This window comes from Mycobacterium conspicuum (assembly GCF_010730195.1).
Lineage (GTDB): Bacteria > Actinomycetota > Actinomycetes > Mycobacteriales > Mycobacteriaceae > Mycobacterium > Mycobacterium conspicuum.
This window is the reverse complement of record NZ_AP022613.1, coordinates 4054312-4111129: the sequence shown is the minus strand read 5'-3', so window position 1 is coordinate 4111129 and position 56818 is coordinate 4054312. Positions and strand designations below refer to the sequence as shown.

The window sequence follows — 56818 nt, the reverse complement described above, 5'->3', positions numbered from 1 at the left end:
CCAGCGATGTGGCGGTGGACACCTCGGGCGACGTCTATGTGAGCGTCGGCAAAAGCTGTGGCAGGCGGACCTGTAGCTACCTGATGCGGCTGGCGCCCGGGTCGAACTCGTGGACGCAATTGGAGTCGGCGGGCGTCGAGCAATACGTGGCGGTGGACACCGCCGGTGCCGTGTACGTCATAACGTCGGGCGACACCGGACGAGTAATGAGACGGGCACCCGGATCGAGCGACTGGACCGAACTCCCGGGGGCGCCTGCCTTGAACGACCCACAAGGACTGGCCGTGGATACCCACGGAGACGTATACGTCACCGATCACACCGGATACCGTTCGCCGGCAAAGCTATTCGGCAAATGGGCGATAACGGACGACGACAGCGACGGTCTGGTGATCAAGCTGCATAGCTGAATTGAGGGGCGTCATGGCTTCCGTCAAAGGCCTAACTCTGGAGTTTTCGGATAACCGCACGGTGCCGGACACGCTGGCGGCCATCAATGCCGAATTGCGGACGATCGGAGCCGGGGTGTGGCCGCTGGATCTGCGCGACAGCCCGCCCGACGTCCGTGCCCTGCTGGACAAACCGGTTCTCGACGCGACCGAAGCCGAACGCGTCAGGACGCACTTCCTGTTGTCCAGGGAACGATTGCTGCAGGTCGTGGCCCAGGCGGGCCGCATGCCGGCCGTCGTCGGCGGGGGCGCCCTCGCCACGTTCGTCGCCAATCTGGGCCACCACTACCCCCAGTTGCATCAGGTCCTACCAGGGGTCGACTACACCAGGTTTGACCGGTTTCACGTGAATAGTGGGGTGGACGGCACGGGCATCGACGAAGTCTTCCAAATGCTCTCGGGCGCCGGACTTGTCATCCATCAGCGACTCGACGACGGCAGCACGTTAAGCCTGAGTTTGGACTGTCCCGGGGCGGGGTGCGGCTGGCTGGGAACTTACAGCGGAGCCCGACCGCATATCGGCAGCCTCAGTTCGGCCACGCTGGGTTGCAAGCTCTTGGTCCAGGCCTTTGGTGCCCCCGAGTGGACCCTGACCTACACCGAGGACCAATGAACGTTCACGCAATGGCGCCCGCTTCTTTGAGCGCTTCGATGCGATCCCAGTCCATGCCGATCTCCATCAGGACGAGCTCGGTGTGCTCCGACGCCTGGGGCGCACGGGTGGTCTCCAGCGGCTCGTGGTTGAACTGAACCGGCCCGCGCACGACCTTGAACGGTGCTCCGCCGCTGGCGAGTTCGACCTCGGCGATCATGTCGTTGGCGATGGCCTGCTCGTCGTTGGCCAGGTCGAGGAAACTCTGGAACGGCGCCCATTGACCCTTCATCGTTTTCAGGTGCTGGCGCCAATAGTCAAAGGGCTTGGTGGCGAACGCCTTTGCGATCAGATCGGCGGCCTCGGCGGCGTTCTGTATCAGCGGAAGCACGTCGGAGAAGCGCGGGTCGTCGGCGGCCTCGGGAATACCCAGGTGCTCGAAGGTGTCGCGGATCAAGCCGGTCGGGCTGATGATGCACAGGTTGATGGTGCCGCCGTCGGACGTCAGGTAGTTGCCCATGAAGGGGTTCACCGACATCGCGGCGGCGGAGCCCGGCATGAACGTGCGCATCACCTCGCCGGTCTCCATGCCTTGCGTCATGCTTGCCCCCGCCGCCCACCACGCGGTGCTCAGCAGCGACACGTCAAGTTCAACCGCTTCGCCGGTGCGCTCGCGATGGAGCAGTGCGGCCGAGATCCCGCCGGCGATGAACATGCCGCCGATGGAGTCGCCAAAAGCCGGAATGCCTTGTCCCAGTGCACCTCCCAGCTCTTCCGGGGTCAGGGCGTATCCCACCCCGCTACGCGTCCAGAACGCCGTGCCGTCATAGCCGCCGATGTCGCGCTCGGCGCCCTTGTCGCCGTAGGCCGATCCGCGGGCGTAGATGATGTTCGGGTTCACCGCACGAATGTGCTCGACGTCGAACTTGTGCTTCTTTCGCTGCGCGGGCATGTAGTTGGTCAGGAACACATCGGAAGTCTTCGCCAGTTCGTAGATCACTTCCTGGCCACCCGGGGTCGAAACGTCGACCCCGACGCTGCGCTTGCCCCGGTTCGGGTGCTCCATCAGCGGATGCCTGTCCGGGTTGACCTGGATGCCACCCATGTTCAGGAAGCCGCGCTGGGTGTCACCGCGCACCGGATGCTCGATCTTGAGCACATCGGCGCCCCAGTCGGCGAGGATGGCACCCGCGGCCGGGACGAACGTGAACTGTGCGAGCTCCAGGACCCGAAAGCCCTCCATTACCTTGACCATTTCCGGCACCCTACTTGGCCGCGATCGTCACCGGAAGCGCAACCCGTGAGGCTGGTGTTCAGCGCGGGCGTGGTCCGGTCGGAAACCGCCCGACGTCAGCGGTTTTGATCAGGCATTAAGCCGAAAGGCGGAGGTCCGGCAGACTTTGCAGAAAGCTGTACCGATAGGTATACAGTATCTACTACGCGGCCATGTTTCTGGTGGCCGTTACGTCGACGGAGGGACGGGTTGAATGAGCGACGGCAGCGCGGTCGCCGAGCGGCCGATCGCGTCGAGCGAGCCGGTGCTCTACGAGGTGCGCGACTCCGGCGTTGCGGTGATCACCCTCAACCAGCCGGCGCGGCTGAACGCGTGGGGCGGGCCGATGACGTCGGCGTTCTTCCGCCTCGTCGACGCCGCGGAGGCGGACAGCAACGTCCGCGTCATCGTGATGACGGGCACCGGCCGCGCGTTCTGCGCGGGTGCGTACATGGGCGACCTGGACTCGATCTCGTCGACGACGGTCGAGTCGGCGAGCAAGACCGACGTCAGCGCCCTCGTCGCGGAGAAGCACCCCTACTTTCTGACCCAGTTGAGCAAGCCGGTGATCGCCGCGATCAACGGCTCGGTCGCCGGGATCGGACTGTCGGTGGCGCTGATGGCCGACATCCGCTTCGCCGCGGCCGGCGCGAAGTTCAGCACGTCGTTCGCGCGGCGCGGGCTGGTCGCGGAATACGGCATCTCCTGGATCCTGCCCCGGCTGGTCGGCTGGGGCGCCGCGGTCGACCTGCTGCTCTCCGGCCGCACGTTCCTCGCCGAGGAGGCCGCCGAACTGGGCCTGGTCAAAGAGGTGGTGCCCGGCGAGGAGCTGATGGACCGGGCGCTGGCCTACGCCGAGGACATGGCCGCAAACTGTGCGCCGAGCTCGTTGGCCGTGATGAAGCGGCAGCTTTACGCCGACGCCGGATTGCCGATCGTCGAGACCAGCGATCGGGCCGAGCAGCTGATGCACGAATCCATGACGCGTCCCGATTTCATCGAGGGCATTACGGCGTTCTTCGAGAAACGCCCGCCCAAGTTCCCGCCTCTAACGGTTCCGTCGGTTCCGTCGGTTCGCGGCGGCCACAGCTCACCAGTCGAGAAGGATGGAGAGGAAGTCCGATGACGACGCTGGACTATCAGGCGATTGACGTCGACAACCACTACTACGAACCGCTGGATTCGTTCACTCGTTACCTGCCGAAGGAGTTCAAGCGACGCGGGGTGCAAATGGTCCGGGACGGCAAACGCACCTGGGCGGTGATGGGGGAGCGGATCAACCACTTCATCCCGAACCCGACGTTCGATCCGATCATCGAGCCGGGCTGCCTGGACCTGTTGTTCCGCGGGGAGATTCCCGAGGGCGTCGACCCCGCGTCGTTGATGAAGGTCGATCGGCTGGAGAACCATCCCGAATACCAAAACCGCGAGGCGCGGTTGAAGATCATGGACGGCCAAAACCTCGAGACGGTGTTCATGTTGCCGACGTTCGCGTGCGGGGTCGAGGAGGCGCTCAAGGAGGACATCGAGGCCACCATGGCTTCGGTGCACGCGTTCAACTTGTGGCTGGATGAGGACTGGGGTTTCAACCGCCCGGACGGCCGAATGATCTCGGCGCCGATCATCTCGCTGGCCGACCCGGACCGGGCGGTCGAGGAAGTCGAGTTCGTGCTGGGCAAGGGCGCGCGGCTGGTGCTGGTGCGGCCCGCCCCGGTGCCCGGGCGGGTCAAGCCACGTTCGCTGGGTGATCCGCTGCACGATCCGGTTTGGGCGCGGCTCGCCGAAGCCGGTGTCCCGGTGGGCTTTCACCTGAGCGATAGCGGCTATAACGCGATCAACGCATTGTGGGGCGGCAAGGCCACCTTCGAGGGTTTCGGCGCGAAGGACCCGCTGGATCAGGTGCTGGTGGACGATCGGGCGATCCACGACACGATGGCATCGATGATCGTGCACCAGGTGTTCAGCCGCCATCCGAAGTTGAAGGCCGTCAGCATCGAGAACGGCTCGTACTTCGTGTACCGGTTGATCAAACGGCTGAAGAAGGCCGCCAACACCGCGCCGTCGCACTTCAAAGAGGACCCCGTCGAGCAGCTGAAAAACAACGTCTGGATCGCGCCGTACTACGAGGACGACGTGAAGCTGCTCGCCGACACCATCGGTGTGGACAAGATCCTGTTCGGCTCGGACTGGCCCCACGGTGAAGGGCTCGCCGACCCGATGACCTTCACCGCGGACATTCCCCAGTTCCCGGAATTCAGTGCCGAAGACACCCGTAAAGTCATGCGCGACAACGCGCTTGAGCTGCTGGGTGCCAACGTGCCCGCGTCGGCGTAGCCGATGAGCGAATGGCCGATCGGCGCTGTCCTGGACGCGATCGCTGACGCAGTGCCCGACCGCGTGATGACGGTGTGCGGGGATCGGCGCAGCACCTTCGCCGAAGCCGCCGAGCGGACGCGTCGGCTGGCCAACTATCTGGCGCACAAGGGCTTTGGCGCACATGTCGAGCGCGACGCGCTCGCCAATTGGGAGTGCGGGCAGGACCGCATGGCCCTCATCATGCACAACGACCTGTATCCCGACATGGTCATTGCGTGCCTGAAGGCCCGCGTGGTGCCGGTCAATGTCAACCACTACTACACCCCGCGCGAAGTGGCCGACCTGCTGGCTTACGTCAAGCCGCGCGGTGTGATCTACCACCGCTCCCTGGGCGCGAAGTTCGCCGACGTGCTGCCGTGTCCGGGCGCCGAGTTGCTGATCTCGATAGACGACGGCAGCGAATACCCCGAACTCGCAGGCGCGGTCTCCTTCGAAGACGCGTTGGCGCAAGGCGATTCCGATCACACCAACACCCCGTCGCCTGATGACGCGCTGATGATCTGTACGGGGGGAACCACCGGTCGTCCCAAGGGTGTGCTGTGGCGGCAGGGCGACATGTACGTCGTGTCGATGAACGGTGCGGATCACGCCACCGTCGAGGAGATTCATCAAAAGGTGCAGAACGGTGGCGCGCCCTGGTTTGCCGTGTCCCCGCTGATGCACGCGGCTGGCATGTGGACGGCGTTCGCGGCGATTCTGTCCGGGCTGACCGTCGTCCTCTACGACACCAGGCACAAGTTCGACCCGACCACGGTCCTCGAAATCGCCGAACGCGAGAAGGTCGGGATGATGACCATGGTGGGTGACGCCTATGCGGCGCCACTGGTCGAGGAACTCGGCCGTCGAAGCTACGACCTGTCGGCGTTGTTCGCGATCGGCACCGGGGGCGCCGCCACCAACGTCAAATACCAAAACGCACTGCTCGAGCACTTGCCGCAGATCACCTTGATCAACGGGTACGGCTCCTCGGAGACAGGGAACATGGGGTTCGGGCACAGCCGGCATGGCAGCCGCACCGACACATTCACCTTCCGCAGCGGCGGGCTGGTGGTGTCGGAGGACTACAGCCGCTTCCTCGATCCGGGCGACGCCGAGGTCGGCTGGGTGGCCCGGGTCGGCCGTATCCCATTGGGCTACTTCGATGATCAGGCGGCGACCGCCAAGACGTTCCCGGTGGTGCAAGGCCAGCGGGTGGTCATCTCCGGCGACCGCGCCTCGGTGGATGCCGATGGCACGCTGCGGCTGTTCGGCCGGGATTCGTTGGTGATCAACACCGGTGGCGAGAAGGTGTTCGTGGAGGAAGTCGAAGAGGTGCTGCGTGCGCACCCCGCCGTTGCGGACGTGTTGGTCGTCGGCCGTGACAGCGAGCGCTGGGGGCAGGAAGTCGCAGCGCTGATCCAGCTGCGCCCCGGCTTCGCCCTGGACGACGAGGTGTTGTCCGCGCATTGCAGCGCCGAGTTGGCCCGGTTCAAGGTGCCCAAGGCGTTCATCGTGGTGGATCGGGTGCGCCGCCTCGGAAACGGCAAGGCCGATTACCGATGGGCCAAACAGCAAGCCACACAGCATGTTTCGACTACTGCGAGGACGGGCGGGCCGTGACACAGGATACAGCGACACGGGACGCGGCTCGGCCGGCGATCGACTGCCTGGTCAACGTGCACTTCGGGGAGACGCAGGTCCAGCCCGAATTCATGACCAGGGTCCGCGAGGATTATTTCAAGGGACCCAAGTCGATGTTCGATCCGGTCGACCTCTCGGAATTGCTCGACGAGATGGACGAGCACGGCGTGCAAAAGGCAATCCTGATGGACAACCTCGTCAAGCCATCGGTGACGGCGCGCAAATTCGTCGAGGCGCGCCCGGATCGATTCGCCCTGGCCATGGGTGGGGTCAACCTGCTGCGCCCGGTGGCGTCCCTGCGGGAGCTGACGTCCACCGTGGCGGACCTCCCGGTGGCCTACGCCGCGGTGGGTCCCAGCTTCTGGGCCGATGGCATGTACCCGCCCAGCGACGCCGTGTACTACCCGCTGTACGCCAAATGCGCCGAGATTGAATTGCCGCTGTGCGTCAACACCGGCATCCCGGGCCCGCCGATCCCGGGCGAGGTGCAAAACCCGATCCATCTGGATCGGGTGTGCGTGCGCTTCCCCGAATTGAAGCTATGCATGATCCACGGCGCGGATCCCTGGTGGGACATCGCGATCCGGATGCTGATCAAGTACCGCAACCTCCGGTTGATGACGTCGGCATGGTCGCCAAAACGGTTGCCGGAGAGCCTGATCCACTACATGCGTACGCGGGGCCCCGACAAGGTCATCTTCGCTTCCGACTGGCCCGTGCTGCGCCAGCATCGCGTGATACCCGAGGCAAATGCCCTCGACCTGCCACCCGAAGTCCTCGACAAGTACCTTTACCACAATGCCGACGAGTTCTTTTTCGGCGGCGGGCCAGACCAGAATCAGGAGCGTTGAGCCGATGGATCGCTACGAGCTGCGCAGGCAGGATTACAGCCTGACCGACGACCACAAGGCGCTGCAGGACGCCTACCGGCAGCTGCTGGAAACCCACTGCCCGATCGAGACGGTATGGGCCGCACAGGAAACCGGGTTCGACAAGAGCCTGTGGGAGCGGTTGTGCGCAACCGGCGCATCGTCGATGGCGCTGGGTGAGGACATCGGCGGTGACGGCGCGACCCTGGTGGATCTGGCGCTGGTCGCCGAGGAACTCGGTCGGGTGCTGGCCCCGGTGCCGTGGATCGACCACGTCTGCGCTGCTCGGCTGGCCGCACGGCTGGGGGCGGTCGAGGCCGAGGTCGTCGAGGGCAGCCGGATCCTGGGGCTCGACGTCGCGCCGGAACCGCGCACGGGCGCGCGCCTCGTTCCCGCCGGGGCGATCGCCGACGGCTTGATCGTCCGCGACGGAAAGGATTTCAACGACGTGACCCTGCTGACGTTCGCCACCCGGCCCGCACGGGTGCCCAATCTCGGGCAGCTGCCGATGGCCTGGGTCGACCCGGCCGCGGCCGACACCCGAACCGTGCTGGGTTCGGGGCCCGAGGCGATCGCGGCCTATGCGCGCGCGCTCGACGAGTGGCGGGTACTGACCGCCGCCGCGTTGACCGGCCTGGTTGAGCAGACGATGACGATCGCGGCCGAGTTCGCCAAGTCGCGCTACACGCTGGGCGTGCCGATCTCGACGTTGCAGGCGATTTCACACCCGTTGGCCAACATGGCAATCGTTGTCCAGGGCGGCCGCAACCTTGCCCGCCGCGCCGCGTGGTTCCTCGACAACGAGCCCGACGAGCGACCGGACCTGCCGGGGTGTGCGTTCGTGTTCATGGCCGAGGAGGCCGCCAAGGCGGCGACGATGGCCGTGCACATCCAGGGTGGTCTCGGGGTGTCGGTCGAAGCCGCCGCGACGGCGTATCTGGTGCGCGCTCGTGGCTGGGCGCTGGCCGGCGGCGATCCCGGGTTGACGGCCAAACACGTCGGACGCCTTGTCGCCGAGCGCGAGAAGGCCGCGGCGACCGCACACCAATCCGCCTAAAGGGGTACCGGACAATGGATTTCAGCCACGTAGCCCTCGACGACGAGGACACGGCCTTTCTTGCTCACGTTCGCGCGTTTCTCACCGAGCACGTCACCGACGATGTTCGCCGGCGGGACCGCGAGACCGGCGACAACTTCGACGAAGGCGTCCACCTGGCGATCGGCGCGGCCGGGTACCTGCAGAAGGAGTGGACGCCCGGGTCCGAGGGCGGCTTCACCCGGGTCCGCCGCCGCATCTGGGAGCTGGAGAAGCGCCGTGTGCACACGCCCTGGGTGACGTGGGGAACGACGGCGATGGTGGCGCGGGCCGTGGCAGCGTTCGGCAAGCCGGAACTGGTCGAGGAGGTGATGCCGAAGGTCTTCAGCGGCGAGGTCCGGATGTGCCTGGGCTACACCGAGCCCGAGGGCGGATCCGACGTCGCGACGTGCAAGACCCGCGCGGTGCGGGACGGCGATCAGTGGGTCATCAACGGCTCCAAGATGTTCACCACCGGTGCGCACAACTGCCAGTACGTTTTTCTCATCACCAACACCGATCCGGACGCGCCGAAACACAAGAGCCTGACCATGTTCCTGGTGCCCCTTGACCTGCCGGGCATCGAGATCCAAGGCATCCGCACCGTCGACGGCGACCGAACCAACATCGTGTACTACACCGACGTCCGGGTCGACGAGAAATACCTACTGGGTGAGGTCAACGGTGGCTGGACCGTCCTGCGCGGGCCACTGGATGCCGAGCACGGCGCCGTCGCCGCGGCCCCGGACGGTTTGCAGGACGTTGCGATCATGGCGCATCAGGCCGGGTTCATGTCCGCGGCGGTGGACGCGGTGGCCGCCAGCGTCACCCGACCCGATCCGAGCGGGGCGCGGCTGATCGACGACGGGTCCGTGGCATATCGATTGGGCCGCAGCGCCGCTCGCCTCGAGGCGGCGTTGTCCACGCCCGGCATTTTCGGCCGGGTCGCCCAGGCGCAAACCATGCGCGACATCGCGCCCGAGCTGATGGACATCGCCGGGGCGGCTTCGGTGCTGCCCATCGACACCGACGGCGCCGCCGACGGCGGGGCCTCGGAATACATCTACCGGTTCGCTCCGCTGGCCGGGATCTACGGCGGCACCCTCGAGGTGTTCCGCAACATGATCGCCCAGCACGTGCTGGGACTCGGCAAGCCTAGCTACGCGCCGCCGGTTACCAAAGTTTCCTGAATCAGGTTCCCGGGGCGACCAATTGGGGCGGGTTGACCGCGTCGGGGTCGGGGTTGGCGATCGGCAGACCCATGAACCTGCGGGCGTTGTCGCCCATGAAGTCGTAGGTTCGGCGAATGTCCATCCCTTCGGCGTACTTCCAGAATTTCCTGGGTTCGGCCAAGCCCTCGGGATGCGGATAGTCCGAGCCGAACATCACCTTGTCCCAACCGACGGTGTCGACGACGTCGGCCACGCAGCCCTCCCAGAACGGGCTGACCCAAATGTTGCGACGGAACACGTCGTGGGGGTGCTCGGGAAAGTTCTGCGGCATTTTCTTCTGCAGTTCCTCGAAGTCGTTGAACAGCGGGAAGATCCAGCCACTGCCGTTCTCGACGCTGGCGATACGCAGCTTGGGGAATCGGGTGAGTGTGCCGTGACAGATCAGGCTGGTGATCATGTCTGCGATCTCCCGATGACCCAACGTCATCCATCGAAAAGCGCTTTGCGCCATGAAGTTCTGCGTGTGTGGCGGCTCCCACTTGGCGATGTAGTCGTCCAGCGGCGGGTAGCTGGCGTGCAGCACGATCGGCAACCCCGCTGCCTCGACGTCGCGCCAGAACGGGTCGAACTCCGGCAGGGCCGGAGATCGCCAGCCGTGCAAGCCATTCACGGGTCCGGGCTTGATCAACGCGACTTTGGCGCCGTTGTCCAGGATGTACGCGAGTTCGCGCTGAGCCGCGTCCACCTCGGACAGGTTGATGATCGGCGTCGAGAAGATCCGGTTGTGGTAGTTGAACGTCCAGTGCTCGGCCATCCACTCATTGAGGGCGTGGATGATCGCCAGCGTGAGCTGGGGGTCCTCGGCGCTGGAGTGTTCGACCAGGCTTGCCAGCGTCGGGTAGTTGAGCACTTCTACCACGCCCTGGCGGTCGAGTTCCTTGACCCGGTCGTCGGGGTTGCGGGCCGCGGCCGGAGCTTCGATCGGCGGACCCTGCATTTCGCGCAGGGTCAGGCCTTCGGTGTTCTCTCCGGCGAAGAACCGCTCATGGGCGCCGGGTGCGGCGACCCGTTCGAAGGTCGGGTTCGGGATGAAGTCGGTGACCCTGTTGTTGATCACGATCCGGGTCTGTCGGCCGAACTGCGCGTATTGGACCGAGTAGCGATAGCGCTCCGGCAAGTACTTCGTGAGCGCGTCGGCGGTCTCGTACATGTGCTGGTCGGCGTCAAAGATCGGCGCGTCCCGAAACGAGGGCATACCGTTCATGCTGCAGTCTCAGGTGGTCAGGACGGCCGCCGCGGCGGTGCCGGGCGCGCCATACAGCTGGGTGAAGCCGACCTTGGGTTCGCCCGGAACCTGACGGTCACCGGCCTGACCGCGCAACTGTCGGACGATCTCGTGGATCTGGCGTAGGCCCGAGGCGCCGATCGGCTCGCCGTTGGCGATCAGTCCGCCGTCGGTGTTGATTGGCATCGCACCGTTGATCTCCGTGGCGCCGTCGGACAGCAGCTTCTCCTGCTCCCCGTCGGCGCAGAAGCCGCACTCCGCCATATGGATGATCTCGGCGCCGGCATCGGTGTCCTGCAGCTGTATCACGTCGACGTCATCCGGGCCGACACCGGCCTTTTCGAAGGCGGCTTGCGCGGCATAGACGGTGGGCGCGACATCCTCCTCGACCGGGGCGAAGGTGGTGTTCACCTCGTATGCTCCGTATTTGCGGGTGCGCACCTCCACCGCCTTGAGGTAGACCGGTTTGTCGGTGTAGCGGGCGGCGAGGTCGGCTCGGCACATCACCACCGCGGCCGCGCCTTCGTCCGGAGCGCAGAACATGTATTGGGTGAGCGGATAGTTGAGCATTGCCGAGTTGAGGATGTCGTCCTCGGGAATCGCCTTGCGCCGAAACGCATTCGGGTTCAATGCACCATTGCGGAAATTCTTGGCGGCCACCTTGGCCAGGGTCCGCTGGGAAATGCCGTGGTTGTGCAGGTAGCGGTTGGCCTTCATGCCGAAGAATTGTGTGGTCAGATACTGGCCGTTTTCGGCGTACCAGCGCGGCATGCCGACCAACGCCGGATCCTCGGTGAACGCGCCCCTGGGGTGCTTGTCCAAGCCGACCGCGATGCCGATGTCGTAGTCGCCCAATCGGATTCCGTCGGCGCAGGCCTTGGCTGCGCTGGCCGCCGTGGCGCAGGCGTTGAAGATGTTGGTGAATGGGATCCCGGACAGCCCGACCATCCCCACGATCGCATCGGGATTGGCCACCGTCCAACTGCCGCCGGTCGCCGCCTGGATGTCACCCCACTGCACACCGGCATCGGCCACCGCGGCGAAGATGGCGTCAACGCCCATCTCCATCGCGGACTTTCCCTCGAATCGCCCGAAGGGATGCAGGCCCACACCGATGATCGCCACATCGTTCCCAGTCATACCCTGTGATTTCCCGTCGTCGCCGCGCTGCTGTTCAGGATCGCTTGTCTATACTACTGTAACCATTACCGTTGATCGTGCCGGATGGGTGTTTGTCGGCGCAAACCCTTGACGCTGAGAGAGGGCAGGGATGACGAGAGCCCGTCGTGCGCGCGGATTGGAGGCCAGGCCATGACCGCTGCCACGGTGGTCTTCGACCCGTTCTCCGAGGAATTCTTCAACGACCCCTATCCGACCTACCGCCGCATGCGGGAGGAAGCCCCCGTCTATTACAGCGAGCAACACGATTTCTACGCCCTGACCCGTCACGAGGACGTGGCGGCGGCCTTCAAGGACTACGAGACCTACTCCTCGGCGTACGGGGTGGACCTCGCCCAGGTGCGCAAGGGTGAGGTCACCGAGCATGGATCAATCATCGCCATGGACCCGCCGGCGCACCGCCGCATGCGGGGACTGCTCAACAAGGTGTTCACTCCACGTGCGATCCAAGGGCTGCGGCCGCTGGTCACGCAGGTGGTCGACAAGCACCTGTCCGCCGTCGATCCGGACGGATTCGACTTTGTTCAGGACTTCTCGGCGCTGTTCCCGGTCGATCTGATGGCGGCCCTGCAGGGGGTGCCGGAGCCGGACCGCCAACAGATCCGGCTCTGGATCGACGACCTGCTACACCGCGCCCCCGGCGAGGTCGAGATGGGCGAGGCCGGGGTGAAGTCCGCGGTCGACATGGCGATCTACTACTACCGGCTGACAAAGCAGCGCCGCGAGAAGTTGGGTGACGACCTGCTGAGCAGGCTGATCGAATCCGAGATCGAGCGCGACGACGGCCAGATGACACCGCTGAGCAACATCGAAATCACGGAATTCGCAACGCTATTGGGCGGTGCCGGCGCCGAGACCGTGACCAAGCTATTGGGCAATGCCGCGGTGGTGCTGGCCAAAAACCCCGAGCAGTGGGCCAAGCTGCTCGAAGACCGCGGCAAGATTCCGTTGGCCGTCGAGGAGCTGCTGCGCTACGAGGCGCCCGCGCAGTACAACGTGCGGCGCTCGATGCGTGAGATCACGCTGCACGGCGTGACGATCCCGGCGGGCAAGCCGGTGTTCCTGGTAGGCGGATCCGCCAATCGGGATCCGTTGGCGTGGACCGATCCCGACACCTTCGACATCGATCGCGACCGCACGCAGTCCCAGAATCTCGGCCTCGGCTACGGCATCCACAGCTGCCTGGGTGCGGCTCTGGCGCGGCTGGAGAGTGCGATCGCGCTGGACCGGATGCTGGACTTCATGCCGCGTTATGAAGTCGATTGGGCCGGCTGCAAACGGGTCAACATGCAGAACGTCGCGGGCTGGAGCAACGTCCCGGTCCGGGTGTTGCGCTAGCTCACGGGATTTCGGTGCCACACCAGCGTGCTGTGTGTGGTCACTCCGTCCGCCGAGGTCTGGCTCGCCGACAGCGTCAACCGGTCGCCTTCGACGTGGGCGTGACGAAACTGCGCCTGCGTCAACAACTCCGGCAGGTTCGAAACCGCGACGTCGTGCCGCACGGTCGCGGATTGTTCGTCGACGTGAAACCGGCCCCCGTAGGCGATGTATTCGCCGCCCCGGCCGGGCGTCAACTGAGCCGACATGTAACCGTCGGCGGTGTAGAGGATGAGACCGGCGGGGTCCTCACCGAACGGATACCGCTGAGCGCCGGTGTCGGCATCGCGGGAAACGAAAGACTGCAGCAGCCAGCCGCCCAGCAGTGCTTGACGCAGTTCGGTCATCACCCAGATCCTCCCGCCCGCTTGCGGTTCGAATGTCTCGCTACTGTAGCGTCCACGTTCGTGTCTAGTGGCTGCGACGGTGGAATCAAGATCGACGGTGGCATCCCCATGGAGCTGGCGCGCGTGCCCGCGGCGGCCGCCGAGCTCGAATCGCGTGGGTACGACGGGGGCTGGACGGGGGAGATCAGCCACGATCCCTTTCTGCCCATGTTGCTCGCGGCCGAACACACCTCGACGATCGAGCTGGGCACCAGCATCGCGGTGGCCTTCGCGCGCACTCCAATGAACGTCGCCAACGTCGCGTGGGATTTGCAGTCATATTCGGGAGGCCGGTTCATCCTCGGCCTGGGCACCCAGGTCCAGGCCCACATCGAGAAGCGCTTCAGCATGCCCTGGAGTCGGCCGGTCTCGCGGATGCGCGAGTTCATCCTGGCCCTGCGAGCAATCTGGGACTGCTGGCAGACCGGGTCGAAGCTGGACTTCGAAGGCGACTTCTACACGCACAAATTGATGACTCCGATGTTCACGCCCGAGCCGCTATCATGCCCGGCGCCAAGGGTATTCGTGGCCGCTGTCGGCGAAGCGATGACGCAGATGTGTGGTGAGGTCGCCGATGGGGTGATCGCGCACGCGTTCACCACCCGGCGATATATGGAAGAGGTCACCGTCCCGGCGCTGCAGCGCGGGATGCAGCGGTCGGGCCGCGGGCGCGGTGACGTCGCGGTGTCGTGTCCGGTCTTCGTGGTAACGGGGCGAACGGAAGCCGAGTTGAGCGCCGCGGCGGCCGCCACGAAAAAGCAGATCGCGTTCTACGGGTCGACGCCCGCCTATCGCAGAGTGCTCGAGCTGCATGGTTGGGGCGACCTACACACCGAGTTGCACCGGCTGTCGAGGCAAGGTGACTGGGAAGCCATGGGCGCGTTGATCGATGAGGATGTGCTCGCGGCTTTCGCCGTGGTCGCGTCCGTCGATGAGGTCGCCGCGGCGGTACGAATGCGCTGCCATGGCGTGGTGGACCGGGTGTTGCCGGCTTTTCCGCCGGGGCTCCCCGGCGAGGTGGTCGTGCAGGTGCTCGACAGGCTGCGCCACGCCTAGCGCTGGTGTCAGGGCTGGTGGGGCAGCAGGCGCACCATGAGGCCGGTGGCTTCGCTGAGCAGCTTGCCGTCGGCATCGGTCATGGTCGCGGCGATGAAGACCTTGCGGCCGTCGATTTCGGTGATGCGGCCGTGGGCGGTCAGCGGTTCGTCGATCGGGGTGATGCTGCGGTAGTCGACATGAAGGTAGGCGGTGCGGGTGGGCCGAATCTCGGCGCTGGTGACCACCATCCCGAACAGCCAGTCGTACAGCAGCGGGATCATGCCGCCGTGCACCGCGCGGTTTCCGCCCACGTGAGATTGAGTGAAGCGTCCGGCCATGGTGACACCGTCCGGCCCAAACTCGGTCAGGGTCCACGGCGGCAGCAGGGGATGGCCTAGGCCGGGCAGACTCAGCACCCGGCCCGCGACCACGTCGGTCTCGGCAACCTGGTGGCCGTCCAGCAGCGCGCACGCGTCGAGGATGTGCTCGGTTGCGGCGGCCCACGCCGCACTGTCCGGCCGGGTGGAAACGGTCAGATCTTGTAGCCGACGCATCGCGGCCGCAAATTGCGCGAGCTCCGGCGGCGCGTCTTCGACGGGCCTGACTTCCGGGAATCCGCCGCGGGTTTCGGCGGTGTCCGTCACTTGCTCCCCCAGGCGTGCAGCAGTTCGTCGGTGGTCGTGATGGTCGCCAGCAGCGACAGCGTGTTGGCGATGATGGCCTCTCCGTACTCGGTGGGGATGCCAGCCACAGCGTCCCTCGGAACGACGACGCGATAGGCGGCGTTGACCGCGTCCATCACGAGATTGGGAATCGCGATGTTCAGCGAAACACCCACCACGACGATGGTGGACACGCCGAGGTTGCGCAGGACCGCGTCCAGGTCGGTGCCGCCCATCGGTCCGACGCCGTGCCACCTGCGCAGTATCAGATCGCTTGGCTCGGGCCCCAATTCGGGAAGCACTTCCGCGCCGGGCGTACCCGGGGTGATGTCAACCGCCCCGCGACTCATGTTGAAGATCTTGGCGTTGCGGTTGGATCCGAGCCCGTCGGGACGCCGCTGCACCAGGCAGTGCACGATGTGGACGCCGGCGGCCCGCGCCACCGGCAAGAGCCGCACGATGTTGGGCAGCGCGACGCGGCGGGCTTCCTCGGCGAGCATGGCCAGCCCCGCATCGGGACCGATGACCGCGCCCTGACACTCTTGCGCGACGATCGCGGTGTGGCCGGGATCAACGAGGTCGGCGAGTTGTGGCTTCATGCCGGCACGTCATAGAACTGAGTGGCCCATTTCCGCAGCGCCATATAGCCTTTCGCGTCGACCTTGGACAGTGGGGGGTGTTCGACGTAATTCTGGTATCGCCAGATCTGCAGATCGTCGAAAACGGTGGACAGGAACTGCTTTTCGATGAGGTCGCGCAGTTTGCCCTCAGGAACCGGGGAGTCGTCGCCGGCAACGCGTGGCCACCAGATCGAATAGAACAGGTCCGAACATTCGTCGTCGACGGGTGTGCAGGTGAAGATCAGCCGGTGATTCTGCGCGCCCTCGAAGACGCTGATCGCGCCGCCCAGGCCGAACAGATGGCTGTGGAACACCAGCGCCATATCGTCGGGGTTGTTGCTGGCCGCGTCCGGCCAGCCCGCGGTGAACTGCCATTCCTGGCCGACGATCTTCCAGTCCAGCACCCTCGGGGTGACCGTGGCGTGGTGCACGTACTCGAAATGAGCGCTGTCCGGGGCGTTCTCCTGGACGATCTGGGGGTGCACGGGTTCGCACTCCGCGCGGCGGGAGAACTCCGGGTACGCGCGGTAGTAGGCCGCCGGGTCCGTCTCGAACTGGGGGAACTTGTGGAAGATGTCGGGCATCTCCCACTGCGGCTCCTTGCCGTGCGGGTGATGCCAGATGAACACGCAGTCGTACTGCTCCCGCACCGGGAACACCCGGAGCCGCAGCGCGCGGTTGGGCCGATCCGGCTGATAGGGGATGTATCGGTTGGTGCCGTCCGGGCCCCAGCGCCAGCCGTGAAAGGGGCATTGCACGCAGTCGCCGACCACCTTGCCGCCGTGGCCGATGTGGGCGCCGAGGTGTTTGCAGTGTGCTTCCAAAACATGCAGGTCACCGGACTCGTCGCGGTAGGCGACCAGGTCCTCACCGAAGTAGCGCAGCGGCCGCACCTCACCGACCGGAAACTCCGGCGACCATCCGACCATGAACCAGCCGGTGACCTTCCAGGTGAATGGAACCTTCACGTGGGCGCCTCCACTAGTTTCGGTAGTTCCGCTGATACTTAATTCGTTACAGTATAGATTTCAGCAGGTCGAGGGAAGTTCGTCCAGGGTGCGACAAGGAGCTGCTTGATGGGTGCGCAGGAAGACTCTGGTGTGCGCTTCGATGTGTTGGTGATCGGCGCCGGGTTTTCCGGCCTGTACATGCTGCATCGGCTGCGCCAGCTCGGGTTGCGGGCCCGGGTGCTGGAGCAGGCCGAAAACGTCGGCGGCACCTGGCTGTTCAACCGATACCCGGGCGCGCGTTGCGACATCGAGAGCATCGAATACTCCTACAGCTTCTCCGAAGAGATTCAGCAGGAATGGGTTTGGACGGAATCGATGCCGGCCCAATCCGAGATCGAGGCTTACCTGAACTTCGTCGCCGACCGACTGGATCTGCGCCGCGACATCCAGTTCGACACCAGGGTCGTCGCGATGGCTTTCGACGAGGAAGCCGCGCAGTGGGTGCTGCACACCGAGGCGGGCGGATCCTTCGTCGCACCGTTCGTCGTCGCCGCGTCGGGCATCCTGTCGGTGCCGCTGGAACCCGACATTCCGGGGATGGCATCCTTCGCCGGAACTTCCTTGTACACCAGCCGCTGGCCGCGCGACGACGTCGATTTGGCCGGCAAGCGCGTCGGGGTCATCGGCACCGGCTCGACCGGCATCCAGCTGATCCCCGTCGTGGCCCGGGAAGCGCTGCGGCTGAACGTGTTCCAGCGTTCCGCCGCGTACACCTTGCCCTGGCAGGTGCGTCGATTCGAACCCGGCGAGCTGGACGAAATGAAGGCCAACTACGCCGAAATCCGAGCCGCGCAACGCGCACACCCCGTCGGGGCGGCGCGGCTGAGCGCGTTTTCGGTGCTGCTCGGCATGCTCGGCAAGCCGCCGCTGAAAACGGCGTCGCGCGAGGAGCAGCTGCGCGCCATCGAGGAGAACGGCATTTTGGGCGCGCTGAACTGGGGCGATGTCTTCTTCGACATCGAAGCCAATCGGATGGCCACCAAGCTGTATGGCGAGGCGGTCGCCCGGATCGTCAAGGATCCGCAGACGGCGGCGGCCTTGGTGCCCGACTATCCCTTCGCGTGCAAGCGACCCATCATCGATCAGGGCTATTACGAGACGTTCAACCGCGACAATGTCACCCTCGTCGACCTGCGCAAGGGACCCATCCGGGAAGTGACGCCGACGGGGATCAGCACCGAACAGGGCCACTACGAGCTCGACGTGATCATCTATGCCACCGGGTTCGACGCCATGACCGGCGCGCTGAGCCGCATCGATGTCCGTGGTCGCGACGGGGTGTCGCTCGGCGACTTCTGGTCCGGCCAAGGCGCGCTGTCCTACCTCGGGCTGGCGGTCGCGGGCTTCCCGAACCTGTTCACCATCCAGGGGCCGGGCAGCCCGAGCGCGGCGACCAATTTCGTCGCCGCCATGGAGCAGCATGTGGAGTGGATCGGCGACTGCATCGCCCACCTGCGCGCCAACGGGATTCGCACCATAGAGGCGCTGGAGACCGCGCAGCGGGAATGGATCGATCACACCACCGAACTGGTGGCGCCGACCGTGCTCGTCCACCCGACTTGCAACTCCTGGTACAACGGCGGCAATGTTCCCGGCAAGAAGCGGATGTACCTGGGCTATGTCGGCGGGATTCCCGAATATCGACGTCGCTGCGATGAGATCGCGGCCGGCGGCTACACCGGTTTCAAGCTGGATTAGTTGCGTCAACGGAGGGTGAGGGCATGTCGTTGGTGACACGGACGACGGAGGTCGGGCGTGAGTTCGCAATGGTGCTGCCGCGGACCGTGTCCGGTCTCCGGGAATCCACCGGCTGGAAACCGGCGTCGCCGCGCGGGGTGCGTCAGTTCGGCGAGGTGATGCTGGACGAGCTTGTGCTGTGCGGCTTTTCGCTGCTGGGCGGCAACCTGACCGAACGGGTGCGACCCCTGACGGAGTGTGAACCGGCCGCCGAAGAGCTGTCGGCGCTGGGCATCGACGGTGCGCACGCCGAACCGAAACCGTTGCGTACCACGTCGGTGCAACAACGCCGGATCGCCGGGTTGGCCTTCGAGCGAGTGACATTCGAGCACGATCCCGCGCTACCGAAGACGCTGGCGGCCGAAGGCCTGGGTGGCCCGGCGCGGGCGGTGGTGCACGTGTGCCGGCACACCGACGGCCCGCGGCCGTGGCTGGTCTGGGTGCACGGCGCCGGCCAGGGCGGCACCGAGGATCTCGTGCTGTCCCGGATCGGCCGGATACACCACAAGCTGGGCTTCAACGTCGCGATGCCGGTGCAGCCCGGCCATGGGTGCCGGCGGCGGCAATGGCCGGCGTACCCGGACATGGATCCGCTGGGCAACGTCGCGGGCATGATGCGCTCGGTGTCCGAGGTGCGCGCCGTGGTGCGTTGGGTGCAGCCGCAGGCCAGTGCCGTTGTGGTATCCGGGATTTCGATGGGGACCCCGGTGGCCGCGTTGGTTTCGCATCTGGAACGGGACATCGACGCGGTGGGGCTTTACACGCCGATCCTGGGGCTCAACGGGATGATCGCGCGGCACCTCGATCGCTTTGGCCGGGGCAGAAGCGGGCTCCCGGAGTTGCTGACGTCGCCGGTGGTTTCACAACTGACTTCGGTGATCGACCCGCTGGCGGTCGACCCGGCGCCGCCACCGCAGCGCCGGCTGATCGTCGGGGCATGGCACGACCGAATGGCGATGCGCGAGCCCACGAACGCGCTCCAGGAGCGTTGGGGCGGACAACTTTACTGGTACGACGGCAGCCACGTCGGCCACATCTTCTCCCGGCGCGTGCAGCAGGTGTCGGAGCGATTCCTGCGCGCGGTGGTCGCATGACTTCGACTCGGACGGCCCGCGAGGTCGTCGAGTTGTACAACCTGGTGGTGTGGAACCAGCGGGACTTCGCGCTGGCCGAGGAGTTGATCGGCGACACGGTCACCCGGCACGAGGTGGGCAAGGCGACGGTGCTCACGCACGAGCAGGCCGTTCGGCGCATCATCGATCACTGGGCCATGTTCGAGGCCATCCGCTTCGACCTGAACCTGGTGGTTGCCGGTGACGACGGCGAACACGTCGCGATCGTCTACCAGTCCCCCATGACGCTCAAGGACGGCAGCCACGTCGAGGTGGGCAGCATGGAGATCTTGCGCGTCGTCGACGGCAAGATCACCGAGGTCTGGAATTGCGGCTACCAGCAAGGAGTTTGGAATTGAGTGATCGCGCGCTTGACGAGCTGGGGTACTACCTGCTGGCGGGGGCCGGCGGTGAAGGGCCGGCAACTTTGATGGACGAGGCTCGCCGCGGCGAGGAGTTGGGATTCGGCACGGCGTTCATCTCCGAGCGCTGGAACGTTAAGGAGGCGTCGTCACTGGTCGGTGCCGCGTGTGCGGTGACCAGCCGGATGCAGATCGCCACCGCCGCAACCAATCACAACACCCGCCACCCGTTGATCACCGGGTCGTGGGCCACCACCATGCACCGGCTCTCGGGCGGCCGGTTCACGCTGGGCATCGGCCGCGGCATCGCCGCGATCTACGGGGCGTTCGGGATACCGGCGGTCACGACCGCGCAGATGGAGGACTGGGCTCAGGTGATGCGCCGCCTGTGGCACGGCGAGGTGATCTTCAACCACGACGGCCCGATGGGCAAGTATCCCATTCTGTTTCTGGATCCGGACTTCAACGAAGACATCCGGTTGGCGCTGGTGGCCTTCGGCCCGAACACGTTGGCGCTCGGTGGCCGTGCGTTCGACGACGTGATACTGCACACCTATTTCACCCCGGAAACGTTGCGGCGCTGCGTCAAAACGGTCAAATCCGCCGCGGAAAAGGCGGGCCGCGATCCGGAGAGCGTGCGGGTGTGGTCGTGCTTCGCCACGGTCGGCGACCACCTTCCGGAACAGTTGCGGCTGAAGAAGACCGTGGCGCGGCTGGCCACCTATCTGCAGGGATACGGTGATCTGTTGGTCAGCACCAACGGCTGGGATCCCGCTGTGCTGCAACGGTTCCGGGAAGATTCGGTGGTGACGTCCATCGCCGGCGGGATCGACCACAAGGCCACCCCCGAACAGATCGAGCACATCGCGACGCTGATACCCGACGAGTGGCTGGAGCCCTCGGCCACCGGATCGGCCCAGCAGTGCGTCGAGCGCATCCGCGCCGAATTCGACTACGGGGCCGACGCGGTGATCATGCACGGCGCGACTCCCGACGAGCTGGAGCCGATCGTCACGGCCTATCGCGCCGCGACCTAACCGCGAGCGTGCGCAGTTGTACGCCGGTTACGGCGTGTCGTTGTGCAGGCGCGCACGCTCGCGGTTCGTTTTGAGGTAGGCGGAGCTGCGGACCACAAACCACGTCGCCAGCGGGCGAACGAATCGGACGATGTGCCTTTTGGCGCCGAAGTCTCTTCTCATATCGTCCAGCTGCGCATCAAGCCCTCGCTGCTGGTACCGCAGCAGCTGCTGGCTTTCCGCCGTGTCGGCCCAGTCGCCAAAGTAGCGCGGCGGCCGCTGTCGCACGAATGCATCGATCGGCAGCGGGCCGATCCCCATCGCACCCATCAGGGCGTTGACAAAGTCGTAGTAGGTCATGCGGCAGTTTTCGCCGCCCGCGATGTTCAATACCTTTCCGATCGACGCCTCGCACGCCACGGCGCGGGCGAAAGCGGTTCCGGCGTCGGCGGGATGGAGGAACTCAAATCGCGCGTCGGGGCTGATCTCGAACATGATGCTCGGGTCCTGTGCCTGCAGGTGCAGGGGCGTGACCGCCGAGAGCCGCAGAATGCTCCACCGCAATCCAGACTGGCGGATCGCCTGCTCGCACGCGACCTTCTGGCGCCCGTACGCGTCGGTGGGGCAGACCGGCGTGTCCGCCCGCAGCGGCGGTTCGCGATCCTGGAGGTCGCCGAAGATCCCTTGCGACGATGCGAACACCAGCCGCTTGGCCGTGGGTGAGGCCTCCATCTGCGCAATCAAATCCAATGTGGCATCGAGGTTTACCCTGCGAGCCAACTCGGGCGCCTTGTCCGAGTAGGGCGGAATGATGGCCGCCAGGTGGACGACCGCGTCCACGCCGGCCAGCGCATGTCGCAGCGATTCCGGATCGGTGATGTCGCCCCAGACGAACCGGGCCCGGCCCCCAAAACCCGAGAAGCCGGAGGCGAGGTCGCGTGCCCTGCGAGATTCGAGGTCGAAGCCGACGACGTCGTGGCCCTCGTCAAGCAACGCCGCCAGACTGGCCGCGCCGATACTGCCCAGCGCACCCGTCAACAACACTTTCATGTGTCTCATCCTCTCCGAGGCACCGGTGCACTGAGTTCCCGCAGGGCAGACAGGAACAGTTCATCCATCTGCGGGCTGAGGTCGGCCAGGGTCGCCGCACTGGCATAGCTGGCCGAGCCGAAGACCCGCTCGAGCGTATCGGCGGACCCGATGATCCCCGTGCCGACGGAAAGACACAGGCAGGCAACACCTTCCATACGGAGCTCGTCAAGGGCTTTCGCGGCGTCGGCTTCGGCGTAGCGGCCTTCGTAGCCGTCGTCATAGGGAAAACCATCGGAGAGGACGAGCAGCAACCGGTTTGGTGTGCCGGCACCCGCTTTGAGGATTGCACCGGCGCCGCGGATGCCGGCACCGAGGCGCGTGTAGCCGGAGGGCTGCAGTTGGTTGAGGCGAGCGCGTTCCATGGCGCCGAACCGATTGCTGAATGCTTTGATCGACGGCAGATGCACGGCGTGCCGGCCTTGTGATCGGAACGCGTAGACGGCGACGCGGTCGCCGAGCTCTTCGAGGGTGACCGCCAGCGTGGCGGCCGCGAGTCGTTGGTGATCGTGGACGGCCAGGCCGTCCGGATCCGTCTCGGTGGCCGACCCCGAGGCGTCCAGCAAGATGAGCACGCCGAGGTTGCGGGCAAGCTTGCGGCGTTCCAGGTAGACATGTTCGGGTGGCGAGTAGCCGGACCGCAGGTCGACGAAAAGGTTGATCAGCGCCTCGATGTCCAGCTCGTCGCCGTCGGGGCGGCCGCGCAGCACCTTGGGGCCGAGGCCGACGCGGGACAACCGACGGCGCAGCACTTCGTCGTGCGGTACACCGGCGTGGCTGACATCGGCGGGGACCGTCAGCGGGAAGTCGATCACCCGGCACCACTCCGGCCGATAGCGCGTGTTGTATTCGTCCCACTCCGGGTACAGCGCACCGCCGACGCCCGCCGCGGCAGCAGAATTGCGGTCATCGGTGAAGCGGATCTTGGTTGGCACCGGCCTGGAATGTGCTCCCGGGGCGTGCGCACGCCGAACTGCGCGAACCTGCATCTCCGCACCGGCGGCGCTGTCACCGGGGGAGCGCGAGCTACCCAGTACTGTGCGGAAAAAGTTCGACACAGTGCGCGAGTTAAACAATGGGCTCTCAAACAGTTTGAGGATCTTGCTCTCCCGCTCAGGCTCCCCGTCGGCGTCAGTCTCGGGCCGGTCGACGGTATCGAATTGCAGGCGCAGCTCCTTGTCGGTGGCTCGCGAGCCGTCCGACGACGCCAGTAGCCGGGACGGTCGGATTACCCCGAACCAATCCGGCGGATCGGCGATTTCCGCTGGCCCCCTGGCCATCTCGAGTGATTCATCGGCACTTGCGGTACGCGGTGGGCCATCAGGGCACAGCGCGACGGCGAGTGGGACCCGCCGGGTGAGTTCGGCAAGCGCACGGTGACCTTCGAGCGTGAGGTAGCGGCGTGCGAGCGCGGGGCGGGCTCGTAGCGCCTTGACCAGTCGTCGATCGAGACTGCCCGCGCCCAGCAGAGCGCTCTGAATTAGCATCTCGCGGCGCTGCTCGGCCCGGGGACGGCGAACCGAGACGAAGACGACCTTGCCGTCGGTATACGCCCGTTCGCCCGCCGAGGTCTCGGCGACGTCGACCGCCCTGCCGGCAATGTAGGTTGCGAGCAGTCGAAACCGGTTGGGGTCGTTCGGGTTTGCGGCGGTCACGTCCGGGGCAGCACGGCGTCGGCGAGTTCGCCGAGGGCGCGAACCACGTCCGGATCGTCGGTGAGCGCCTCGACGACGGCCGACTGGACCGCGCTGCGCAGGCTCAGGCCTTCGGCGACCAGGCCACCGGCCAGGATCAGCATGCGCGTCGACGATACTTCGCGAAGCGGAGAACCCGACAGGTGCCGTATCGCGTCACCGAGTGTGACCAGAGCGCGGGCGGTCGCAAGGTCGATGCCGGCTTCGTAGGCAACCACTTCCGTCTCGATCTCGACGGGCGGGAACCCGAGCGTGATGGCGACGAAGCGTTGACGGGTCGACTCTTTGATGTTCTTCAGGACGCTTTGGTAGCCGGGGTTGTAGGAGATGACCAGCTGAAATCCCGGAGCCGCCGGCAATGTAGTGGCGAGCCGATCGACCGGAAGCTCACGACGGTGATCGGCGAGCGGATGGATGACCACGGTGGTGTCCTGGCGGGCCTCCACCACTTCGTCCAGATAACAGATGGCGCCGTCGCGCACGGCGCGGGTCAGCGGCCCGTCCACCCAGACCGTCTCTCCGCCCTTGAGCAGAAACCGGCCCACCAGATCCGCCGACGTCATATCCTCATGGCCCGCAACGGTTATCAGCTCGCGACCTAGCTCGTGGGCCATCGCCTCCACGAAGCGGGTCTTCCCACATCCCGTGGGTCCCTTCAGCAGCACCGGCAGGCCGCGGCGAGCGGCGGCGCGAAAGATGGCCACCTCGTCGCCGACCGCTTTGTAGAACGGCGCCTGCGCGCGAATCGTGGTGGGCTGGCTGGTCAATACCTCACTTCCCCCTGTCGAAGGGAACGATCGTCGGGAGCTTGACGCCGTCCGGAAGCACAAGCTTGCCATCGGGATTGATGTAGCCGGAGTTTTTCTGCGGCACCGGAAGCGACGGATCGGGGCAGAGTCGGTCGGTCTTGTCGCCGCAGATTCCCATCAGGAAGTAGGAGCGCTTCGTGATGTCAGCGGGCCAGGGATCCTGATGCATGGCGAACCACTGCGCCGGAATGTTGTAGAACACAAAGAAGAACATGCTGCACGCGGCGAAGATCGCCAGGAAGCGGGTGAGTTGCTGTTTGGCGAACCCGCCCTGGATTTGCTCCAGCCCCCGTTCGACGAATGTCCGGCCGCGGTCGTCGGTGAAGAAGCGCAAAGCGCACAGCCCCGCCTGTACGCCGCCCCACATCAGCCCTTCGTACACCGGCCATTGGTAGTAGGTGCCGGCATTGATGGACAAGGACTTGATTGCGCCGGGGTAGATGTAGAGCCCCATCGGCATCAGGAACAAGCCCTCCATGACCATGTCGAAGAAGAAGGTCCAGACAATCAGGACGCCGATCAGGCCGGCGTTGCTGATATTGGGCCAGCGGGATTTCGCTTTGCGCATGACCCAGCAGCCGAGGATCGTGCACAGCAGGACCCCGTACGAGTAACCCGGCGCATTCATCAGCAGGGGTTCGGCCATCATGCGGCCCGGTTCCCCGTATGACATCCAGCCGGGGATGTCCTTCACCCACGAGCCCCGATTGAACATCCAGCTGTTGTAGGTGCTCCAGGTGCTGAAGTAGTTCAGCAGCGGATCCTGAAAAAACAACAAGCCGCACGCCAGCAACAGCATGCCGTCCAGCGTGATTCGCCGTTCTCGCCGCCATGGCCGCACGATGAAGTAGTAGATGCCGACTGGCAGGCCGAGCACGATGACGGCCGTCCAGGTGAGCAGGACCACCTTCATCAGCGTCGGCGGATCGCTTGGCCCTGCGGGCACGCGCTTGAAATAGGGGCCGGTCATCCAGCTGATCCAGACGTACAGCTGAAAAGCCAGGATGGCCCCGCCGGCGATGGCCCAGGCCCGTACCGGCTTCGGCGTCGAAGCGGGCTGGTTACCGAGTGCGGCCACCCTGCTCAGCGATTCGGTCATGGCTCCGTCTCCTTCCGGCATGCGTGAATATACCAACTAGTATCTGAATAACAAGAGCGTTTCTGAGATCCGTGGCAGAATCGCTCGCATGGCTGAACGTTGGACGCGGGAGCGACGGGTCGAACACACGCGCTCGCTGCTGCTGGATGCGGCGGAGGTGGTGTTCGCCGAAAAGGGTTTCACGCCAGCAACTGTCGACGACATTGCAGACGCGGCGGGCTACACCAAAGGCGCGGTCTACAAGCACTTCGCCACGAAGGAAGACCTGTTCCTGGCGGTCAGCGACCGGTACTGGCGTCGCTACTTCGACAATTTCGCCGAGGTGCTGTCCGGTGCCAGCGAGCTGGGAGCGCGCGAGCTCGACGACATTGCCCAGCGGTGGCGCCAACTCAGTTCGGATCGCGGCGCCGCGCACGCCGCGTTGGGACTCGAGTTCACCCTGTATCTGCGCCGCAATCCCGAGGCGCGAGAACGCGTGGCGGCCAAACGATTAGAGGTCGTCGAGACTCTCGGGAAGTTCATCGCGGAGGGAGTCGACCGACTCGGCGGAACGCTGCTGGTTCCGCCGTTGACCTTTGCGCACATCCTCATCGCCACCAGCGATTCCGTCATGCTGGACAGCCAACTCGACGACATCGACCTTTATCGGCCGATCCTCGACATGTACGTATCGGTGATCAAACTGCCTTGACCCCGGTTCGCCGAGTCCGCGGTCGCTTGGCCGGAGCAGTCTGCGAGGCAGGCTTGGGCGCCACGTTGGACATCACCATTTGCAAGAACGGCTCGTAGAGATCGTTGCCATCGAGATGCGCGCTGATGGTGACGCCTTCGTGGCTGGCAATCAACACCCGCGCCAAAGCATCGGCCGGGATCGTGAGCGTGCCGCCGAGGCGCGCGATGTTTGTGGTGATGTAGTTCGCCAGCGACCGGATCGTCTCTTCGCGCTTGGCCGCCAATCGTTCTCGCGCGCCGGGGTTGCGTAGCAAAAATAGCGAGAACTCGTAACCCAGCGCCGCGCTGTCCGGCCCGGCGATGTTCAGTGCACGCCACCGTTCGGCGAATTGGGCGACGTTGAGATCAGCGAGGCTTTCGAAGCCGCCGATGATGTCTTCGAAACCGTTGAGAAACCGGAGCAAGTGACGCTCGAAGGCGGCCAGAAATAGTTCTTCTTTGGTTCCGAAATGCGAGTGGATCGCCCCGCGGGTATATCCGGCTGTCTCAGCGATGTCTTCCAGCGCTGCGCCGCCGAACCCGCGCTTGGCAAACACTTCCTCGGCGGCGTCCAACAACACCTCGCGCGTGTGTTCCAGGCGCCTCTGCCGTGTCCATCGTTCCGCCACGGATTACATCTTCGCAGTTACGGCAAGATGACCGTGCGGCTCACCGGTTCGGCGGCGGCCTGCCGGCTTTGCACAGCGCGTTGCAAAGAGGCCAGTAGCGCGTCACGCGTCTCGCGGGGATCGATGAGTTCGTCGAATCCCATCCCTTCGGCCGACCGGAAGGAGGCCTGCAACTCGGCGTCGCGCAGTTTGGCCGACAGGTCCTCACCGGCGTGCGACGCGCGACTGAGCGCGGCGGCGCTCATGGCTCCCATCGTGGCGCCGGGGTAGGCGAAGGTGCCGCTCTGGTGGTCGAAGCCGAGGAGCGACATCACCATCGAACCGAACCCGTAGGCCTTGCGCAGCGTGACGTGCAGCTTGATCGTCGTGGCCGCCGTCTGGGCCGCGAACATCCGTGCACCGGCGCGCAGCACGCCCTCGCGCTCGGAGCGGCTGCCCGGCAGCATTCCGGGGTTGTCGGCGAGGAAGACGATCGGCAGGTGGAAGGAATCGGCCACCAAGATGAAGTGCGCCGCCTTGTCCGCGGCCGCCGCGTCGATGGACCCGGCCAGCACCTGCGGTTGGTTGGCGACCACCGCGACGGGATGGCCGCCAAGATGCGCCAGGGCGCAGATGATCGCCCTGCCGTATTGCGGCTGCACCTCGAACCAATCGGGGCGGTCGAAGACCACGTCGAGCACCGCGCGCATGTCATAGACGCGGCGGTTGTCCCGGGACACGATGTCCAGCAACTCCGGCGTGGGACGCGGTTCGGCCAGGGTGTCGGCCGGTTGTGACGGCGGGTAGGACCATGCGCTCGGCGGAAAATACGACAAGTAGCGGCGAACATCGTCGAGCGCGGCCTCGTCGTCGTCGGCCAGGTTGTGCACCACCCCGCTGAGCGGCGCGACGCCCGGACCGCCCAGATCCTCCTTCGAGATCTCTTCGCCGGTGGATTCTTTGACGACGGGTGGGCCGGCGGTGAAGATCGCGCCCTGGGCGCTCATGATGCGGAAGTCGCACACCGGGGCGACCAGGGCGCCGTGCCCGGCCGATGGCCCGAGCACCGCGGCGACGGTCGGCACACGGCCCGAGCACTGAGTCTGGGCGAGCAGATCGGTCGGGGTGCGCCCATAATGGCCACCGGTCGGACGGAAGCCGGCGCCGTCGAGCAGCATCACCAGCGGGATCCTGTCGCGCAGCGCCAGTTCGGCGATTCGATAGCGCTTGGAGTTGCCGCCGGGCCCGATGCTGCCGGCCAGGGTGGTGAAGTCCTCGGCGCCCACCATCACCGGCATCCCGTTGATGAGACCGGAGCCCGTGACGATCGCGTCGGCGGCGACCTCGCCGCCGACCATGGTGCCGATTTCGCGGAAGGTGCCGGGATCGAGGAGTCGGGCTATGCGTGCGCGGGCGTCGAGCTTCCCCTTGCCGCGGTGCTTGTCGAGCCGCTCCGGACCGCCCATGGCCAACGCGCGGCGACGACGACGGTCTAAATCGTCGAGCGTCTCCTCCCAGTCCTGGCCTTTAGTCATGGTTCCGTCCTATTTCGCCGAAGGGCGGTCGGTACTTACTGAAGTGCTTACTGTAGCGTCTGCGACAGAGTAAGCACGATTGGGGCGAGCCGATGATCCGGTTGACCGAAGACGAAGCGTGGGCAGAAATCGCGGCCGCGCACACGGGAATCCTGACGACGCTGCGCCGCGATGGAATGCCGATCGCGTTACCGGTGTGGTTCGTGCCGCAGGATCGCACGGTCGCGATGCGGACGCCCGCCGCGACCAAGAAGCTCGCCCGGGTGCGCAACGACCCGCGCGCGTCGTTTCTGGTGGAATCCGGGGAGCGCTGGGTCGACCTGCGTGCCGTCCATCTCACCGGGCGCGTGGAGATCGTTTCCGACGAGCCGGCGATACGCCGCATCGAGGAGGCCATCGACACGAAGTATGCCGCCTTTCGCCCGCCGTCGGCCGGCCTGCCCGAGGCCACCCAGCGACGCTACGCAAACTCGGTCTATATGCGGTTCGTGCCCGAGGGCAGGATTCTGACGTGGGACAACTCCCGAATAACGCCCGGATTGCGGGGGTCGCGCGCGTGATAGCTTCGCTGCCATGACGCCGGTGTCGGGCCTGAAAATCGACGGCAGCATCCCGCTTCGGCTGGAACGGGCGGCCGACGGGGCCGCGGCCCTGGAGGCAAACGGGTACGACGGGGGCTGGACCGCCGAAACCAGTCACGACCCGTTTCTGCCGCTGCTGCTGGCCGCCGAGCACACGTCGCGACTCGACCTCGGCACCAACATCGCGGTGGCCTTCGCGCGCAACCCGATGACCGTGGCCAACATCGGCTGGGACCTGCAGGCCTACTCGAAGGGCCGCTTCATCCTGGGGCTGGGAACCCAGATTCAGCCGCACATCGAGAAGCGGTTCAGCATGCCCTGGAGCCATCCCGCGCGCCGGATGCGCGAATTCGTCGCCGCGCTGCACGCGATCTGGTCGGCCTGGGCTGACGGCACCAAGCTGCGTTTCGAGGGTGAGTTCTACACCCACAAGATCATGACCCCGATGTTCACGCCGGAGCCGCATCCCTACCCCGCGCCGAAGATCTTCCTGGCCGCCGTCGGCGAGGCGATGACCGAGATGTGCGGCGAGGTCGCCGACGGCCACCTCGGGCACCCGATGGTCTCCAAGCGCTACCTCGACGAGGTGACACTGCCGGCGCTGCTGCGCGGCATGCAGCGAACCAGCCGGAACCGCAACGATTTTCAGGTCTCCGCCGAGGTGATGGTGGCCACCGGACAGAGCGACGCCGAACTGGCCACCGCCACCGCCGCCACCCGCAAGCAGATCGCCTTCTACGGCTCGACACCGGCTTATAGCAAGGTGCTGGAGCTCCACGGCTGGGGGGATCTGCACGGCGAACTGAACCGGCTCTCCAAGGCGGGGGAGTGGGACGCCATGGCTTCACTTATCGACGACGACATGTTGAATGCGTTCGCCGTCGTCGGTCCCGTTGACACCATCGCCGCCGGCCTTCGAAAGCGCTGCGAAGGCAGCGTCGATCGGGTGCTGCCGATCTTCTATTCCGCAACGCACGATTGTATTACCGCCGCACTGAAGGAGTTTCGTTCATGAGTGCACCCACGGTCGATGACGCGGCCAAGGTATTCGCGGACCCGTTGGCATACACCGACGAGCAGCGCTTGCATGCCGCACTGACGCACCTGCGTGCCAACGCTCCGGTGTCGTGGGTGGAAGTGCCCAACTACAAGCCCTTCTGGGCGATCACCAAGTACACCGACATCATGGACATCGAACGCGAGAACATGCTGTTCACCAACTGGCCGCGGCCGGTGCTGGCCACCATCGAGGGCGACGAGATGCAGGCCGCCGCGGGCGTTCGCACGCTGATCCATATGGACGATCCGCAGCACCGGGTGGTGCGGGCGATCGGCGCGGATTGGTTCCGGCCCAAGGCGATGCGGGCGCTGAAGGTGCGCGTCGACGAGCTGGCCAAGATCTACGTCGACAAGATGATGGCCGCCGGACCCGAGTGTGACTTCGTTCAGGAGGTCGCGGTCAATTACCCGCTCTACGTGATCATGTCGTTGCTGGGCATACCGGAGGCCGACTTCCCCCGCATGCTCAAGCTGACCCAGGAATTGTTCGGCGCCGACGACAGCGAATTCAAACGCGGCAAGTCCCAGGAGGATCAGCTGCCGGCGTTGCTGGACATGTTCGGTTACTTCAATGGTGTGACCGCGTCCCGCCGCGAGCAGCCGACCGAAGATCTCGCCTCGGCGATCGCCAATGCCCGCATCGACGGCGAGCCGCTGTCGGACCTCGACACCGTGTCCTACTACCTCATCGTGGCCACCGCCGGACACGACACCACCAGCTCCACCATCTCCGGCGGCATGCACGCGCTCATCGACAATCCGGACCAATTGGCGCTGCTGCGTGACGATCTCGACCTCATGCCGCGCGCCACCGAGGAAATGATCCGCTGGGTCACTCCGGTCAAGCACTTCATGCGCACCGCCGCCGAGAACACTACGGTGCGCGGAACCCCCATCGCCGCAGGCGAATCCGTGCTGCTGTCGTACGCATCGGCCAACCGCGACGAGGACATCTTCGAAGAACCGTTCCGCTTCGACGTCCGGCGCGAGCCCAACAAGCATGTGGCCTTCGGCTACGGCGTGCACTTCTGCATGGGTGCCGCGCTGGCGCGCATGGAGGTCAACAGCTTCTTCTCCGAACTGCTTCCGAGGCTGAAATCCATTGAACTCAGCGGTGATCCGCAACTCGTCGCCACCACGTTCGTGGGCGGCCTGAAGCACCTGCCGGTTCGTTACTCGTTCTGAACGGCAAGAATATGGCCTCAAAGACGATCGTCATTACCGGCGCCAGTGACGGCATAGGTGCTGCCGCGGCGCGCCGGTTGCGCCAGAACGGCGACAATGTCGTCGTGATCGGCCGCTCACAAAACAAGACCGCCGCCATCGCCGCCGAACTGGATGCTGACCATTTCGTGGTCGATTTCGCCGACCTGTCGCAAGTGCGAACCCTGGCGCAGAAACTGCGTTCGCAGTACCCGCGCATCGATGTGCTGCTCAACAACGCCGGCGGCATGAGCACCAAGATCTGCATGACACCGGACGGCTATGAGCAGACGTATCAGGTCAACTACCTGTCGCCGTTCCTGTTGACCACCCAGTTGATGGATCTGCTCCTCGAGTCCCGCGCCACCGTCGTCAACACGACCAGCTCGTCACACAAGTTGGTGCTCCGGGCCACCGTCAATGACTTCGAAAACACGGCCAGGCGCCGGCCCAGCGCCGCCTACGGCTTGACGAAGCTGGCAATCGTGTTGTTCACCAGGGAACTACACCGCCGCCACCATGCCGGGGGGCTCAACGCTGCGACGGTGCACCCCGGCTACGTTTCCTCCAACTTTGGGCATGCGTCGGGATCGCGTCTGCTGTTGTGGAGCCAGAAGTACACGCCCGCAGAGCGGTTCACGTCGACCACCGACGAGGGAGCCGAGCAGCTGGTGTGGCTGGCGACGAGTACACCCGGTGTCGATTGGACGCCCGGCGAGTACTACTCGAGGCACAAGGTCGCCAAGGCCAGCCGCCTGGCCAACAATCCCCGGCTGGCCGCCGAGTTATGGGATCGGACCCTGGCTCGCCTAGCCCCGGTGAGGGGAAACGCGTGCTAGGCGTACACCATTCGGCGATCTGCACCGCCGATGTCGAGCGGTCGCTGCGATTCTGGCGCGACGGCCTGGGCTTATGCCAGCTATTCGACCACACCTTCACCGGCGATTGGCCAGAACTGTTCGGCGCCAAGGGGAATCAGCTGCGATCGGTCTTCCTGGGCGATCCCCAAGCACCCGACAGCGGGATCGTCGAACTGGTGCAGCTCGACGGTGCGGAGGCCGCGCCGCCCGCACATCCGGCGCCGCGGCACGGATTCTTCCTGCTGTCCCTGCAGCGCGATGTCGACGAAACACTATCCGGGTTGGCAGCATTGGGTTTCACCGACGGCGTGCGCCGCATCACCATGCCGGCCCCGGGCGGCAAGACCGTCGCGATGGCGGTCATCACCGCCCCGGACGGCGTGCTGGTCGAATTGATTGGACCACCGCGATGACCGCGCTGGTGACGGGCGGCGCGTCGGGGATCGGGCGCGAGACGGCCGGGCTGCTGCGCGACGTGGGCCACGACGTGGTGGTATGGGACCTTTCCGGCGGCGACATCGTGTGCGATGTCAGCGATCCCGACGCCGTCGCGGCGGCGATGGAGCGCACGGTGCGCGAGCACGGTGTGCCCACCCGGATCGTGACCTGCGCCGGCATCGGCGCGTCGGGCCTGCTGTTGAAACAGCCACCCGCACAATGGGAACGGGTCCTGGCGGTCAACCTCACCGGCACCTGGCTGACCATCCGCGCCGGGGCGCAGGCCATGATCGACGCCGGCGTGGGTGGTTCGATCGTTGCCGTGTCCAGCATCAGCGGCACCCTCGTCGACCGCGATATGGGCGCCTACTGCGTCTCCAAGGCCGGGGTGGACATGCTGGTCAAGGTCGCGGCCGCGGAGTGGGGGAGTCATGACATCCGGGTGAACGCCGTCGGGCCCGGAGTCACCCGAACGCCGATGCTGGCCGACACCGCGCGACTTCCCGGCTGGGTGGACGGGCTGAGCGAACGCACCGCGCTGGGCCGGCTGGGTGAGGCCGCCGATGTGGCCGGCGCGATTGTCGGGGTCCTCGAGCTGCCCTGGGTGACCGGGCAGATCGTGCATGCCGACGGCGGCCTGGCGCTGCACAGCCCCATCGACGCGTACGGTCAGATGCAGCGGGTGATGGCCCTGCAGGAGAAAGACGGAATCAGCTGAGCCCGAAATCGATGATGCCCCGGACGATTTGACCGTTGCGCAGGTCGTCGTAGGCGTGATTGATCTCGTCGAGACGGTAGCGTTTGGTGATCATCTCGTCGAGCTGGAGCTGGCCGCTGGTGAATAGCCTGGCCAGCCGGGCGATGTCCGCCCTCGGATTGCACGAGCCGAACACCGTGCCGGCCAGGGACTTATTCATCAGGATGAAGTCCTGCAGGTCGATGTTGACCGAGCGAGTCAACTGCGAGGTCATGCCGGTGAGCACACAGGTGCCGCCCTTGCGGGTGAGCTGCACCGCATCACGGACGTCGTCTGGAGCGATCAACGACGGCGAGACCACCACCGCGTCGGCCATCACCCCATAGGTCAGGTCGCGCACCAGATCCAGCGCCTCGGCGGCCGTCGCGACGCTGTGGGTGGCGCCAAACCGCAGCGCCGACTTCTGTTTGAACTCAACCGGATCGACGGCGATAATTTGCGCGGCGCCGCCGATCCGGGCGCCCTGGAGGGCACCCGTTCCGATGCCGCCGACGCCGATGACGACAACGGTATCCCCGGGGCGCATCCCGGAGCGGTTGGCGACCGATCCGAAACCGGTCGGAATTGCACACGACAACAACGCGCTGGGCGCCAGTGGCAGGTGAGGCTCGATTTTCACCAGCGAATTCGTCGACACCACAGTGTGTTTGGAGAACGCGCCCACCTTCGCCAAGTGACCGAGCGGCGTGCCGTCGGCGGTGCGATGGCGGAAGGTCCCGTCGGTCGGCATTCCCGGGGTCAGGACCGTCGCCCCTTCGTCGCAGATGTACTCCATCCCGGTTGCGCACCAACGGCATTGGCCGCACACGGCGACGAACGACATCACCACATGATCGCCCGGCGCGAACTCGGTGACCCCTTCGCCGACTTCCCGCACGACGCCGGAGCCCTCGTGACCGCCGATGGTGGGGAACATGGTGGGTAGCCCGAGGGAGCGCATCACGTCGTTGGGAGCCGACATGTCACCTTTGAGGATGTGATCGTCGGAGTGGCACAGCCCGGCGGCGGCCATCTCGACCAGAACCTCGCCGGCACGGGGCGGATCCAGTTCGAATTCTTCGACCGACCAGGGGCCGCCGACGTCGTGCAGGATCGCCGCTTGGCTTCTCATGCGGCCGTGAAGGTGACGGGGAGCTTGTTGGGCGAGCGGAACGTGAGTCCGACGATTTTGGACTCCTCGCCGGTTCCGTCATCCGGCGCGAATGTCAGGTCCTTGAGGCGGTCGAACAGGCTGTTGAGCATCACCCGGGTTTCCAGCCGGGCCAGATGCATGCCCAGGCACATGTGGATGCCCGCGGCGAACGCGATGTGGGCGCTGCGCGGCCGGAGGATGTCGAACGTGTTGGCGTCGGGCCAACGGCTTTCGTCGCGGTTGGCCGACCCCATGCACATGTCGACTTGGGCGTCGGCCGGGATCGTCTTGCCGCCGATTTCGATGTCCTCGGTGGTGGTCCGCATGACCATGGTGAGCGGGGTCTCCACCCGCAGGCCCTCCTCGATGGCGGCCGGGATCAGTGACCGGTCCTGCTGGACCATCGCCAGCTGTTCGGGGTGGGTCAGCAGCAGGTAGAGCAGGTTGCCCGAGGAGCGGTAGGTGGTCTCCAGACCGGCGGGCAGCAGCAGGCGCAGGAACGCGATGATGGCCTCGTCGCTGAGTTTCTCGCCGTCGATCTCGGCGGCGACCAGGTCGCCGATGATGTCGTCGGTGAGCTTGTGGCGCCGCTGCTCAACCTGGTCCAGGAAGTAGCCGTGCAACTCGGTCGCCGCGGCCAAGCCCGCCATGATGTCGGTCGGTATCGAGATGAGGTCCAACGACAAGCGCCGGAACAGGTCGAGATCCTCCGGGGGGAGTCCGAGCAATACCGAAATGATTCGGGTGGGAAACTCAAACGTCAACGCCTTGACCAGGTCGGCGTGCCCGTCGTTTTTGATCTCGTCGATCAGCTGGTCGCAGACCGGGCCGATGACCGACGGCTCCCAGCGCTCCAGCGCCGTGGCGCGGAAGGCCTTGGCCACCAGGCTGCGGTGATCATGGTGCTCCTTGCCGCCCATCGCCAGGATGGTGTGGCCCATGACCAATCCGATCGACTTGTCGTAGGCGGCCGAGGTGAAGACGCGGTCATCGCGGAACGCCTGAAACAGGGCGTCGTAGCCGAACAAGACCCACTCGTCGTTCGGCCGCAGCTCCTCCGGCATTTGTGAGTGATCCGCCAGTGATCCGTGCCAGACCGGATCGGTGCGCCTCATGTGTTCGAAGAATGGGTAGGGACTGGTCTCGCCGGTGAGGTCGAGAGCCACCGGCTGGTCCCCAACATCGGGGCGTTCGGTACGCAGCGTCATTGCCGCTCCTTCTGGGCACTGGGGGAATCTCGCTATTATAGTATAAATAGCAACGAAGCCCAATGGCTTGTGAAGGTTACCGTAACGGGCACAGTATGGGGTGATCGCCCTTAAGAGCCGGTGAGGAGGCGATTCGCCAGTGCTCCAACGCCGATTCGTCTGCACACTCGACGAGCTGCCGCCGGGCGGGATGAAGCTGGTCGACGTGGGGAAGTTCGGCGTGGGCGTGTACAACGTGCGCGGTGCGCTATACGCGATCGTCAATTACTGCTCGCACCAGGGCGCCCCGCTGTGCCAGGGGCTGATCGGTGGCACCAACGAATCCGCCGGCGACGGTCCGGACCGCCTACGTCGCGTGCGCGACGGGCAAATCGTGCGATGCCCTTGGCACAACTGGGAATTCGACGTCACGACGGGTCAAAACGTCGCTGATCCGCGCCGCCGTGTGCGCACCTACCAGGTGGATGTCAGCGACGGGCAGGTGTACCTCACCGCATGATTATCGATACCAATGTGCAGCCGCATTTCGCCTACAACGCCGAGATTCGGCAGTATCTCCCCGAGGCGCACCGGCTGCGCGCGATCCCCGACGTCGAGCAGCAGTGGTACCAGGCGCCCGGCGGCGACTACCGCCAGGACCTCTATGGCGAGCACTACCCGGGGTCGGACCCCGAGACCGTCAGTCGGCACCTGTTCGATGACGGCGGCGTCGATCTCGCGATCCTGAACCCGCTGACCCGCGGCAACATCGCCGACTACCTGCTGAACAGCAGGATCTGTGCCGCCGTCAACGATTGGCTGCTGGACCGGTGGCTGGAACCCGACACCACCAACCGATTTCGTGGCACCATCCGCGTCAATCCGGAGGACCCCAAGGGCGCGGTGAGCGAAATCGAGCGGCTCGCCGGTCACCCCAAGCTGGTGCAGGTCGGCGTCCCCATGCAGTCACGTGAGCCCTACGGCAAGCCGATGTTCGAACCGATCTGGGAGGCGGCCGCCGCCCACGGGCTGCCGGTCGCGGTACACGTCAATGGCGGCAACGGCGTCGACCATCCGCCGACATTCGCCGGGCACGCGCACACCTACCCGGGATACGCGGCATTCATGCCGCTGAACTACTTCGTCCACCTGGCCACGCTCATCGTCGAGGGCATGTTCGGCCGGCATCCCGGCCTGAAGTTCGTTTTCGCCGACGGGGGATACGACATCCTCACCCCGCTGATGTGGCGGCTGGACACCTTCTGGCTGTCGATGCGCGACCAGACGCCGTGGGTGGACCGCTATCCCAGCGAGTATCTGCCCGACCATGTCCGGTTCTGTTCGTCGGCGTTCGACGGGCCGGTCGAGGCGGGCAAGATGCGGCGCTGGATGGACTTCAGCGGCAAGTCCGGGCTGGTGATGTACGGATCGAGTTATCCGCATTGGTCCACGTCCTCCCCGGAGGTGTTCGCTGAGGGGCTCGATGCCGCGCAGCGCGAGAAGGTGTTGTGGCAAAACGCCAGTGAGCTCTACGGGCTTTTCTATGGACTTGAGGAGAGTGTGCGATGACAACCATCGAACGAGCCGAGGCGCGGACCCAACAGGAAATAGCGGTCACCATCGTCGACACCGACGTGCATCCGCTGCCCGTGTCGGTCGACGTGCTCAAGTCCTACGCCCCTCCCGAATGGGTGGACAAGATCTGGCCGACCGGTAACGCGGTCGGCCCGGTGCCGCACTTCTACGACACCCCGGATTCGTTCAAGACCTCGTCGCTGCGCATGGATGCGGCCCCGCCCGGTGGCGGAGTCGCCGGCAGCGACCCGGATTTCGCCGCCCAGCAGTTGCTGATCGACGCCGGTGTGAGCATCGCGTCGCTGGAGCCCATGTGCGACGCCCAGCTGCCGCAGGCCGAGCACGTGCTCAAGTCGACATACAACGATTGGCTGGCCGACGTGTGGCTCGGCAAACACAATGAGCACGGCCGCTGGCGCGGGTCGATCAGCGTCAGCGCGCAGACCCCGGAGCAAGCGGCGCGCGAGGTCGAGCGCTGGGCCGGACATCCCTACATGTCGCAGGTGCTGATGACGCCGCAGACTCGCGGAATCCCTTTCGGCAACCCGCATTTCGACCCGCTCTACGAGGCCGCGTCGCGCAACGGGCTCCCGGTCGCCACGCATCTGATGGGCCAGACGCCGTTCGAGTTGATCCCGCTGTATCCGGTCGGGAACCCCGCGCACTGGCACGATTTCTTCGCGTCCTGGCCACTGCTGTATGTGTCGCACTTGATGAGCCTGGTGTTCGACGGCGCCTTCGACCGGCATCCCGAGCTGCGAGTGGTCTTCATCGAAGGCGGCTTCACCTGGGCGATGCCGGTGATGTCGCGGATGGACCGGATCTGGGAAGCCCGCCGCGGCGATCTGCCGCACGTGCGGCGCCGCCCGTCGGACTACGTGCGCGAACATGTCCGGTTCACCACTCAGCCGCTGGAAGACGCCGACACGGTGCAGTTCCGCGAGTACCTGGAAATGATGGACCTGGGCGACTGCCTGATGTTCTCGACGGACTATCCGCACTGGAGCTACGACTCGCCGACCTATGCGATCAACCGCTTCCCGCCCGACCAGCGGGAGCGCATCATGCGCGGCAACGCGACCGCCCTCTACGGCCTACCGTCCACCGTCAAGGCCCTGCCCGGCGAACGGCCCGCGACCGACGACGTCATAAGCTAATCTCTTCCGATGTCACGACGCGCGGGCGCGCGCGTGACGAGTTGTGGGAGTAAGAGGGTATGACGCAAACGAATGTGACTCGGCCGCAAGGCCTTAGCCGCATCGATCCGGCGCTGCGAGACGCCGCGGCCGAGCTGGACATCGTCGAATTCCTCACCGAGACACTGCCCGCCGAACGCGAACGCAGCAACCGCGTTGCCGCCGAGCGCGCCGCGGCGGTGGACACCGGCGGGGTCGTCGTCGAATCGCTGACGATCCCCGGTCCGGGCGCCGGGCAGCTGGGCCTGCGGTTGTATCGCGGCACCACCGACACTGATACGCAGGTGGCGCCGGTGCTGCTGTACGCGCACGGCGGCGCCTTCGTGACCGGGAATTTGGACACCGATCACCCGCATTGCGTGGACCTGGCCCGGGATGCCCACTGCGTGGTGGTGTCGGTGGACTACCGGCTGGCGCCCGAAGACCCGTGTCCGGCGGCCCTGGACGATGTCGAGGCGGCGCTTCGCTACGTCGTGGCGAACGAGTCGGAACTGAGCATCGATCCCGGCCGTGTGGTGGTGATGGGTCGCGACGCCGGCGCCGCCCTGGTCGCGTGCCTGGCCCAGCGGATGTTCGACAACGAAGGCCCACGGATCCTGATGCAGATCCTGCACCAGCCGATGCTCGATTCCGACGCCACGCCGTCACGCCGAGAATTCCAGCGCACGCCAGGACTCAACGGCCAGGCCGTCAGTCGGGCCTGGGGTCACTACCTGGGCCACGCTACGGCCAGCGGTCATCACGTCCCGGCGCACCGTGCCAACCTGGAGGGGCTGCCGCCCACCTTTGTCAGCTGCGCGGAGATCGATCCGTGCCGCGACGAAGCCATCGACTACGCGAATCGGCTGCTGCACGCCTACGTCCACACCGAATTGCACGTCGTCGCCGCCACATTCAACGGTTTTGACTCCGTGGTGCCGAATTGGATTGTCTCCGAAGAGATCCGGGCGTTGCACGCGCAATCGCTGCGGCGCGGATTCGCCATGTAGTGATCAGAACGGGTCGAACTTGACGATCAGCCAATTGTCGTTGACGCGAGCCATTCGGACCAGCGCACTGCTGGTCGACGTCGTCGGATCGGGGCGGTCGCTGCTGGTGGTCGTCTGGTCGACGTAGACCAGGACGACGGCCGAATCGGGCCGGAGCTCGGACAGCGCGGCGGCCACCACACGGGCGGTGGTCTTCAGCGACTTCTGTTTGGCCGCCGGTGTAATGATGCGCTGGGTCAAATCGTTGTAGTAGGACAAGAAATCCCCCGACAGGTGTGACCTCGCGGTGGCGAAATCCTTGTCGAGCGAGTCGGGTGCGTAGGACAGCAACGCGACCGTGCCGTCGGATGCCGACCTGACCACCGTCGCGGCGACGGCGGGGTCGGTTTGTTGGCTGGGCCGATACTGCTTGAAGTACAGCGACGCCGCCAGGCCGACACCGACCACCGTGAGCAAGACCAGAACGGCGGAAACGAGTTCCATGCCGAACAACCGGCGGCGCATGGTCATGGCACGAACTCGACGTTCGACATCTTGTATTGCCCGCCGTCGTCGACCACCGTGACTTTGAGCCGCCACGTCCGCGGGTCGTCCTTGGCGTCCGGCTTATTGGTGACGCGTGATGTCGCGCTCACCAATACCTTCGCGGAATGGGCGTCCATGGATTCGACGGCAGCGCCGTTCACCGTTCCTTCGGTGATTGCTTTCGACTCCTGCACCGCCCTGGTGAAATCCGCTGCCCGCTGCTGGTACTGATCCTTGAATTCGCCTGTGCAGCTGTCGATCACCCGCTGCACGTGTTCCTTGGCTCTGTTGAAGTCCTGCGAGGTGAGGTTGATGACACCGCGCTTGGCCCCGGCGACGAACGCCGCGGTGCGCTGCTGTTGCCGCGTCACCTGCTGCTGTTTCAACAGCATGTAGCCGCTTGCCACGGCCAAACCCAGGATGAGCACCATCGCCAGCGGTTTGGCAAGCGCCGCTGCCCACGTCGCGCTTGCGATGCCGCGGCGCGCGGGCGCCCCGGAGGCCTCGGTAGCCTCGGCGTTCTCGTCCACGCCCAGCGCCTCGTTTCGCAGCCGCGCGGCGCGAGCGCGGGCGCGCGCCGCGGCCGCCAGCGCTTCCGCCTCGGCGGCCTCGGCTTCGGCTTGCGCCAGCAATGCCACCGCTTCGGCTTTGGATTTCGGCGTCATTATCGATTGAACTCCGGTATCACTTACGGTAACGGCCATTGCTAACATCGGAGTCGCCAGTCAACTCCGACGAAGACCGATCAGGCGGATGATAATTCAGAACCCCCCGGCGCGATGACCGCTGTCGACTCTCCCGAAAAGATACTCTTCGCCTCGACCACCCAAGCTTTCCTGCAAAAAGAGGCGCCCCTGCGCTACGTCCGGGAGCTGCACGCCGAGGGCGCGTCCTTTGACCCGGCGTGGTGGCGCAAGGCCACCGAACTCGGGTGGACGAGTTTGCTCGTTCCGGAAGAGCTCGGCGGGGGCAGCGTTTCGGGAAGCGGCCTGGCGGATCTGGCCATGGTCGCCGAACAGCTCGGCAAGACAGTGGCACCCGGACCGTTGTATCCCGTCAGCGTGGTCCTGGCGGGGCTGGTCGAGTGCACCGACTCGCAGGCGCACGCCGAAATCGTCGAGTCGCTGATGTCGGGCGAAATGGTCGCGTCGTGGGCGGTTTCCGAGCCGGGCCGCGGGTGGGCGCCGCACGATCCGTCGGTGACGGCCACCCGCACCGACTCCGGGTATCGCATCGACGGCATCAAAGACCGTGTCGAGGCGGGCGCCCAGAGCGCCACGCTGCTGGTGGTGGCGCGAAGCGGTGACGAGGTGCGCCAATTCCTGGTTCCGACGGACGCGCCCGGCGTGCGGGTCGAGGCGCAGCAGTCCATCGATCTGGTCAAGCACTACGCGCGGGTTTTCTTCGACGGGGTTCTCGTCGATGCTTCCGCGGCGGTCGGCACTCCCGCCGAGACCGCGGCGCTGATCGACCGGCAGAGCCAGATCGCGCAGGTGCTGCAGTGCGCCGAGGTGGTCGGCATCCTGCAAACGGTGTTCGACTTCACCGTGCAGTGGGCGCTGGATCGCTATACATTCGGCCGGCCCCTGGCGTCCTATCAAGCGCTCAAACACCGGTTCGCCGATATGAAGATGTGGCTGGAAGCTTGCCGCGCAACGACTGCCGCGGCGGTCTCCGACGTCGCCGCCCGCGCGGCGGGAGCCGGCCTGTCGGCCAGCATCGCCAAGTCCTATGTGGGGGAGATGGCGGGCCAGATCATTCAGGCCTGTGTGCAGATGCACGGGGGCATCGGCGTCACCTGGGAACATGACCTGCACCTGTATTTGCGGCGGGTTACGTTGTACCGCTCCATGTTTGGCACCCCGGAGGAACACAACCTGCGTGTGTTCGAGGCGGAGAAAGCCATCCGAGGCGCATGACCGAATCCGTTGCCGAGTTCGCTGCCCGAGCCCGAACGTGGTTGGCGGACAACATGCCTGCTATTGATCCCGCGTCGCCGCCGGCCGCCCCACGCGACGAGCCGGGCCCCTGGCAGCGAGCAAGGGAACTGCAAAAGCGGCTCTATGAAGGCGGATTCGCGGGAATCTGCTTTCCCCGCGAGTATGGCGGCCTGGGCCTTCAGTACGAATACCAGAAGGCGTTCGACGAGGAATCCCTCTGTTACGAGATGCCGCTGATCCTGAACGTCCCGACGTTCGCCATCTGCTGCGCCACACTGCTCGACACGGGCAGCGAAGACCAGAAGAGGCGGCACATCGCGGCCGCCTTGCGGGGCGACGAGGTGCTGGTGCAGCTGTTGAGCGAACCCAGCGGCGGATCGGATCTGGCCGGGGTGATCACGCGGGCCGACCGGCAGGGCGATCGGTGGGTGATCAACGGCGCCAAGACCTGGAGCACCAGCGCGTTCGCCGCCGACTACGGATTGTGCCTGGCGCGCACCAATTGGGACGTGCCCAAACACGATGGCCTGACCATGTTTCTGGTACCGATCGCGCATCCGGGCATCACCCTGCGGCGCATCACGCACGTGAACGGTGGCTCCGAGTTTTGCGAGGAGTTTTTGGACGGCGTCGACGTCGGCGACGACGCCGTGGTGGGTGAGGTCGACGGGGGCTGGGCAGTGGCGTCTCGGCAGCTGTACCACGAACGCCGCGCGGTCGGGCAGGGCTCGGAGTTCGCCAGCGGTTCCGGCCACGAGGGCGGGCACACCACGCCGGTCGACTATGCCGACCTGGCGGAAAAGACCGGACAGGCCGGCAGTGAGCGCGTGCGCCAGCTGGCCGGTCGCGCACTGACGCACCGCGTGGTCGCCGAGCAACTGATCGATCACGTGTACCGCAGCGTCAGGGACGGCACACTGCCGCCGGCCGGCGGGACGCTGATCAGACTGTTCCACGCCGACACCGTGATGCTGGAAATGGATACGGCGATGGCGATCGCGGGCGCGGCGGGCGTGGTCGGGGAGGACGGCGAGGGCCTGCAGACCGGGCTGCGATACCTGGCGCGGCAGTCGATCGCTATCGGCGGCGGCACGACCGAGATGGCCCGCAACGTCATCGGCGAACGGATCCTGAACTTCCCGCGGGAGTACGCCGCCGACCGCGGGGTGCCGTTCAATCAGGTGCGGCACAGCCAGGCCGGCTGACCCTACTCCTCGGCGAAGATGCCCTCGGCTTCGCCACTGGCCTCCCTGGCCTCACTGACGACCGGGATTTGGACCAGTGACAAGACATGGTGTGCCGGACTGCCCGGCGGCGCCACCAGCACACAGTCACCGCCCTGCCTGCGCGCCCGATCGCGGGCGTCGGCGAGCGCGCTGACGCCCGCCGAACCGAGGTGGGTGACCGCGCTCAGGTCGATCGTCAAAGGCGCTATGCCGGAACGGCTTTCGACGGCGATCTGGCGGTCCAACTCGGGCGCGGTGTTCGAATCGATATCGCCGCTGACGACGATGCGGCCGGCCAACTCTCCCGAGCCGACCAGCGAGACGAATTCGGGGTCGGTTGCCCGGTGTTGCATGGAGCGGCTGACTAGCGAGTCGGCCACGAAGTTGGCGGGTCGCGAGAGCCGATGCGTCATCGTCGCGGTGGTTCCGTCGGGTCCGGACGTCACCTGCGAATGGGACACCAGGGCTTCGGCCATCGCAAGCCCGCGTCCGCGGCCCTGCCCACCTTCGCGGTAGTCCTTCCACTGGCCGCGGTCGGTCACCGACGCATGCAGGTTGCCATCGCCGCCTATCGACGCCTGCACGACGACAACGTCGGAACCGTTCGAAACCTCAGTGCCGTAACCGTGTTCGACCGCGTTCTCAACGAACTCGGACATCGCGTGGACGACATCGGAGATGTCAGCGGCGTCGGCGCCGATCTCCGCCAACCATTCGCGCAGCCCGGCACGCACCTGGCGTGCGGCGTGCAGCGTCGCATCCAACGTCATATGCAGCGGTGGTGACGGCGTACGCCGTTGCGCCGCAAGCAAAGTGACATCGTCGTTGTAACCGGTCGACCGCAGCAACAGCTCGAGCGTCTCCGAACAAACGCGATCGATGTATCGCGCCGGAGAGTCGATGATGAAGCCGCTGGCACCGCTGGCGACATTGGCGGCCAGTTCGGCGAATTCGGCGGTGCTGGCACCCAACGGGCGGCCCGGGCGCTCGATCAGGCCGTCGGTGTAGAGCAGGATCGAGTCGCCCACGCCGAGCACTTCGGTGCACATCGGAAAGCCGGCACCGCTTCCCAGCGGCCCCGCCCCGGATGGCTGCACGTACCGCGAACTCGCGTCGGCGGCCACCAGCAGGGGCGGCGGGTGTCCGGCGGTGCAGTACTGGAATTCACCCGTCGCGAAGTCGAGCGAGCCCACACACAAGGTGGCCGATTTCGATCCGGGTACGTGTTCGCGGAAGCGATCGACCGCCTCGAGCGCTTCCGCGATCGATTGTCCCGCCATGATCTGCATCCGCACGGCGGTCCGTAGCTGGGACATCACCGCGGCCGCCTCGACGCCATGGCCGACGACGTCGCCGACGATGAGCACCAGGCGATCCCCGAGGGCCAGCGCATCGAACCAATCGCCGCCGGCCGCGGTGTCTTCCGCGGCCACCAAGTACTCGGCCGCCACGTCGACGCCGGGAAGAACGGGTACGGACGGGGCCAGCAACGCCTGCTGCATGACGGTCGCGGAATCGCGGACATGGCGGTACCGCTGCGACAGTTCTTCGACGCGCGCCTCGGCGGCCAGCCTTGCCTGCACCCGGCTCGTCACGTCGTCGAAGATGAGCTGCACACCCTCGATCGATCCGTCCGCGCCGCGACGTGGCGTCACGATGAAGTCGAAGTATCGGTCCTGCAGTCCCGAACCGTCGGCGTCGACCTGCAGCCGCCACTCCGTGCCGGTTTGTCGTTCACCGGTTTCGTACACCCGGTCGAACATCCGGTAAATCTGCTGGCTCTCCAGCTCGGGAAAGACTTCGCGTGCGGTGAGGCCTACCGCGTTGAACGTCGAATTGAAGGCGCGATAGGCGGCGTTGACGGCGATGAACCGATGTTCGGGGCCCTGCAGGCCCACGATCAATGCGGGCACGCTCTCGAAGATGCGCCGCACGTCTTCGGCTTTGCCCACGGTTTCGTCCCAGTCCATTTCGGCCGCCATTTGGCCGTCCCTCCTAGGACTTTTGCACGGACCCCGCTACGGACCTCGCTCCAAAACAATTCAGTTGCGCTGCGAACTTGCCGTAGCGCATCCTCCAGGTTATCAATCCGGCGCCAAATGACACCTTCGGCAGTTTGCGGGCGCGTCGCAAAGCTCGGCGTCGGCGGCCGGACAGGGTGTTATTGCCGCAAGTGGCGATTTCCCAATCGGGATCAGGCTGAAACCGGGTTGGCGACCTTCATCAGCTTCATCAAGTTACCGCCCATGATCTTGGCGATGTCCTCTTCGTCGAAGTCGGTCAGCTCGTCGACGAAGGTGATGGGGTCCTTCAGACCCTCGGGGTGCGGCCAGTCGGATCCGAACATCACCCGGTCGGTGCCCACCATCTTGACGATCTCGGTGAATCGGTCCTCCCAGAACGGGGTGATGTACACACAGCGCTTGAACGCCTCGATGGGGTCCTCGCTGAACGACTGCGGCATCTTCTTGTACACGCCCTTGAGGCCTTTGAACAGGTCAGGCACCCAGTCGGCGCCGTTTTCGATCGACAGAATCCGCAACTCGGGATTGCGCGACAGTGCACCGTGGCACACCAGCGCACCCATCGCGTCCAGGATCGGCCGGTGGCCCATCGCAAAGCTTCGGAATGCGGTCGGCTTGAAGGGCAGGAACTCGTCACCGGGCTCCCAGACGTTGGCGAATTCGGAGTAACCGCTGTCCGAAGCGTGCATCGAGACCGGGATCTCGGCCTGGATGCAGGCCTGCCAGAACGGGTCGAACTCCTCGAGGCCGAACGATCGGCTGCCCTTGAAGCCGGGCACCGGCGCCGGGCGAACCAGCACGGTGCGGGCGCCGCGCTCCAGGCACCATTCCAGTTCTTCCAGCGCGCGGTCGACGATGGGCAGGGTGATGACCGGGGTGGCGAAGATCCGGTCCTTATAGTTGAACGACCACTGCTCGTGCATCCACTGGTTCAGCGCGTGGATGACGTCGTGGGTCATCTCCGGGTCGTCCTTCATGCGCTCTTCGACCAGGCTGGCCAGCGTCGGGAACATCAGCGCATAGTCGATGCCGAGCTCATCCATGACTTCCAGGCGCGCACCCGGCTCGCGGAAGGCCGGGATGGCTTTCATCGGCTCGCCCAAGATCTCGCGGTAGGTCTTGCCCTGTGCGCCGTTGCGGAAGTAGTCCTCCTGCGCGCCCGGCCGGGCCACCACCTCGAAGGTGGGGTTCGGGATGTACTCGCTGATGTGGCCGCGCACGACGATCTTGGTGCGGCCGCGGACCTGCACGTAGTCGATGACGTGCTTGCGGTGGTCCGGCAGGAATTTGGTCAGCGCTTCCTGCGGCTCGTACATGTGGTTGTCGGCGTCGAAGACGGGGAAGGAAAGCTCGCGAGACGGCATGGCGATCTCCTCGGACAGACTGGATTCTCGGTAGGTGGTAATGACGTTACCACTTCTGCGTAACAAGGTGTACCGCGGGGTTTGTAGCGACCCGGTCCGCTAGCCCTCCGGCCAGGTGGGCAGCTTGGGCGTCGCCCCGTTGATGACGGCGAAGTTCACGGTCGCGGTCGCGAGGAGCTCGTCGCCCTCGCCGTAAATGTCGACCTGCATGACCATCGCCCGCTTGCCGGAGCGCAACATCCGGGGCACCGCGTAGGCCGAGCCCTGCCGAATCGGCCGTAGGTAGCGGACGAAAAGATCGGCGGTCGTCATGGTGGTGCCCGGCTGCAGATAATTCAGTCCGAACTGTCCCCCGGCCACGTCGACCAGCGTGGCGATCAAGCCGCCCTGCAGCGCGCCGGAGGTGTTGACCACCTGCGGGCTGACCGGCATCGTCATCGCGAATTCGCCATTGCGGGTGCCCGGGCGCATGCCGATCAGGGCGAACAATTCGGCGAGCGAGGGCGCGCCGGCCTCGGCATCGATATCACGGGTATCGCGGATGCCAAGGGCGCGGCTGCAGAAGTCATACAGCTGGCCGTCGTCGACCGGAGTTCCGTTCAATTCGGTGCCCAGCCAATGCAATCGCTGCGCGCCCATCACCGTCTGCATCACGATGGCCGCCGCCGCACCGACATCGAGTCCGGGATTGAACACTCCCTCGGTGATGCCCTGCCCCACGATGTCGCGAATCAGTTGATGCAGGGGAGAGAGCACCCGGGCGTATTCGCGCGGCCGGGTCTCGGCCAAATGCTGGTTGTACAGAGTCAGCGCGCGATTGAGGCTGTCTTGGGTGCTTGATTCCGGCTGTTGGCTGATCCGGTCGATCAGAAACTTCAGCGCGGCGGTGCTGTCCAATCCGGTGGTCTCGGCACGCCAGATCTGTACCGATTGCGCGATGGTCCTGTCGAACAGCGCGAGCAGCAGTTCGTCCTTGCCGGAGAAGTGTTGGTAGAAGGCCCGCAGCGAGGTCTTGGAGCGTGTGACGACCTCTTGCACCGTGAAGTCGGTCCGCCCGGTTTCGCCGAGTATCTCGACCGCTGTCTTGATGAACCGGTCGGCGCGCGTGACTTCGCTCTCGTCGCTGGGGCCGGCCATAGGCGGAGTCTCCTCTTCGCTGCGCTGGACACGCTTTGAGAATGAGGTTACCGCGTCGGGGAGGATATGGTGCCTGGCCCCCTAACCGGTGGGACCGAATCGGCGCGCGACGTTCGAGCCATTCGTCGCGTCACGCATGCGGACAGAACATGCCCAGAATCTGCTGACAGTTATCCCTATTGATGAGGCCCGGTGGGGGCGGTGGCGGCGGCGCCGGTGGATTGTCCCCGTCCCAGATGTTTTGGGCGACGTTGCCCTGCCCGAAGGCGACATAGAAGTAGGTGTGGCAGATGTTGTTGTCCCAACGGACCGGGTTGGTGACGTGATTGCCGGTCGGCGGCAAGGGCTGCCCCGGGCACCAGTGGCATGGGCCCTCCGGGTGGTCGTTCGGGCAGCCCGGCCAGGCATCCAGCGGCAACGGGCCCGGGTGGGCCTGGGCGGTAGCTGCGGTCAGTCCGAAGCCGGAGACCACGAGGCCGGTCGATAGCAACGCGCCGGCAAGCACCTTCTTAACGGTGCTGGCGGTGTCCATGGCGGGTACCTTTCGCTGTTTGTTGGACAATAGGTTAAGGCCGACCGCTTGCGAAATTCTTACGTTTGCTGGAATTGGGTAGATCCCCCCGTCGCCGCCCCGGTGATTTCGCTTGCTCGAAGGCATGAACAAGTCGAGTAGTCGATCGAGTAGTGGTTTCTCGTGTTTGCGCCCGACCCCGGTGAAACGATGGCTTTACAGCATGTCAGGGAAGGGATCAACAGGTCGGGGTGCATCATGAACAACGTCACGATTAGGTGCCTTCGCCCGATACTGCGACTGCTACCCCGCAGCAGACGAAGCCATCGTCGCCGGGTGCTGCCCTGCGCTCCGTTGGCTGCCCAGCCAACCCAAGCGATGAGCACACCGCTCGATCGCAGTTCGGTCGTCTTTTTCTGCGCCGTGTGCATTGAAGCGGGCCGCGCAACGGAAGCCACCTACCAAACGCGGGACGAGTTGTTCGGCTGCGATCAACACATCCGGGAACTGGAACAACATGGTCGCGCCGCGATAGGCCGCCAGCGGGCCGCGTTCGCCCGACAACTGGACGCGGAAACGTGTGCGGCACCGCCCGTGCGCGCGCGTGCTGGCCGTAGCGAGGTCCGCGTTGCTGCAGGTAGCGCCTAGCAGACCACCCTACGGGGGCGCGGACGTTGGCCGGCGTGGTCTTGGACGATCAGGGCTCGCGCCAAGCGAGACGTACTAGCTGGATGAGCTGCTCGCGGCGGTCGATGCCGAGCTTGGCGAACATGCGATAAAGGTGACCCTCCACCGTCCGCACCGAGACAACCAGCCGATCGGCGATCTGACGGTTGGACAAACCTGCGGTAGCAAGCGTCGCGATCTCACGTTCACGCTCCGTGAGCGGCAGCGGTTGCGCCACGAAATGGACTGCGGGCGTTCGTATTCCGCCCTCGCCGGCGACCCAGCGAGCGCGGGTCAAAGACATTAGTTCCTTCTCCCGCTCGCCGATGCCCGCATGTTCGCGCGCCGCCTGCGCCGCCGCGTCGGCGGCGAGCGCGACCGCGCCCATGGCGGCAAACCGCTCGGCCGCGCCGTCGAGCAGATCGCCGTCGTGGTCGGCAAGGCCGCGAGCATGCTGCGCGACCGCCTCGGCCATGGGAGTGTTCAGCGTCGTGGCCAGCTCCGCCAGCCTTTCGGCCTGCGAGCGGTCATCGAACCGGGCGGCGGTGTGCAGGGCGCGCATCTCGACGGCGTCCATCCCGGATTGTCGCGCGACCTGTGCGGCCCGTACCGCATGTGTCCGCGCGGCCGCCGTCTGGCCGGCGGCGGCCCGTTCCCAGGCCCGGGCCAGCTCGAGCTCCGGCAGGAACACCGCGATGTGCGGGCCGTACGCCTGCTCCGACCGGCGCAGCGCCGCGGCGGCGGCTTCGGCGTTTCCCCGCGCACCCTCGGCCTGGGCTGACAAGGCCGCCAACAGCATCAACCAGCCGGACGGAAATCCGGGCGCCATCGCCGAAATCGAATCCTGGAAGGCGGCACAGGCGGACGCCAGCGCGCCGCGCGCAAGCTGCACCAAGCCGAGCATCGCGAGCAGGAAGGTGTTTTCAGCGGGCCACACCTTGCTCGCCGGGGCATACCGTTGCCAAACCCGTTCGGCCGCCAGGTTGTCACCAGCCGCGGTCAGTCCCACCACCTGGGCCAGACCCATGGCGAACCGATACGGTCTCGGCTGATTGGACGCGACTGCCTGGCCCGTTTCGGCCAGGCGCTGGACTTCGCCGCATTGCCCGGCCAGCGCCAGTGCCCAGCACATCCACGTCGTCGCCCACGTCCTCGCCAACGGTTGCACACCGGGTGTACACAAGGTGAGCCCGAGTTTGAGTGCCGTTCGGATGTCACCGGAGAAGCACGCAAACGTGGCTTCCATCGCCGTGACCAGTGCAAGCAGCTCCTCAGAGCCGACACGCGCCCGCACATCATCCAGCGCCAGCCGGGCCGGCTCAACCAGCCGGCAACTGAAGAACAGGTTTGTGGCACGCAGACAGCCCCACCGCACGATCAGCGATTCATCGGCGCCATCGAGGTCGACGGCATTGAGCACCGCTTCGACCTCTCCCCCCCGTCCCTGCCAGCCGATCGCCTCGGCGAACACCACCGCCGCCCGCACGCCACCGCCGCGCTCAAGTGCGAATCGGGCCAAGTCCTCGCCGCAGGCCATGTCCGACATGCGCACCGCGCTCGCCGCTGCCTTGACGATCAAACCGAGGTCCGGCGACACGTCGCTTCGCGTCATGAACTGGGCCAGCTTTATCCGGGTGCGCACGTCAGCCAACCCCGACCGCTGCTCTTGGATCTGCATCTGCAACCGAAGTTGTTGCGCCAGTAGACTATTGAGTTGCCTCGAACGCACCACGCCGGCTCGCCGGAGTGCCGCCTTGCCCACGATCGGGTGAGACAGCCGCGCCACCGTGCTTGACCCGTCGGCAACCACCTGGATTACGCCGCGGCGCTCAAGGCTTCCCACCACGTCGGGATCGCACAGCCCGCGCAGAATCTCCCAGTCCAGCACCTCGGCGGCCGCCAAGATCTCTACCGTCTCCAACTCCTGCGGCGCCAAGGATTGCAGCCGAAACTCGAGCAGATCGTGAAGTTGGCGGTCGGCACACAGCGCCCCGCGAAGTTGCCAGCCCTCGTCCGTGCGCACCAACACGCCAGTTTCCCGCCCCGCGTCCAGCAAGCCGCGCAGCAGCAGCGGGTTGCCCGCGGTCTGGCCGTGCAGCTCGCCGATCAGCCGGCTATCGACGACCCCGCCGAGTATGGTGCGCGCGAACACAGCGGTCTGCTCGCGGGTAAACGCGTCAATGCGCAGGCTGAGCAGCATCCGCTCTTTCAGAAGCGTGGTTACCGCATCGGGCACCGGGTCGCCGGACCGGATCGTCACGATCAATCGTGCGCTGCCGCTGGCGGCAAGCTCGTATACCAGCGTCGAGGACAGCGGATCGAGTAGCTGCGCGTCGTCGACGACGACGACCAGGTTCTCGTCCTGCTCCAAGTTTCTTTGCGCGGCCGCGAGCATGGCCGCCGGTTCCTGTGCGTCGACGGTCACCGACCGATAGAACGCGCCCAGCGGGACCGTCGACCCGGTTCGAGTGCACAGCACGTACCGCACCACCGCCCCACGCGGCTCGAGTGCCTCGGCGACGGCGCGAGCGAGCGTCGATTTCCCAACGCCGCCACCGCCGATCAGCGCGACGCCCCGGAAGTCCGCACCATCCTCGAGTGCTGACAACGCGTGGCGTAACTCGTCATCGCGGGCGACTATTGGCCAACCGCTACATGTTCGCACTAGCCTTCGAACCTCCCCGGGGCTACATTTTGCTAGAAGCTACCCGGAGTCCGCGTGCGGTTTGCCCAGATTGTTAATTTTCCGAACAAAAATCTCGTCGAGCCTTCGTTCCACCGGGCGCAAACCCGACTAAATCATGCCATTTGTAGGGTTTTTCGGCATTCCTCAGACTCCCAGGTCATTGCGCTGAAGCAATTCATTCAGGCATCAGAACGAGCCCGGGAGATCACACTGCGGACCGGGCCGCGGCCGCCCTATCCGACACCGGGCTTGCTGTTTGGGTCGCATGCCAAGCGATGATTCGAGCAATGGCCAACGCCGCCTTATGGTTTGGGCCGATACACGGTTGGCGGATGCCGGTTGTCCAGTCCGCCGGTTAGCCGCCCCGGGCCGCGATCATCGCCGAGCGATTGACCTTGGTTGCCGCGGTGCGCGGAATCGCGTCGACGAATTCGACGGTCTTGGGCGCCTTATACGGTGCGAGTCGACTCTTGGCGTAGTCGATCACTTGCTGTTCGGTTAGCGGCGCTTGGCCATCGGTGTCGGCGAGTTGCACCACGGCATGCACCCTTCGGCCCCATTGCTGATCTGCGAGTCCGATCACCACCACGTCGGCGATGCCCGGGTGGCCGGCCAACGCGGATTCCACCTCCGCCGGGAAGACATTGGCGCCACCACTGATGATCATGTCGACGCGGCGGTCGACGATGTAGAGATAGCCGTCGGCGTCGAGATGGCCGATGTCGCCGGCGGAGCGGAACCCATCCTCGGTCGACGGCAGTGGCGGCGCCCCACCCAGATAGCGGTAGCCGGCACTCATCGGCGCACGCAGGTAAACATCGCCGTCCTCGCCGGGGCCAAGCGGTCGTTTCTCGGCATCCAGAATCCGGATCTCGGTGTCGCGGAAACCGCGGCCGACGCTGCCCGGATGCGTCAGCCACTCGTCGCCGCGCAACGCGGTCAGCCCGAGATTCTCGGTCATGCCGTAGGCGGTGAGGATCTGTTCGGGGCTCAGCAGCTCGAACCAGGTGTGCAGCAGCGCCGGCGGCATCACCGCCGCACCCTGCAGGATGAACACGATGCTGGACAGGTCGCGCTGCCGGACGTCGGGACGCGCGGCGATGCGTGCCAACATCGTCGGCGTGGCCGTGAAATTGGTGATCCGGTATTTCTCGATCACGTCCAAAACCAGTGCCGCGTCGAACTTTTCGAGTATCACGAGGTGGTCGCCGGCCAGCAGCATCAGGAAGGTGGCGAAGCCGTTGGTGTGATACATCGGAGCGGGGACCATGATCGTCTGCGGCTGGGGCACCGGCGTCCAGTTCGCCATGAACGGTTCGCCTTGCTGAGGGATCCAGAGCGAGGGTGCCAGGTTGAGGATCACCTTGGGCACGCCGGTCGACCCGCTGCTGCAGATTCCGTTTGCGGTCGGCGAAATCGCTACGGGTAAAGGGCTTTCCGACTCGTCGGCCGCCCGCGCCCCCAACTCCCAGCGGCTCTGTTCGTCGACAACCACGGCGGGGTCGATCACCGCGCGCACCCGGTCGCGCTCCCATTCGGGCAGATCCCAATGCATCGGAATGGGGACCGCGCCAATCTTCCAGCACCCCAACGTCGCCAGCACTAGGTGCTGTGAATTCGGGATCGCCAGTGCGACATAGGAACCCGTCTCGGCGCCACTAGCGGCCAGCGCGCGCCCCCACTGGTTGGCGCGGGCGTCGAGTTCACCGAAGGTCAGCGCCTGCGCGGTGCCGTCGAGGGCGACAACGGTCACCGCCGGGTCGTCCCGACGCTGTTCGGCGAGCTCGCGAAGTTTGGTCCCGAACGGAACGCCGCCCTCGAATGGGTTGGGCGCCGCGGCGGCGACGGGCTCGGTCGTGCTCACGCCGATACCGGGCTGCTGAACAGCGTCTCCAGCGAGCCGTCCGGCACGCCCGACACCAGGCGCAGCGCGAGTCCCTCGCTGCCCAGGGGCAACCGGATCAACGGCTGGGTGTGCCGGTCGAGGACGCTTACGTCGGACTCGTCGCAGAAGCCCAGCGCGCCGAGCAACTGGTGGGAGGTGCGCAGCACCTGCCGTGCCGTCTCGGCCGCCTTGAGCCGAAGCACGAGTGCGTCAGCCGAACGGACGCGCGGGGAGAGCGAGTCGGGTCGCACGATGGTGAACTTGGCGAGTTCGTGCAGGCCGCGCACAGCGACGGCGGCGTCGGCGATGGCGAACCTGACTGCCTGGAAGTCCGCCAGTGGCTTGCCGAACTGGATGCGGGCGCGCACATGGTCGCTGGCGATGCGCAGCGATTGTTGCACCGCTCCCAGAATCCGCCACGACCCCAGCACGAGATGAAGATTAACGTCGGCGGCCGGGATGGTTCTCTCGGGTGAGCCCAGCGTGGCCGGCACCAGGAAAGGACCCAGTTTGGCGTTGGTCCGCGATGCGGGCTGGGGGTGGTACCGGTTGCCGTCCAGATCTGCGGCGATCCACGGGCCCGGCAGATCGCCGTGATCGATGCGCGGCGCGTCGGGATTGACCAAGGCCAGTCGAGCGCCGTCGACGGCCAGCAGCTCCTCGACAAGCGGATAGGGCAGTGCCGTCGCCCCGGCGGCCTCGCACAGCACCGCGGCGGCCAGGGCGTCCTCCCCGGACGAACGGACGTCGAGCTCGAACGCACCGACTTCGGTCAGGGCCGCGCGCGCCGCGGTGCGGATGTCGTCGTCTGTCTCCGCGCGCAGCGCCGCCTGCGGGCCGCCCAGCCGGGCCAGCCGCTTGGCGGCGACGGCCGCAAAGTCGCTGATGTCTTGTGGCAGGTCGGTTTTCACCGGTGCTCTCCCCCCAATACGTCTCGCGCCACCAGCATGCGTTGCACCTCGATGGTGCCCGACGCCACGGTGGCCGCCTGTGCGTAGCGCCAATGGTCTTCTATCGCTCCGTGCAGCGCGGCCGCGCCGCCGCTATCCAGCGCGGTCGGCCCCAGCACGTCGAACAGCAACTCGGCGACCAGCTGGTCGCAGGTGGTGGTGATGATCCGGGCCGCGCTGGCCGCCGCGCCCGCGGCCGGGTCGTCCTGCAGCGAGACGGCGCGGTAGGCGAGCAGCCGCGCGACACGGAGATCGACGAGCGCGCGCACCCAGCGGGTGCGAATCGACTCCGGCAGCTCGTCCCATTTCTCGCCCAGTTGGATGCGCATCCGGTCGAGCAGCGATTCGCACCGCGCGTAGCGGGCAATCCCGACCCGTTCGAACGCCAATGCCTCACGCATCACCCGCCATCCGTCACCGGGTTCGCCGAGCACGTCGCCGGGATAGGCCGGCACGTCGTCCAAGAACATCTCGTTGAGGTGATGCGGTCCCAGCATCGAGGGGATGCCCCGGACGGTAAATCCGGGTCGATCCATGGGGATCAGAAAAAGCGTCAGCCGCTTGTGCTTTGGGGCTTCCGGATCGGTGCACGCCGCCAGCACGCACCAGGACGCCATCTGTGCGTATGACGTCCACACCTTCTGGCCGGTGATACGCCAGCCGTCCCCGTCGGGCACCGCGCGGGTCCGCAACGACACGAGATCGGTTCCGGCCTCCGGCTCGGAGAATCCCTGACACCAGATCACGTCCCCGGAGGCGATGGCCGAAAGGTGCTTGGCCTTCTGCTCGGCCGTCCCGTAGCGCATCAGAGCCGGACCGACCCAGTTGATTCCCATGTACTGCGGACCGCGCGGCTCGTGTTGTGCCCACATTTCCTCGCGCAGCACCGTCTGCTGCCACACCGAACCGCCGCCGCCGCCGTGCTCCTTCGGCCAGGCCAGCGCCAACAGCCCCTCGGACGCCAGCATCTTGCAGAACGTGTCGGTGGTCGCCAGGTCTCGCGGATCGTCGGTGCAGGCGCCCAGGAAGCCGGCGGGGATGTGGTTGGCGATCAACTCGCGCAAGTGGTTTCGCAGTTCGCCGGCATCGTCGCCGAGGTCGTAGTCCATCGTCATCCCTTCGGCAGTCCGAGCAGGCGCTCGGCGATGATGTTGCGTTGTACCTCCGACGTTCCGCCGTAGATGGTTGCGGCCAACGCGTCCTGACGTTCGAAGAGCAGATCCGGGTCGCACGCCGAGCGCGGTCCCGCGGCGGCGGCACTCAACTCCCAAACACGCTGCAACGTAACCGATCCGAGCAGCTTCATGGTGTCGGCCTCAGGGCTGGGTCGGCCCGCGAGTTCGTTGCCCAGCGCGCGATATCCGGTGGCGCGCAACGCTTCGGCATCGGCGATCAGGGAGCCGAGCTCGGTGTAGATGTCCGAGTCACTGTCCGCGGCGGCGCGAACCGCGTCGAGTCCGCGCTTGATCTCGACCCAGTTCATGATCCAGATCATCTGGCGTTCATGGTGCAACGACGACAACGCGACATTCCACCCGCCGTGCAGTGGTCCCAGCAGGTTTTCCACCGGCACCTCGACGTCTTCGAGGAACACCTCACAGAACGTCTCGTCGGAGATCGAGGCCATCCGGATGGGCTCGACCTTCACTCCGGGTGCGTGCATATCGAGGATGAGGCACGAGATGCCACGGTGTTTCGGAGCATCCGGGTCGGTGCGGGCATACAGGGTGCACCAGCGCGCCTCGTGGGCCTGGGTGGTCCAGATCTTGTGGCCGTTGACCCGAAATACCGGGTCATTGGGTCCATCCCGTTCGGCGCGCGTGCGCAGGCCGGCGAAGTCTGACCCGGCCTCGGGCTCGGACATGCCCAACGCCCACCATTCGTCGCCGCGCAGCAGGGGTACCAGCAGCCGCTCGATCTGGGCGGGGGTGCCGAACTGACGGATGCCCGGCGCGGCGACGCCGGGACCCTGAATGTTGGGCAGCTTGGGCGCGGATCGCAGCGCGGCCTCGATCCGTACCTCCATCGCGTCGCGCAGGGACAGCGACCGCCCGCCATGCTCGCGCGGCCAGGTCGGTTGGAGCCAGCCCGCCTCGAAGGCCGCCCGCTGGTGATCGCGGCGCAGGGGGATGTCCCAGCGGTACTGCCGATACTTGTCGTAATAGTCGTCGG

The 56818-nt window shown here is 65.8% G+C and carries 52 protein-coding genes and 3 pseudogenes (2 of these 55 running past the window's edge); 28 read left to right on the top strand and 27 right to left on the bottom strand.

Annotated features, from left to right (window positions below):
* The 3 genes and pseudogenes from G6N66_RS30595 to G6N66_RS18845 all read left to right on the top strand — a co-directional run.
* A pseudogene (locus G6N66_RS30595) lies at positions 1-44 on the top strand (serine/threonine protein kinase); its annotated part reaches 433 nt to the left of the window's first position; the annotation flags it as partial.
* Between the two features lie 39 nt (positions 45-83).
* Entirely contained in the window at positions 84-410 is a 327-nt protein-coding gene (locus tag G6N66_RS30590) for an NHL repeat-containing protein (RefSeq protein ID WP_428842152.1), read from the top strand.
* A 13-nt stretch (positions 411-423) separates the two neighbouring features.
* Complete coding sequence (locus G6N66_RS18845; protein WP_085233183.1) at positions 424-1062, top strand: hypothetical protein; 639 nt, start codon at positions 424-426, stop codon at positions 1060-1062.
* Between the two features lie 4 nt (positions 1063-1066).
* Here the strand turns inward: G6N66_RS18845 and G6N66_RS18840 are convergent, their stop codons facing one another.
* On the bottom strand, positions 1067-2284 hold the full coding sequence (locus tag G6N66_RS18840) for a CaiB/BaiF CoA transferase family protein (protein ID WP_085233332.1): 1218 nt from the start codon (positions 2282-2284) through the stop codon (positions 1067-1069).
* Positions 2285-2528: 244 nt separating this feature from the next.
* Between G6N66_RS18840 and G6N66_RS18835 the strand changes: the two genes are divergently transcribed.
* The 6 genes from G6N66_RS18835 to G6N66_RS18810 all read left to right on the top strand — a co-directional run bounded on the left by G6N66_RS18835 (position 2529) and on the right by G6N66_RS18810 (position 9444).
* A complete protein-coding gene (locus G6N66_RS18835) occupies positions 2529-3440 on the top strand; it encodes an enoyl-CoA hydratase (RefSeq protein ID WP_085233182.1) in 912 nt (303 codons plus the stop codon).
* Positions 3437-4648, top strand: a complete 1212-nt coding sequence (locus G6N66_RS18830; protein WP_085233181.1) for an amidohydrolase family protein — start codon at positions 3437-3439, stop codon at positions 4646-4648. The genes G6N66_RS18835 and G6N66_RS18830 overlap by 4 nt, the downstream gene beginning before the upstream one ends.
* A gap of 3 nt (positions 4649-4651) precedes the next feature.
* Positions 4652-6289, top strand: coding sequence for an acyl-CoA synthetase (locus G6N66_RS18825; protein WP_085233180.1), 1638 nt, complete (start codon positions 4652-4654; stop codon positions 6287-6289).
* Positions 6290-6381: 92 nt separating this feature from the next.
* On the top strand, positions 6382-7161 hold the full coding sequence (locus G6N66_RS18820) for an amidohydrolase family protein (protein WP_232079533.1): 780 nt from the start codon (positions 6382-6384) through the stop codon (positions 7159-7161).
* 4 nt (positions 7162-7165) lie between these two features.
* The gene (locus G6N66_RS18815; protein ID WP_085233178.1) at positions 7166-8236 is read left to right on the top strand and encodes an acyl-CoA dehydrogenase family protein; all 1071 of its coding nucleotides are present in this window, start codon (positions 7166-7168) and stop codon (positions 8234-8236) included.
* 14 nt (positions 8237-8250) lie between these two features.
* Positions 8251-9444, top strand: coding sequence for an acyl-CoA dehydrogenase family protein (locus G6N66_RS18810; protein ID WP_085233177.1), 1194 nt, complete (start codon positions 8251-8253; stop codon positions 9442-9444).
* A 1-nt stretch (position 9445) separates the two neighbouring features.
* On the opposite strand, the gene G6N66_RS18805 is transcribed toward G6N66_RS18810, so the two are convergent.
* A complete protein-coding gene (locus G6N66_RS18805; RefSeq protein ID WP_139825233.1) occupies positions 9446-10681 on the bottom strand; it encodes an amidohydrolase family protein in 1236 nt (411 codons plus the stop codon).
* Between the two features lie 18 nt (positions 10682-10699).
* Positions 10700-11851 carry a thiolase family protein gene (locus G6N66_RS18800; RefSeq protein ID WP_085233175.1) on the bottom strand — a complete coding sequence of 384 codons (1152 nt, stop codon included), beginning with the start codon at positions 11849-11851 and terminating at the stop codon, positions 10700-10702.
* Between the two features lie 171 nt (positions 11852-12022).
* Between G6N66_RS18800 and G6N66_RS18795 the strand changes: the two genes are divergently transcribed.
* Positions 12023-13228, top strand: a complete 1206-nt coding sequence (locus G6N66_RS18795; RefSeq protein WP_085233174.1) for a cytochrome P450 — start codon at positions 12023-12025, stop codon at positions 13226-13228.
* On the opposite strand, the gene G6N66_RS18790 is transcribed toward G6N66_RS18795, so the two are convergent.
* Positions 13225-13614 carry a lipocalin-like domain-containing protein gene (locus tag G6N66_RS18790; RefSeq protein ID WP_085233173.1) on the bottom strand — a complete coding sequence of 130 codons (390 nt, stop codon included), beginning with the start codon at positions 13612-13614 and terminating at the stop codon, positions 13225-13227. The two genes, G6N66_RS18795 and G6N66_RS18790, sit on opposite strands and share 4 nt — an antisense overlap.
* Positions 13615-13722: 108 nt before the next feature.
* On the opposite strand from G6N66_RS18790, the gene G6N66_RS18785 reads away from it, so the two are divergent.
* On the top strand, positions 13723-14709 hold the full coding sequence (locus tag G6N66_RS18785; RefSeq protein WP_085233172.1) for an LLM class F420-dependent oxidoreductase: 987 nt from the start codon (positions 13723-13725) through the stop codon (positions 14707-14709).
* Positions 14710-14717: 8 nt separating this feature from the next.
* Here the strand turns inward: G6N66_RS18785 and G6N66_RS18780 are convergent, their stop codons facing one another.
* Genes G6N66_RS18780 through G6N66_RS18770 form a run of 3 tightly spaced genes read right to left on the bottom strand, consistent with a single transcriptional unit; the run spans position 14718 to position 16941 of the window.
* On the bottom strand, positions 14718-15335 hold the full coding sequence (locus tag G6N66_RS18780) for a PaaI family thioesterase (RefSeq protein WP_085233171.1): 618 nt from the start codon (positions 15333-15335) through the stop codon (positions 14718-14720).
* Positions 15332-15952, bottom strand: a complete 621-nt coding sequence (locus tag G6N66_RS18775; RefSeq protein ID WP_085233170.1) for a cysteine hydrolase — start codon at positions 15950-15952, stop codon at positions 15332-15334. Before G6N66_RS18775 ends, G6N66_RS18780 begins: the two co-directional genes overlap by 4 nt.
* A complete protein-coding gene (locus G6N66_RS18770) occupies positions 15949-16941 on the bottom strand; it encodes a Rieske 2Fe-2S domain-containing protein (protein ID WP_085233169.1) in 993 nt (330 codons plus the stop codon). Before G6N66_RS18770 ends, G6N66_RS18775 begins: the two co-directional genes overlap by 4 nt.
* Before the next feature lie 108 nt (positions 16942-17049).
* Here G6N66_RS18770 and G6N66_RS18765 point away from each other — a divergent pair, with 108 nt between their 5' ends.
* The 4 genes from G6N66_RS18765 to G6N66_RS18750 are packed head-to-tail and all read left to right on the top strand — an operon-like array spanning position 17050 to position 21231.
* Positions 17050-18681: a flavin-containing monooxygenase gene (locus G6N66_RS18765; RefSeq protein WP_085233168.1), complete on the top strand. Its 1632-nt coding sequence runs from the start codon at positions 17050-17052 to the stop codon at positions 18679-18681.
* A 23-nt stretch (positions 18682-18704) separates the two neighbouring features.
* Positions 18705-19814, top strand: a complete 1110-nt coding sequence (locus G6N66_RS18760; protein WP_085233167.1) for a PHB depolymerase family esterase — start codon at positions 18705-18707, stop codon at positions 19812-19814.
* The gene (locus tag G6N66_RS18755) at positions 19811-20191 is read left to right on the top strand and encodes a nuclear transport factor 2 family protein (protein WP_085233166.1); all 381 of its coding nucleotides are present in this window, start codon (positions 19811-19813) and stop codon (positions 20189-20191) included. The genes G6N66_RS18760 and G6N66_RS18755 overlap by 4 nt, the downstream gene beginning before the upstream one ends.
* Positions 20188-21231 carry a TIGR03857 family LLM class F420-dependent oxidoreductase gene (locus G6N66_RS18750; RefSeq protein ID WP_085233165.1) on the top strand — a complete coding sequence of 348 codons (1044 nt, stop codon included), beginning with the start codon at positions 20188-20190 and terminating at the stop codon, positions 21229-21231. Before G6N66_RS18755 ends, G6N66_RS18750 begins: the two co-directional genes overlap by 4 nt.
* Before the next feature lie 27 nt (positions 21232-21258).
* Here G6N66_RS18750 and G6N66_RS18745 read toward each other — a convergent pair whose 3' ends face one another.
* The 4 genes from G6N66_RS18745 to G6N66_RS18730 are packed head-to-tail and all read right to left on the bottom strand — an operon-like array spanning position 21259 to position 25901.
* Positions 21259-22248 carry an NAD-dependent epimerase/dehydratase family protein gene (locus G6N66_RS18745; protein ID WP_163645874.1) on the bottom strand — a complete coding sequence of 330 codons (990 nt, stop codon included), beginning with the start codon at positions 22246-22248 and terminating at the stop codon, positions 21259-21261.
* Positions 22249-22265: 17 nt separating this feature from the next.
* Entirely contained in the window at positions 22266-23954 is a 1689-nt protein-coding gene (locus G6N66_RS18740; protein ID WP_085233163.1) for a nitric oxide reductase activation protein NorD, read from the bottom strand.
* Positions 23951-24760 (bottom strand): CbbQ/NirQ/NorQ/GpvN family protein, encoded by an 810-nt coding sequence (locus G6N66_RS18735; protein WP_269474932.1) that lies wholly within the window; start codon positions 24758-24760, stop codon positions 23951-23953. Before G6N66_RS18735 ends, G6N66_RS18740 begins: the two co-directional genes overlap by 4 nt.
* A gap of 4 nt (positions 24761-24764) precedes the next feature.
* Complete coding sequence (locus G6N66_RS18730) at positions 24765-25901, bottom strand: spirocyclase AveC family protein (protein WP_232079352.1); 1137 nt, start codon at positions 25899-25901, stop codon at positions 24765-24767.
* A gap of 88 nt (positions 25902-25989) precedes the next feature.
* On the opposite strand from G6N66_RS18730, the gene G6N66_RS18725 reads away from it, so the two are divergent.
* On the top strand, positions 25990-26592 hold the full coding sequence (locus G6N66_RS18725) for a TetR/AcrR family transcriptional regulator (RefSeq protein WP_085233160.1): 603 nt from the start codon (positions 25990-25992) through the stop codon (positions 26590-26592).
* Here the strand turns inward: G6N66_RS18725 and G6N66_RS18720 are convergent.
* Complete coding sequence (locus tag G6N66_RS18720; protein WP_085233159.1) at positions 26579-27241, bottom strand: TetR/AcrR family transcriptional regulator; 663 nt, start codon at positions 27239-27241, stop codon at positions 26579-26581. The genes G6N66_RS18725 and G6N66_RS18720 overlap by 14 nt on opposite strands.
* 17 nt (positions 27242-27258) lie before the next feature.
* Positions 27259-28755: an acyl-CoA carboxylase subunit beta gene (locus G6N66_RS18715; protein WP_085233158.1), complete on the bottom strand. Its 1497-nt coding sequence runs from the start codon at positions 28753-28755 to the stop codon at positions 27259-27261.
* A 92-nt stretch (positions 28756-28847) separates the two neighbouring features.
* On the opposite strand from G6N66_RS18715, the gene G6N66_RS18710 reads away from it, so the two are divergent.
* Genes G6N66_RS18710 through G6N66_RS18685 form a run of 6 tightly spaced genes read left to right on the top strand, consistent with a single transcriptional unit; the run spans position 28848 to position 33614 of the window.
* Positions 28848-29315: a pyridoxamine 5'-phosphate oxidase family protein gene (locus tag G6N66_RS18710; RefSeq protein ID WP_085233157.1), complete on the top strand. Its 468-nt coding sequence runs from the start codon at positions 28848-28850 to the stop codon at positions 29313-29315.
* 13 nt (positions 29316-29328) lie between these two features.
* A complete protein-coding gene (locus G6N66_RS18705; RefSeq protein ID WP_085233156.1) occupies positions 29329-30351 on the top strand; it encodes an LLM class F420-dependent oxidoreductase in 1023 nt (340 codons plus the stop codon).
* A complete protein-coding gene (locus tag G6N66_RS18700; RefSeq protein WP_085233155.1) occupies positions 30348-31580 on the top strand; it encodes a cytochrome P450 in 1233 nt (410 codons plus the stop codon). The genes G6N66_RS18705 and G6N66_RS18700 overlap by 4 nt, the downstream gene beginning before the upstream one ends.
* A gap of 11 nt (positions 31581-31591) precedes the next feature.
* Complete coding sequence (locus G6N66_RS18695; RefSeq protein ID WP_085233154.1) at positions 31592-32437, top strand: SDR family NAD(P)-dependent oxidoreductase; 846 nt, start codon at positions 31592-31594, stop codon at positions 32435-32437.
* Positions 32431-32871, top strand: coding sequence for a VOC family protein (locus G6N66_RS18690; protein ID WP_163645873.1), 441 nt, complete (start codon positions 32431-32433; stop codon positions 32869-32871). Before G6N66_RS18695 ends, G6N66_RS18690 begins: the two co-directional genes overlap by 7 nt.
* Positions 32868-33614 (top strand): SDR family NAD(P)-dependent oxidoreductase, encoded by a 747-nt coding sequence (locus G6N66_RS18685; protein WP_085233152.1) that lies wholly within the window; start codon positions 32868-32870, stop codon positions 33612-33614. The genes G6N66_RS18690 and G6N66_RS18685 overlap by 4 nt, the downstream gene beginning before the upstream one ends.
* On the opposite strand, the gene G6N66_RS18680 is transcribed toward G6N66_RS18685, so the two are convergent.
* Both G6N66_RS18680 and G6N66_RS18675 read right to left on the bottom strand, forming a co-directional pair.
* Positions 33607-34764 carry a Zn-dependent alcohol dehydrogenase gene (locus G6N66_RS18680; protein WP_085233151.1) on the bottom strand — a complete coding sequence of 386 codons (1158 nt, stop codon included), beginning with the start codon at positions 34762-34764 and terminating at the stop codon, positions 33607-33609. The genes G6N66_RS18685 and G6N66_RS18680 overlap by 8 nt on opposite strands.
* On the bottom strand, positions 34761-35993 hold the full coding sequence (locus G6N66_RS18675; protein ID WP_085233150.1) for a cytochrome P450: 1233 nt from the start codon (positions 35991-35993) through the stop codon (positions 34761-34763). The genes G6N66_RS18680 and G6N66_RS18675 overlap by 4 nt, the downstream gene beginning before the upstream one ends.
* 139 nt (positions 35994-36132) lie before the next feature.
* Here G6N66_RS18675 and G6N66_RS18670 point away from each other — a divergent pair, with 139 nt between their 5' ends.
* From G6N66_RS18670 to G6N66_RS18655, 4 genes are read left to right on the top strand one after another with little or no spacing between them, the layout of a single operon-like run.
* Complete coding sequence (locus G6N66_RS18670) at positions 36133-36492, top strand: Rieske (2Fe-2S) protein (RefSeq protein WP_085233149.1); 360 nt, start codon at positions 36133-36135, stop codon at positions 36490-36492.
* Complete coding sequence (locus G6N66_RS18665; RefSeq protein WP_085233148.1) at positions 36489-37541, top strand: amidohydrolase family protein; 1053 nt, start codon at positions 36489-36491, stop codon at positions 37539-37541. Before G6N66_RS18670 ends, G6N66_RS18665 begins: the two co-directional genes overlap by 4 nt.
* A complete protein-coding gene (locus G6N66_RS18660) occupies positions 37538-38704 on the top strand; it encodes an amidohydrolase family protein (RefSeq protein WP_085233147.1) in 1167 nt (388 codons plus the stop codon). The genes G6N66_RS18665 and G6N66_RS18660 overlap by 4 nt, the downstream gene beginning before the upstream one ends.
* A 59-nt stretch (positions 38705-38763) precedes the next feature.
* Positions 38764-39732, top strand: coding sequence for an alpha/beta hydrolase (locus G6N66_RS18655; protein ID WP_085233146.1), 969 nt, complete (start codon positions 38764-38766; stop codon positions 39730-39732).
* Positions 39733-39735: 3 nt separating this feature from the next.
* Here the strand turns inward: G6N66_RS18655 and G6N66_RS18650 are convergent, their stop codons facing one another.
* Complete coding sequence (locus G6N66_RS18650) at positions 39736-40242, bottom strand: hypothetical protein (RefSeq protein WP_085233145.1); 507 nt, start codon at positions 40240-40242, stop codon at positions 39736-39738.
* Positions 40239-40922, bottom strand: a complete 684-nt coding sequence (locus G6N66_RS18645) for a hypothetical protein (RefSeq protein ID WP_085233144.1) — start codon at positions 40920-40922, stop codon at positions 40239-40241. Before G6N66_RS18645 ends, G6N66_RS18650 begins: the two co-directional genes overlap by 4 nt.
* Before the next feature lie 114 nt (positions 40923-41036).
* Between G6N66_RS18645 and G6N66_RS18640 the strand changes: the two genes are divergently transcribed.
* Positions 41037-42176 (top strand): acyl-CoA dehydrogenase family protein, encoded by a 1140-nt coding sequence (locus G6N66_RS18640; RefSeq protein ID WP_085233143.1) that lies wholly within the window; start codon positions 41037-41039, stop codon positions 42174-42176.
* Positions 42173-43402, top strand: a complete 1230-nt coding sequence (locus tag G6N66_RS18635) for an acyl-CoA dehydrogenase family protein (RefSeq protein ID WP_085233142.1) — start codon at positions 42173-42175, stop codon at positions 43400-43402. The genes G6N66_RS18640 and G6N66_RS18635 overlap by 4 nt, the downstream gene beginning before the upstream one ends.
* A 2-nt stretch (positions 43403-43404) precedes the next feature.
* Here the strand turns inward: G6N66_RS18635 and G6N66_RS18630 are convergent, their stop codons facing one another.
* The 10 genes and pseudogenes from G6N66_RS18630 to G6N66_RS30580 all read right to left on the bottom strand — a co-directional run.
* Positions 43405-45405 carry a SpoIIE family protein phosphatase gene (locus G6N66_RS18630; protein WP_085233141.1) on the bottom strand — a complete coding sequence of 667 codons (2001 nt, stop codon included), beginning with the start codon at positions 45403-45405 and terminating at the stop codon, positions 43405-43407.
* 212 nt (positions 45406-45617) lie between these two features.
* The gene (locus tag G6N66_RS18625) at positions 45618-46811 is read right to left on the bottom strand and encodes an amidohydrolase family protein (protein WP_085233140.1); all 1194 of its coding nucleotides are present in this window, start codon (positions 46809-46811) and stop codon (positions 45618-45620) included.
* A gap of 99 nt (positions 46812-46910) precedes the next feature.
* Positions 46911-47948: a hotdog fold thioesterase gene (locus G6N66_RS18620; RefSeq protein ID WP_085233139.1), complete on the bottom strand. Its 1038-nt coding sequence runs from the start codon at positions 47946-47948 to the stop codon at positions 46911-46913.
* A gap of 130 nt (positions 47949-48078) precedes the next feature.
* Positions 48079-48480, bottom strand: coding sequence for a hypothetical protein (locus tag G6N66_RS18615; RefSeq protein ID WP_085233138.1), 402 nt, complete (start codon positions 48478-48480; stop codon positions 48079-48081).
* A gap of 676 nt (positions 48481-49156) precedes the next feature.
* A complete protein-coding gene (locus G6N66_RS18610; RefSeq protein WP_232079351.1) occupies positions 49157-51733 on the bottom strand; it encodes a LuxR C-terminal-related transcriptional regulator in 2577 nt (858 codons plus the stop codon).
* A 433-nt stretch (positions 51734-52166) separates the two neighbouring features.
* Positions 52167-53675, bottom strand: coding sequence for a class I adenylate-forming enzyme family protein (locus tag G6N66_RS18605; RefSeq protein ID WP_085233137.1), 1509 nt, complete (start codon positions 53673-53675; stop codon positions 52167-52169).
* Entirely contained in the window at positions 53672-54607 is a 936-nt protein-coding gene (locus tag G6N66_RS18600) for an acyl-CoA dehydrogenase family protein (protein ID WP_085233136.1), read from the bottom strand. The genes G6N66_RS18605 and G6N66_RS18600 overlap by 4 nt, the downstream gene beginning before the upstream one ends.
* Positions 54604-55755: an acyl-CoA dehydrogenase family protein gene (locus G6N66_RS18595; protein WP_085233135.1), complete on the bottom strand. Its 1152-nt coding sequence runs from the start codon at positions 55753-55755 to the stop codon at positions 54604-54606. Before G6N66_RS18595 ends, G6N66_RS18600 begins: the two co-directional genes overlap by 4 nt.
* A gap of 2 nt (positions 55756-55757) precedes the next feature.
* Positions 55758-56174: pseudogene (locus G6N66_RS30585) on the bottom strand (acyl-CoA dehydrogenase family protein); the annotation flags it as partial.
* Between the two features lie 60 nt (positions 56175-56234).
* Positions 56235-56818: pseudogene (locus tag G6N66_RS30580) on the bottom strand (acyl-CoA dehydrogenase family protein) (its annotated part continues 49 nt past the right edge of the window); the annotation flags it as partial.

Coding starts and splice junctions, on each gene's coding strand:
- G6N66_RS30590 (WP_428842152.1), top strand. CDS start 84: ATGCGGCTGGCGCCCGGGTCGAACTCGTGGACGCAATTGGAGTCGGCG.
- G6N66_RS18845 (WP_085233183.1), top strand. CDS start 424: ATGGCTTCCGTCAAAGGCCTAACTCTGGAGTTTTCGGATAACCGCACG.
- G6N66_RS18840 (WP_085233332.1), bottom strand. CDS start 2,284: ATGGAGGGCTTTCGGGTCCTGGAGCTCGCACAGTTCACGTTCGTCCCG.
- G6N66_RS18835 (WP_085233182.1), top strand. CDS start 2,529: ATGAGCGACGGCAGCGCGGTCGCCGAGCGGCCGATCGCGTCGAGCGAG.
- G6N66_RS18830 (WP_085233181.1), top strand. CDS start 3,437: ATGACGACGCTGGACTATCAGGCGATTGACGTCGACAACCACTACTAC.
- G6N66_RS18825 (WP_085233180.1), top strand. CDS start 4,652: ATGAGCGAATGGCCGATCGGCGCTGTCCTGGACGCGATCGCTGACGCA.
- G6N66_RS18820 (WP_232079533.1), top strand. CDS start 6,382: ATGACCAGGGTCCGCGAGGATTATTTCAAGGGACCCAAGTCGATGTTC.
- G6N66_RS18815 (WP_085233178.1), top strand. CDS start 7,166: ATGGATCGCTACGAGCTGCGCAGGCAGGATTACAGCCTGACCGACGAC.
- G6N66_RS18810 (WP_085233177.1), top strand. CDS start 8,251: ATGGATTTCAGCCACGTAGCCCTCGACGACGAGGACACGGCCTTTCTT.
- G6N66_RS18805 (WP_139825233.1), bottom strand. CDS start 10,681: ATGCCCTCGTTTCGGGACGCGCCGATCTTTGACGCCGACCAGCACATG.
- G6N66_RS18800 (WP_085233175.1), bottom strand. CDS start 11,851: ATGACTGGGAACGATGTGGCGATCATCGGTGTGGGCCTGCATCCCTTC.
- G6N66_RS18795 (WP_085233174.1), top strand. CDS start 12,023: ATGACCGCTGCCACGGTGGTCTTCGACCCGTTCTCCGAGGAATTCTTC.
- G6N66_RS18790 (WP_085233173.1), bottom strand. CDS start 13,614: ATGACCGAACTGCGTCAAGCACTGCTGGGCGGCTGGCTGCTGCAGTCT.
- G6N66_RS18785 (WP_085233172.1), top strand. CDS start 13,723: ATGGAGCTGGCGCGCGTGCCCGCGGCGGCCGCCGAGCTCGAATCGCGT.
- G6N66_RS18775 (WP_085233170.1), bottom strand. CDS start 15,952: ATGAAGCCACAACTCGCCGACCTCGTTGATCCCGGCCACACCGCGATC.
- G6N66_RS18765 (WP_085233168.1), top strand. CDS start 17,050: ATGGGTGCGCAGGAAGACTCTGGTGTGCGCTTCGATGTGTTGGTGATC.
- G6N66_RS18760 (WP_085233167.1), top strand. CDS start 18,705: ATGTCGTTGGTGACACGGACGACGGAGGTCGGGCGTGAGTTCGCAATG.
- G6N66_RS18755 (WP_085233166.1), top strand. CDS start 19,811: ATGACTTCGACTCGGACGGCCCGCGAGGTCGTCGAGTTGTACAACCTG.
- G6N66_RS18730 (WP_232079352.1), bottom strand. CDS start 25,901: ATGACCGAATCGCTGAGCAGGGTGGCCGCACTCGGTAACCAGCCCGCT.
- G6N66_RS18725 (WP_085233160.1), top strand. CDS start 25,990: ATGGCTGAACGTTGGACGCGGGAGCGACGGGTCGAACACACGCGCTCG.
- G6N66_RS18715 (WP_085233158.1), bottom strand. CDS start 28,755: ATGACTAAAGGCCAGGACTGGGAGGAGACGCTCGACGATTTAGACCGT.
- G6N66_RS18710 (WP_085233157.1), top strand. CDS start 28,848: ATGATCCGGTTGACCGAAGACGAAGCGTGGGCAGAAATCGCGGCCGCG.
- G6N66_RS18705 (WP_085233156.1), top strand. CDS start 29,329: ATGACGCCGGTGTCGGGCCTGAAAATCGACGGCAGCATCCCGCTTCGG.
- G6N66_RS18700 (WP_085233155.1), top strand. CDS start 30,348: ATGAGTGCACCCACGGTCGATGACGCGGCCAAGGTATTCGCGGACCCG.
- G6N66_RS18695 (WP_085233154.1), top strand. CDS start 31,592: ATGGCCTCAAAGACGATCGTCATTACCGGCGCCAGTGACGGCATAGGT.
- G6N66_RS18685 (WP_085233152.1), top strand. CDS start 32,868: ATGACCGCGCTGGTGACGGGCGGCGCGTCGGGGATCGGGCGCGAGACG.
- G6N66_RS18680 (WP_085233151.1), bottom strand. CDS start 34,764: ATGAGAAGCCAAGCGGCGATCCTGCACGACGTCGGCGGCCCCTGGTCG.
- G6N66_RS18675 (WP_085233150.1), bottom strand. CDS start 35,993: ATGACGCTGCGTACCGAACGCCCCGATGTTGGGGACCAGCCGGTGGCT.
- G6N66_RS18665 (WP_085233148.1), top strand. CDS start 36,489: ATGATTATCGATACCAATGTGCAGCCGCATTTCGCCTACAACGCCGAG.
- G6N66_RS18660 (WP_085233147.1), top strand. CDS start 37,538: ATGACAACCATCGAACGAGCCGAGGCGCGGACCCAACAGGAAATAGCG.
- G6N66_RS18655 (WP_085233146.1), top strand. CDS start 38,764: ATGACGCAAACGAATGTGACTCGGCCGCAAGGCCTTAGCCGCATCGAT.
- G6N66_RS18650 (WP_085233145.1), bottom strand. CDS start 40,242: ATGACCATGCGCCGCCGGTTGTTCGGCATGGAACTCGTTTCCGCCGTT.
- G6N66_RS18645 (WP_085233144.1), bottom strand. CDS start 40,922: ATGACGCCGAAATCCAAAGCCGAAGCGGTGGCATTGCTGGCGCAAGCC.
- G6N66_RS18640 (WP_085233143.1), top strand. CDS start 41,037: ATGACCGCTGTCGACTCTCCCGAAAAGATACTCTTCGCCTCGACCACC.
- G6N66_RS18635 (WP_085233142.1), top strand. CDS start 42,173: ATGACCGAATCCGTTGCCGAGTTCGCTGCCCGAGCCCGAACGTGGTTG.
- G6N66_RS18630 (WP_085233141.1), bottom strand. CDS start 45,405: ATGGCGGCCGAAATGGACTGGGACGAAACCGTGGGCAAAGCCGAAGAC.
- G6N66_RS18625 (WP_085233140.1), bottom strand. CDS start 46,811: ATGCCGTCTCGCGAGCTTTCCTTCCCCGTCTTCGACGCCGACAACCAC.
- G6N66_RS18620 (WP_085233139.1), bottom strand. CDS start 47,948: ATGGCCGGCCCCAGCGACGAGAGCGAAGTCACGCGCGCCGACCGGTTC.
- G6N66_RS18615 (WP_085233138.1), bottom strand. CDS start 48,480: ATGGACACCGCCAGCACCGTTAAGAAGGTGCTTGCCGGCGCGTTGCTA.
- G6N66_RS18595 (WP_085233135.1), bottom strand. CDS start 55,755: ATGGACTACGACCTCGGCGACGATGCCGGCGAACTGCGAAACCACTTG.